This is a genomic window from Bacillus cereus group sp. BfR-BA-01356, from assembly GCF_022663635.1.
Lineage (GTDB): Bacteria > Bacillota > Bacilli > Bacillales > Bacillaceae_G > Bacillus_A > Bacillus_A cereus.
In genome coordinates this window covers 1-57671 of the sequence record NZ_JAKUFX010000005.1, presented here as the reverse complement: position 1 = coordinate 57671, position 57671 = coordinate 1, and the positions used below count along the sequence as shown (strand labels likewise).

Sequence of the window (57671 nt, the reverse complement as noted above, 5' to 3'; positions counted from 1 at the left end):
TCATACTTCTTTAAAATCTTTAATTAAATAATTTATTTTGCTTAAAATATCTTTTAAAGTTCATTTAAAACATTTTTATTATGTAAAAGAAGGGCAAAGCCCCACCGAACGAAGTGAGGTAATGAGCCGAAGGCGAATCAAAGAGCGTTAGCGACCTTCCTTTTATACTATCTATTCTTTTTACTATCTATTTTCTATACCTATCACTTTTTGTCCATTTTTGAGACACTTTTTGATATAAGTTTATCAGAAAATGTCACCTTATTTCTCATTTTCGGACAAAAAGTGATATCCCATCGCATTTTAAACAAGTAATTTAATATTCCAAAATGTCCAAGAGGGTATCCTTAATTGCAATTTGGTACTTTTGAGACATGATAAATCTCATTGTTATCAAGGGGTTTGAGGATTCTCTAATTTGCCAACTTTATATATTAAAACGAATTACGAAAACGAAAATCAAAAAGATTCACGACTCAAAAAAACGCCCTCCTAAATTTTGAAGTGAACCCGAATAGTGGTACATGAAAAAGGATGGATATTCCAATCGGACCATTATGGAGCAGTTTGGAATTAAAAATGTTTCCCAAATTAAGACGTGGATGAAATGGTATCGTACCGGTCAAACGTACCGTTTTCAACAACCTGTAGGAAAACAATATTCTTATGGAAAAGGGCCAAAAGAGTTAAATGAATTGGAACAGCTACGGTTAGAAAATAAACAGTTAAAAACAAAATTACTGATATGGGGAAAGTATCTGGAAATCGAAAGGAATTAAACCCGGAAACTGTAGTTACTTTATGGACCGATTTCAAAACAAAACTAACGGTAAAAGAATTATGTAATGTATTAGAATTACCCTGGTCTACATTTTATCGTTGGTTACAACGAACAGTGGACCTAAGAGATGAGATAGAAGAGAAAATAAAGGATGTTTGTCTTCGGCATAAATTACGATATGGGTACCGAAGAGTGACCGCAACTCTTCGGAAAATGGGGCTGTGTGTATGGAATAGTAGCAACGGTTCTTTTCTTCCCATAAGTCATAATTGTCCTATTCCTCATGTCAATATCAGGCCACTTTAAATTAACTAATTCTTCTCTCCTAAGCCCTGTAGAAATCAATAGGACTATTACCATTTGATTTCTCATTAAAGCATAATTTGTCCCTTTATAATGCCCTCTATCAAAGTGTTCAAGAATACTCTTTACTTACTCATCTGTTAAAACATCTGTTATGGTATCTTCTTTACTAAATTTTATTTTTTTGAATGGGTTTTCTTCGACTATCCCTTCTTCTAGGTACTTAAAATACACCTTTAATGTTCGATTCTTTTCATTTATTGTAGATATACTATTTTTCAACTCATGCTTACAATAAATGAAAAACTCTTTTGCAACTTTTGACGTAACTTTATCAGTGTCAAATATCCCTTTATTTACACAAAAGGACTCAAATCTTTTCAAAATTTCTTTATAAGATTTCAAAGTATGTTTACTTAAATTACGTAATTCCCTATCATCTGAAAATTCTTGCATTACAATTTTATACAACAAAAAACCTCACCCTTTCTTCCTTTTGGAAAAAAGAATGAGGTTTATTTATTGGGCTAATATTTAATAACTTGTTCTAAGCGAACCAATTATGTTTTAGCCCTTCAAATGCCTTTATACTATGAATTACGCGGTGGACGTTTTCCGAAGTATTGGTAGTAATCTGTACGGATAAATCCGTTAAACAGTTTACGCTTCTTCGACGCATCTTTTCCATAACACTTCTCAAATGCTTCGTAGCTTGTTAATACATACGCTGACCATGTATCTAACGGGCGGAATACTTGTCCCATTTCTTTATACAGTTGTTCAACGAGTGCTTTTTCACTTAAACGTTCTCCGTATGGAGGATTCGTTACAACGTAGCCATAATCCTCTTTTGTTGTGAAATCTTTTACTTGCATTTGTTTAAATGTAATTAAATCGCCTAAGCCTACTTCTTCTGCGTTATCTTGAGCAACTCGAATCATACGATGATCAATATCTGATCCAATGATTTGTAATCGTTGATCATAGTTCGCTAAATCTTCAGCTTCTTGACGAGCTTCACGCCAGTTTTGTTTACCTACCCAGCCCCACTCGTCAGATGCGAAACCACGGTTAAATCCTGGTGCAATGTTTTGTCCAATTAATGCTGCTTCAATCGGAATTGTACCTGATCCACAGAATGGATCAACAAATGGACGATCTGGCTTCCAGTTTGTTAATTTAATTAAAGACGCAGCTAATGTTTCTTTTAACGGAGCTTCCCCTTGATCCATACGGTATCCACGTTTATGAAGTCCAACACCGCTCGCATCAATTGTTAATGTTGCAATATCCTTGAGCATTGCAATCTCAATACGGAATAACGGACCATCTTCTTCAAACCAAGTTGTACGTTTATATGTTGTTTTTAATTTTTCAACGACAGCTTTTTTAACGATACGTTGGCAATCCGAAACACTGAATAATTCAGATTTTAAAGATTTACCGATAACAGGGAATTCGCCATTCTCTGGAATATAATCTCCCCAGTTTAATGCTTTCGTTTTTTCAAATAGCTCATCAAATGTCGTTGCTTTAAATTCGCCAACTTTAATTTTTACACGGTCTGCAGTACGTAACCATAAATTCGTACGACAAATCGCCTTTTCATCTGCTTCAAATGTTACTTTGCTGTTTTCTACTTGACATTCATAACCAAGATCGCGAACTTCTCGGGCAACTAACGCTTCAATACCCATTGCCGCTGTTGCAATTAAAGTAACTTTTCCCATTTGCATTCACCTCTTATGTATATTCAAACAATAATTAATAGCAATTGGTCCTATTAATTATTACATTTTACGAAAAATATTCTCATTAACCATTTTAACTCATACTTTATAACTTCATACAAATAAAAAGCCCTCCTCTAACAAAGGAGAGCTGAGTTATTTCATAGTTGGTTCATAACGTTCTGTAAGCCATGTTCTGTTCCTTTGTACTACAAACGGCCCACGCCTCGTACTCCGGTGGCAATCATCTATCTACAGGTTATAAAACCTGTCCTTTCCCGTCGTTCATTTCCTTGGAAAAGATTCCCCTACCATTATTTGGGTTTCTCGCTCGTGGGGTTTACCTCGTTCCACTCCTATCATTTCTTCAAGGACTTCGTCACTGTGGCACTTTAAAGGTAGTCAAACCATATCCGAAAGGACTTAGGTTTTTTCCCTGCCGTTAAACCAGCCTTACAGCCAGAATACCCTAGCTTATGAATTGGCTAGGCACGAACACTACAGCCATCTCAGGCCGTGCGAGCATGGACTTTCCTCTACAACGTTGGCGTTGCAGCGATTACCCAAACGTTATGACATCCATTAGTATAGTGGAAACAAAAAGATTTTGCAACGTTTTTTTCTATGTAAAATGCTTAAACCTTTTCCCACCTTACATCATTCGTATAACTTACTTCCAAATACAGCTTTTTCTAAGTTAGATAAGCGTTTTAAAATATCCGTATTCGTGTTGTTATAAACCGGTTGTGCAACTGGTGTTTGTACAGGTTGTTGTGGAACTTGCGTTACTGCTAGTTTTTGTTCCTCTAATTCACGCTTTAAACGAGCATTTTGTTGCTTTAATTGCTCAAACTCTTTGTGGAAAGCTTCATAGTCTTTAATGATCATATCAAGAAACTTGTCTACTTCTTCTTGCTGATAACCTCTCATACCTGTTTTAAATTCTTTTTCTAAAATATCTTTCGCTGTTAATTTAATTTTATCCGAAATCATTTTCTTCACCTCAAATTTTTACCAAAACTTTCATTAACTAAATTTTTTCAGAAACAATGCTTTTTGTCAATCATATATACGAGTACTATATTACATATTACTCTGCATTATTCCACTGTTCCTCTTCTATTATATCTTGTAAATCAGAAAAAAGAATGAAATAACTGTGATAATTTTCTATTTCCCCTTTTTTCTTTGCTGATTCTACAATATATTTGGGACTTCCTGGTTTTTCTTCATCGTATACCGCTAAAAGCGCATCACTTTTTTCAATAAAAAATTGATTTTTTAATTTAAATTGCTCTGGGCTTTCATACTTCCGTTTCGTGATACTATCAACATGGTCTGCTTGAGAAAGAATAAATTCGTAATATTCACGATTATCTTCTTTCCAATTTTCTTCTTGTTCTAAAAACGGAGTGAATACCGCTAATTTTAAATCAGGATATTCTACTTGCATTTCAAAAACAACTTCAGCAGCCCATAATTCTACACCTAATTGGCCGCTTATTATAACCCATTCTAAACCATCTTCTACAAAAGTGAGTAATTTACGGTGTAATGCTTTCTTTATACACTCCACTCCTGGATGATCATTTTTAAATATTCCAAGTTCAAATGGCTTATATCCTGTTACTGCAATAACTTTCATATCAACACTCCAATTACAAAAAAAGAACTAGCATTTCGCTAGTTCTAACATATCATTTACTTTTTAAATATTCCACCAACGTTTGGTCCGATATTTGGACCTACTGGTGATACATTGTTTGGTAAAAACGGTGATACATTTGGTCCTGGTCCAAACGGTGATACATTCGGTCCTGGCCCAAATGGAGATATTTGATGACCGTGGTGGTGATGATGATGACCATGGCCACACGGTCCACATCCGCCACCGAATCCTGGGTCGATTGGGTCCACAACATTTACATTTGAATTTGTTTGCGGGAAGAAGTTTTGGTTTTTAATTTGTTGATGATGTACATGTGTTGTATGTGTTGGGAAAATGTGTGGCACCACCGTTGTTGAAAAAGAGTGTGTTACGCATTGTTTCGTCGGATGAATGACAGGAGCAGTCGTACAAATAGGTCCTGTAGGCTTATGCCCTCCAAAGCAAGGATGACAATGATGCATAGTTTTTTCTCTCCTCTCTCGTTAAAAAAATCTGATTACACTTTACAGTATGAGAAAAGAGAGAAAGCCGTTTGTTATATATACCCATTTATTACAAGGAAATTTGTCTAGTCCTTTATTTCATTTACATTGTTTTTATAGACAATCCTTCAACATCACTTACCAAAAAAGCCTCCAACTTGCTTTACAATACCTGTCACTTGATTCATCGCATTCATCATTTGTCCAGCTGTATTCATCATTTTATTTACATCATAGTTACCATCTGATGTTTTAAATTGAGAAACAAAACTAGAAAACTGACTTGGCTGTTGTTGCTTTTGCTTACCCTGCGTCGGGTACGGTTGTTTTGGTGGATAAAACATCGCTTGTTGATTAGCATACGGCGATGGTGGTGGCATATAATATTGCGAATTCATATAAGGCTGCTGCTGTGGTTGATTCATGTATGGTTGCTGAGCTTGTGATTGTTGAGCTTGATTCACATAAGGTTGCTGCTGTTGTGGTTGTTGAGCTTGATTCACATAAGGTTGCTGCTGTTGTGGTTGTTGAGCTTGATTCACATAAGGTTGCTGCTGTTGTGGTTGTTGAGCTTGATTCATAAAGGACACTTCAAACGGTTGATAATAATTTTGATTTCCATAATAAGGCTCGAAAGGATACATATTATACCGTAAATATGTATCCGTATTATATTGGTACATATTTTGCTGTGCATATGGATTCGTTTGCTGATATAAGTTAGGTTGTTGAAACATGCATTCTCTCCTCCTTCACATAAGTTTCTACATATATAATATGTACCTATAAAATAATATGTGTGATGGAGTATCTGTCTATTTTTGTCGGAAGTTTAAATTTTTAAAAAATTAAAAAAGAAAACCCTTCCATGCTATGATAATAAAGAAGAAGATTCTCATGGGGGAGGAATCAACATGGTATTAGGGGATTTAAAACAAGCGTTTTCTCAAAAAAAGGGGTATTGCACAGAGAATGCAAATGAATTATTAGACTTTGCGAGACATTGGTATCTCGAAGGAAAAATATGCATATCAGATTATCGAACATTAATAAAAGAATTAGAAATAAACGGCGCAACAAAACCTACAACAATGACAGAAGCATAAAAATAACAAGAGGGCTCTCCCTCTTGTTATTTACATTGCTCAACTATATTTTGCAAAGTATACGAAATGGCTTGGTGTGTTTCAAAGAATCGTTTACCTTTACCTTTATTTACAAAGCATTGCAACACATTCGTTTGTAAATTATCATATACTTGATCAATTTGCTGTACATGTATATATTTTGGCTTTTCTTCTTTAATCCACTTATAAGCTAATTCTTTCCACTTCTTTAATTCCTCATCTACCATATCTACAAACGGTTTCATATCCTTATAAAAGTCGTATTCGGTTAGTTCTCTCTTTTTTACATTCGCTTCATTATTATACTGCATGAGTTTTTCTGAAGACTGTATTAATGCTTCATTCTTCATTTCTTTCCCACCTTATTATGCACTCACTACGACGTTTTGAAATGTCTTTACCCAATTCCCTTTCTCTTCGTGATGCACTAATTTATTTTCCATATGTTCAATATGCATTTCTGTTATTTCTATCTTATTGCATATTTTTTCACTCGCATCCTTTAATGCATGATTCATTCTAATCCCTATATTCATTTCCAGCAAATCGAGAGAACTTAACATTTGATCCATTTTTTTCATTACATCTTCCTTCTGAACCATCGCCATATACAAAACGCCTCCTTCTTTGCTTTTCCTTTGTCATGTAATTTCGCCGAATGATTCACCACTCCTGCCCACATGACAAAACTAGTTGTTATTCGTCAAAGAAATCATTTCGTATGTCATTTATAGAAATGGTAACAATACAAAAAGGAGGTGTATTACAATGGCAAAGAACAAAAATGAAAAAAAGAAAAACCAAAACAAACAACAAAATAAACCCGAGACTGGCAATCCAAAGCTAGATGGTCCAAACTTCCCTGCTACATAAAGCGAGACTTTATTACGAACAGTTAAATTTCAAGTCACCCTTAATCTCCTACTAGCATTACGTTTTGAGATTAAAGTTGTAGCACACATAGCAGGATTGTTTCAAATTAAGAAGTCCCGTCTTCAAAATGGAAGACGGGACTTCTTTTTTATTATATCATGAACTCATCCATCCTTTTAGCAAAACGATTTGCGATAGATAGCCTATAGATTTGTTCTCTCTTTCTTCTATACCATTCTGTTATATTAACTTCCCCTTTAGGTTCTTCAGGTACAAATAGCACATTCATTTTCATATTTGCACAAAACCAATCTCTCATTTTTATTTCTTCATGTAAAATAACAGGATAAATATCTCTAAGTGTTGGCGTATAAGACTTTCGAGTTTCCTTTGCGTAAACTTCATAATCTTCTCTAGACCCAGTATGTGTAGTTTTCAATGCAAACTTATAAAACGAACCATTATAAATTGGATGAAACAATAACCATGCTAATTTTTTTCCTAGTTCTATACGCTGTTGTAACGTTTCAAATTGATAAACCGAAAATCCATACATTCTCCCTTCAATTGTTGGGAAGATAACTGCACTAATATGAAGTCTTTCTTGTACTTTAAAAAGTGCAGTATGGAATACATGTTTTTTAAAATATGTGTTCTCAATGACTGGTTTTTGAATTTTATTTTGTTCATTTATAATAAGCGCTGTCATAAGCCTATTCATATCTCTTCTTTCCCAGAAAAGTAACCATTCTTTTTCCATAAAAATTGATACGTTGAAATATTGCAACAAATGAAAGAGAGGTGCACGTCTCTTCTTACTTTCCTCATACAATAATAGCTGAGGAAATGCATCTAAAAAAATAATCCAATTAGCCTGTTCGTACAGAATAAATAAATGTTTTTTTACCGTTCTAGGTAAAACAGTAGCATAATATCTCCCTTCTAAATCAGTCATATTCCAGCCCGCATTTCTCGAAACCATACTCGCTAAAAAGGCCCACCTGATTTCACTATTTCTTACATAATATTCTTGATAAGATTGTGTCCGAGAAATATTGTCCACATTAGCTATTTCTGTTTTCTTTTTAATATTGTGAATGATTGCTTTTTCTTCCTCTGTACAAAAATTTTTTTCTCGATTTTGTTTCATTTTCATATAATCATTCCATGTAAACATAAATAAGTCATCATACCTTTCATCAAAAAGGTCACATCTTTTTTCATTTTTTGATATAATCACCTTTGTAAGTAATTCTTAGCAAGTTGGGGGTGGACACACTATGACCATTCGTTACCCAAATGGAAAAAGGTATAATCAAGCTTCACAACCTCAAAAAACACCTATAAAAACACATACTTATAGTAATAGAGGTATGTCCCTTGAAGAGGAATTGAATGAAACAAATCAATATTACTTAACCCATAATATTGCATGTGTACATAAAAAGCCTACACCTCTTCAAATTGTAAAAGTAGATTACCCCGCTCGAAGTGCTGCAGTGGTAAAAGAAGCGTATTTTAAACAACCTTCTACAACAGATTACAACGGTGTATACAAAGGGAAATACATCGATTTTGAAGCAAAGGAAACAAAAAATAAAACTAGTTTCCCACTTCAAAACTTCCACCTTCATCAAATTGAACATATGAAGCAAGTGGTTGCTCATAATGGAATTGCATTTGTTATTATTAAATTTACACTTTTTGATGAATTTTATTTACTAGATGCAAAACATATTATTGCATTTTGGAATCGTCAAAATACTGGTGGACGCAAGTCGATTACGAAAGAAGAAATAGAAGAGCATGGATCCTTATTATCATGCGGTTATCACCCTCGGATTGACTATATCCGTGTACTAGACATGGTTTATTTTTCGTGATAGAGTCATCACTAAGGCTCTTTTTTCGACTTTTGGGGGAGAGAATGAAAGGTAGGAGAAAGTATAATGTCAGATAATTATCGTTCTCGTACAGAACGAAATCATGTGAAAAATCAAGAAAAAAAAACACATAAAGAAGAAAAACCAAAGAAAAAAGGCTCCTTTTTCAAGAAATTTCTTATAGGTTGTCTACTTCTTGGTATCGTTGGTCTTGTAGCCGGCGTTTCCGCTTTCTTTGTTATGGTAAAGGATGCTCCAAAATTAGACAAAGCCAAACTTGTTAATCCTTTATCAACAAAGTTTCTTGATAAAAACGGGAATTTCTTCTATGAATACGGTGCTGAAAAACGAACACACGTTACTTATGATCAAATTCCAAAAGTAGTTGAAAATGCATTCCTTGCAACTGAGGATTCGCGTTTCTATGATCATAATGGAATTGATTTTAAACGAACTACAAAAGCAGTTATGGAAAATGTCACTGGTGGTTTCGGTTCCCAAGGTGGTAGTACGATTACACAGCAAGTCGTTAAAAACTACTTTCTAACGATGGACAAAACTGCTAAAAGAAAAGTACAAGAATGGTACTTATCTTACAAATTAGAGCAACAATACTCTAAACATGAGATTTTAGAAATGTACTTAAATAAGATTAATTTGGGTAACCGTTCATACGGTATTGCGACAGCAGCGCAAAAATATTATGGTAAAGATTTAAAAGACTTGCAATTACATGAAGCTGCTATGCTCGCTGGTTTACCCCAAGGTCCAAACATTTATGATCCAACAAAAAAGGAAAATGTTGAACGAGCAACAAATCGTCGTAATGTCGTATTATCATTAATGAATCGACATGGTTATATAACAAAAGAAGAAATGAATAACGCCGTTAAGATCCCAGTAACTGAGGGCCTTCAACCGTCTTCAGAAGTAACTGAGATGAAGTATCAAGCATTTTTAGATGCGGTTGTAAAAGAAGTTGAAAAAGAATATCCTGATGTAAATATCGGTTCAGATGGTTTAACGATTCATACAACACTTGATCAAGATGCTCAAGATTACGCTGAAAAAATTATGGATGGTAATCTTATTAAGTATCCAAACGATCAATTCCAAGGATCATTCGTATTTATGGATACACAATCTGGAGAAGTTCGAGCAATTGGTGCTGGACGTAAAGAAAATAAGTCCACTTTCAAAGGTCATAATATGGCAACTGATTTAAAACGCCAAGTTGGTTCAACAATGAAACCAATTTTCGACTACGGTCCAGCGATTGAGAATCTTCAATGGTCTACTTACCATCAATTAAATGACTCTGAATATACTTATTCGGATGGCACAAAGATTAAAAATGCTACAGGGAGTTTTAAAGGTGACGTTTCACTTCGTGAAGCATTGAAGAAGTCATTAAACATCCCGGCTTTAAAGACAGCTCAAACAGTTGGACTTAATAAATCAAAAGAGTTTGCTGAAGGTTTAGGCATGACATTTGAAAATGGAGTACATGAATCTACTGCAATTGGTAGTAACGATAGTTCTCCATTAGCAGTAGCAGGTGCATATGCAACCTTCGGTAATGGTGGTAACTATAATAAACCACATTTCGTAAAAGAAGTAACCTTCCCGGACGGGAAAAAGAAAAGCTTTAAACCGAAAGAACAACGCGCTATGCAAGACTATACAGCTTACATGGTAACTGACGTTCTTCGTGACGTAGTAAAACCTGGTTCTGGTGGTACAGGACCAACAGCATATGTTTCAGGTGTTGACGTAGCGGGTAAAACTGGAACGCAAAACTTTGATGCAAAAGATTTAAAGAAATACGGCATTCCAGCTGATGCAAACAGGGATAGCTGGTTCGCTGGATATACACCACAATATACGATGGCTGTATGGACGGGTTACGTAAAGAATGGTCCAGAAAACTACATTAGTGATCGTTATACTAAAATTGCACAGCAAATGTTCCAAGTAATGATGAGCAAATTCGCTACAGATAAATCACGCTTTGAACGTCCTTCTTCTGTACAAGAAATAAACGGAGAATTATACGTAAAAGGTGCGAAAAAAGATGCAATTAAACAAATTAAAGTAGATGCCCCTAGTGGTCTGAATGTCACTTTTGATGGCGCTAGCACAGTTACACTAAACTGGTCTGGACCAGCAGAAGTCGATGCATATGCAGCCAGCTATAAAGCAACTGATGGTTCAAGTGGTAGCCTATCAATAAGTGGTACGACAGCTACTCTTGGTGGTATTAAACCAGGTGTTACTTACAGCTTCTCTGTAGTAGCGAAAAAAGGCACTGGAACAAGCCCAGCAGTTGGTGCATCCTTCACTGCGCCTGGCGGAACTCCAGATGCGAAAAAAGCTGAAGAAGAGGCTAAGAAAAAGGCCGATGAAGAAGCTAAGAAAAAAGCTGATGAAGAAGCCCAGAAAAAGGCTAATGAAGATAAAGTAAAACAAGACGAAGCTAAGAAAAAGGCTGAAGAAGAGGCTAAGAAACAACAAGAACAACAGCAAGAACAACAACGTAAACAGCAAGAAGAAGCTCAAAAGAAAGCTGATGAGGAAGCTAGAAGAAAAGCTGAAGAAGAAGCTAAGAAAAAAGCTGATGAAGAAGCTAAGAAGAAAGCTGAAGAAGAGGCCAAGAAAAAAGCTGAAGAAGAGGCTAAGAAACAACAAGAACAGCAACACCAAAATACCGGAGGAGATACACCTCACGCAGACGGTGCTGTTGTTACAACAGAGTCCTAATATACAAAAAAGAAGTCCGTTTCTCTTAACGAGAAGCGGACTTCTTTTTTGTTATCATTTTCTTTACATACAGCTTTTCTATTTCGATATACAACTGCGCTAATTGAATATAAGAATGATAATTACTCGGTTTCTTTATAATGAATGAATATCTTTCCATAAAATTAACAGGTTGCACTTTTAATTTATTCGTATTTATTTGCATTTCATTCAAACTATGAACAGGTTGTTCATTTAGCCAATAGACAACCGATAACAAGTGAGCTGCAAAAAGAATCATTGGTCCCTCAGCCTCTTGCTTATTTCTATTTCGAAACAGTATAGCAATGTCTTCATGCTTATTTTTCCATACATTCAACATCGCTGGAATGCTGTTTTCAATTTCCTTCCACGGCTCATACTGTCTTTCAATATCAAATATAAAGTAAGTATTTTGTATTATCTCTTCAAAAGAATTGTCTGTATGATACTTAACTAAATTTACACTTTCTTTAAAAAATGGTAAACAGTGAAATTCTTTCGGTATTTCTATAACTCGCTCCATCCTTTATTTCACCTTCATTCGCTTCTTTCCTTCACGACATACTTCTAACAGTCTGCACTCCTCACATTGCGGTCGTTGTGCTTTACAGTGATAACGTCCAAAGAAAATCATACGATGATGTGTAACTCCCCACTCATCCATCGGTACTTTCTTCATTAATGTTTTTTCTACTTCTAACACCGAATCTTTCCATCTACAAATCGCTAACCGTTTGCTCACTCTTTCTACATGCGTATCAACAGCAATTGCCGGGATGCCATACGCTACCGAAACAACTACATTTGCTGTTTTTCTCCCTACTCCTGGTAATTTCGTCAACTCGTCACGGTCTTCTGGAACTTTTCCATTGTAATCATCCAGCAACATCTGACACAATTTTTGAATGTTTTTTGCTTTATTTCTATACAACCCAATAGAACGTATATCTTGTTGTAACTCTTCCAAAGATACACTTAAATAATCTTCTGGTGTTTTATATTTTTGAAATAAATTTTTCGTCACTTTATTTACAAGTGCATCTGTACATTGTGCAGATAGTGCTACCGCGATTACTAATTCAAAAGGATTCTCATGAATTAATTCACAATGTGCTTCTGGATACATATCCGCCATTGTGTCTAAACAATAGCGAATTTGCGTTTTATTTAACATATACTTCCTCCTATATTACTGCTCCAACCAATTATAAAAAGGCACTTTTCCAGTAAATTTCGTCTCTTGTTTTGTCATTTGTTGTGCTCTTTGTTGATTCGCTCTAAATTTTTGACCTTGATTTTGAGCCTGATCTACCGTTTTAATTCCATTCTTTTTCCATTCAAATAAAATACGATCAATATATCGGAAATTTAGTTTTCCACTCATTACAGCTTCTCTAAGAGCCGCTTGAATTAAATTGGGATGATGTTGATCTTGGTCCTCCCACATTCCTAACGTTTCACATTCGAACGGCGAAAGTGGTCTTCCAAATTCTTTTTCAAATACTGTATATAAATTTACTTGCAGCTGTTTTTTTTCTTTTTGCTCTTCCTCTATCGATTCATCCATTAAGAAATGTAATATTTTTTCCCATAACGGTTGTAAAGAATAACTTTCGCACATCATCGCTTCTGATCTTTGTCCACCTTCTAGTGATAAAAACCCTTTTTGAATCAATGCTTGAATTACTTCCATACATTTCATTTCCGTTATCGTCATCCGTTCAGAAATCTCTGAAGGAGTCGGAAACGAATTACCTGATTCTAAAAATGTGTGTACATGAAGTACGACCATAAATTCCGTCTCATTTAAACCTAATTTTTTATAATGCATCATAAGTAATTTTGGAATTGCAATGCTTCCCTGCTCAAACCACTGTAACATCATTTTCTTTTTCATCACCAAACACCTCGCTCTCTAGTATAACACACCTTTAGCTATTTCTTTTTGCCACAATTCGTCAAAAAAACCTCCCTATTAATGGGGAGGTTTTTTATATTACATGAATGAAATATAAAATTAAGCTTGCACTTTACTTTTCATAAATGTATGGATACGCTCTAATGCTTTCTCTACTTGTTCAAGAGATGTCGCATATGATAAGCGAACATTATTTGGAGCACCAAATCCTGTACCTGGTACAAGAGCCACTTTTTCCTCTTCTAATAGAGCTTTTGCCCAATCATCAACTGTTGCATATCCTGATAAAGCTACAGCTTCTTTTACGTTAGGGAATAAGTAAAATGCACCTTGCGGTTTAATGCAAGTAAAGCCAGGGATTTGAATTAATTTATCATAAATAATGTTTAATCTCTCTTCAAAGGCTTGACACATTGTTTCCACAGGTTCTTGTGAGCCTGCATATGCCGCAATTGCGCCGTATTGAGCGATTGAAGTAGGGTTTGACGTACTATGACTCGCTAAGTTCGTCATCGCTTTAATAAGCTGCTTATTTCCTGCAGCATATCCAATACGCCATCCTGTCATAGAATGAGATTTAGATACACCATTAATAATAAGTGTTTGTTCTTTTAATGCATTAGAAAGCTGGGCAATTGAAGTATATTCTACGCCACCATAAATTAATTTTTCATAAATTTCATCAGAAACGATTAAAATATCATGTTCTAAACATACTTCTCCAAGCTGTTGTAATTCTTCTTTGCTATAAATCATTCCTGTTGGATTGCTCGGTGAATTAATAATAACTGCTTTCGTTTTCTCTGTAATTGCCTCACGCAGCTGCTTTGCTGTAATTTTGTACTCATTGTCTTCTAAACCTTCTACATAAACCGGCTTACCGCCAGCAAGCTTTACCTGCTCTGGATAGCTTACCCAGTAAGGAGTTGGGATGATAACTTCATCTCCTTCATCAAGTAATACTTGGAATAATGTATACAATGCATGCTTTGCACCATTACATACAATAATTTCAGATGGATCATACGCAATACCTTGATCGCGAGTAAATTTCTTCACAATTTCTTGTTTTAACGATTGTAATCCACCTGTTGGTGTATACTTCGTATGCCCTTCTAACATCGCTTTATGTGCAGCATCCATAATATGCTCTGGTGTATTAAAGTCAGGTTCCCCTGCCCCTAATGCAATTACATCATGACCCTCTGCTTTTAATGCTTGTGCCTTTGCTGTAATTTCTAAAGTTGAAGACGGTGTTAAAGCAGCTACTCGCTTTGCTAATTTCATTTGTAGTTCCCCCTACATCTATTTTTCAATGCTATATCGTCTTAAAAATTTTCCATCTTTAAATTCAAGATAGTAATAACTATAACGATTGTCATCATCAATATATGTAACTTCCCATAGTGGTACATCATTTTCAAAGCCTAATTTCACTTTCATAATCTCTTTCGGCTTACTTTTTGATTCCTTACTTTCATTGCCGACTTGCTCTATTGTTCTTTGTATAGCCTCTTTTTCAGAAATACCTTCGCTCTTTTTCCTTACTACAGTATCCCCTTTTTTCTCAGGCACCCAAACGATAAGTTGTTCTCCCTTTTCATCTGTACCTTGCACGACTATATATGCAGATTTTCCGTTGTAATAATCAACAGATTTCACCTTTGTAAGCTTTGCTTTTTCTTTAGCAATTTCTACAAATTTCGACTCTTTTGGAATTTTCTTTCCCATCGCTTTATTATAAACATACGCCCCATATATTCCGCTAGCAACGATAACAATAATGATTGCAAAGATCCACTTTTTCATTGTATCACTACGTTCTGTAAATCGTAAATACAGCTGTTTCTTTATCTTTTTCGTCTAATGCTAGTCCGAACATGAGGTCCTGCTCTTTTAACGTACGATTTAAACTATCAACAATTTTATACAAATCCGACGAATATTTAATACGCGTCGTTGATAGTACTTCGATTTTCTTCTCCATGAAAAAACTCCTCCGTTACACAAAAATTTCTAATTATAGAAGAACGCAATGCGGTTACAATAAGAGTACATTCTTTACAACCCCTGCTTCATCACCCATCTATTATAGCAGGACATGTACAGCAAAAAAAGGTTTCAAGTCGAAAACCAACACATTTTGTATACAAGAAGTAAGAAAAATAAAATTCCTCCTACCCACATTTTTTACGCCTGAAGTTTATAAGTACTTCAGGCGTATTTTTCTTCCATTTTTATTCATTTGGTGGTTCTTCTAATTGTACTAACAATTCTTCTAATGGTCCTTCATAAAGAGGTACGTTAGGAATCGATTGTAGAAATCGTTTTCCATAGGAAGAACTCGTCAAACGACGATCTAACACTACTACCGTTCCTGTATCTGTATTCGTTCGAATTAAGCGGCCGAATCCTTGTTTGAAACGTAATATTGCTTGTGGAAGCGCTAATTTAGCAAATACATCTTCACCTTGATTTTTTAGCCACTCACCTTTCGCTTCCATCATCGGCTGATGAGGAGGTGTAAATGGTAGACGGACTATAACAAGACAACTTAAGGCATCTCCTGGAATATCTATTCCTTCCCAGAAACTGCTCGTCCCTAATAAAATTGATTTGTCGAATTCTTGAAACTTTCGAATTAAGCGGCTTCGACTTCTATTATTCACACTTTGGGTCAGTAATAAATACCCCTCTAATTCATCATTATTTTTTAAATTCGCATACGCTTCTTTTAACATTTCATACGAAGTGAATAAAACGAGCATTCTGCCTTTTGTGGCTTTCGCTATCTTTGCAATATGTTCCGATACAGATTCAATATATCGCTCATTACTTACTTGCTTAATAAAAGGTACATCCGTTGACACCATTAATTTCATCTGTTCATCATAACGAAATGGCGACGGAACCTTTAAAGTATTTGGAGCGAAATCATGTAAACCAAGTTCCTCTTTTATATAATCAAACGTATCGTTAACTGTTAGTGTTGCGGATGTAAAAATAACACTCTTTTTTTCTGTTAAAAATTCATCAGCAAATCTTTCACCAATATGAACAGGCTGTGCATATAGAACTGTTGAATGAATCGTCCCTTTCGTTTCAGTCTCCATCCAAGTTACATACGAATTCTTTTCTAATACGAGTAACTGTAATGATTCTGCCATCTTTCTCAGCAACTCAATTAAATGCATAAATTCACCTGTTACAACATGCATCTCCCATTCTAACTTACTTTGCAATATATCCACTTGCTTCTCAAGAGCAGTTACTACCCTTCTTAATTCATATATAAAACGATTTGTTAATTCGACGATACTATCCCACAACTTACCTTTTTCTAGTTCTGCGTTATACCTATAGATGAGCGGCATATTATTCGTTCCTTGCTCTTGCTTTGTTTGTTTAAATATAAAAGTACGTAACATTTGGAAGAGTTCATCCGCATCAAACTTAAGTTCCTTCAAACTATAACTTATCATACGGAAAGTTGAACGAGATGCTTGCTCTGATTTTTTCATCATTTTATATACTTTGGAGAGTACATCTTCTGTTTCTAGTGTCCCAAGACGAGATATAACCAATTGAAAATACATACAAGAGAACTGTTCACCCAATGTTCTACTCGCGGCTTCTTCAATATGGTGAGCTTCATCAAAAATAATATGTTCGCATGAAGCGAACAACGGTTCTTCACTTGAAAAATCTTGAAATAATAACGCATGATTTGTAATAACGATATCTGCAAATAAAGCTTTATTCTTCGCTCGCTGGTAAAAACAACGACTAAACCAATTACTTTGCATACCGCCTGGACTATACGCATCGCTACAAATACGATTCCAAAGTAACTTTCCGCCCTCAGGAATATTTAATTCGTCTCGATCACCTGTTTCAGTTTGCAATAGCCAAACTAAAATCTTCGCCTTTGTAAGTGCCATATCATAATTTTTTTCTTCCTCTTGCAAAGCATACTCAAATTTATGTAAGCATAAATAATGCTTTCTTCCTTTTAGAAGAGCTGCCTCAAATGAAAATGGCATTATTTTTTGTAATAACGGAATTTCTTTTTCTAATATTTGTTGTTGGAGTTGTACCGTTTGTGTACTTATAATGACAGGTTCTTCTTTTCTCTTTGCAAAATAAAGACTAGGAAGCAAATAAGCGAGAGTCTTTCCTGTTCCTGTACCGGCTTCAATTAGTGAAAAACGAGAATCTCTTAACGCCGTATATATCTCTTTCATCATCAGTTGTTGACTTTCTCTTCTTTCAAACTTTGGCATATGTGATTCCAATTTATCCATCGTTTTATTCAAGAAAGCATCAAACTTTGATGAACACGTTTCTCCAAGGTTTAAGGAATAGTTCCGCTTTTTCAGCGCAATATTTCGATGTATTTCATACTCCGTTATATCTTCTTTACCGTGCATTACTTTCTTTAAAATATTTTCAGAAAGCACATCAGCTATATCGCTTTGGAACACATCACTTAATTCATAAAGCGATTGCAACGTGACAAGTGGTAACTTTTCAATTTCATTTAAAAATTGTAAAAATAATTCCGCTGTTGCAAGAGCATCACTATCCGCACGATGTGGTTGATCGTGCTCTAGTTCATGTTTCTTAGCTAAATCACGTAATTTATAACTATCGGCTGTCGGCAAAAGAATTTGAGCCAATTCAACCGTGTCGATTTTCGGACAATGTATTTCTGTATATCCAGCTTGCCTTAATTCTTCATTTAAAAAATTCCAATCAAAGTGAACATTATGCGCAACGAAAGCCGCACCTTGTAATAGCTCAACAATCATCGGGGCTACATCTTGAAATAACGGGGCTTGTTTTACAAGACTTTCATCAATCCCTGTTAATTCTGTAATAAATGGTGGGATCTCTCTCTTTGGGTTAACAAAAGACGAAAAAATCTCCAATATCTCTCCATCTTCTACTACAACAGCTGCAATTTGGGTAATTTTATCCTTCCCATCTTTCCAGGAGTTCCCTGTCGTCTCTAAATCAACAACGACATAACGCTTACTCATATATGTAACACCTCAATTTCTTACCTTTCAAACAACAATAATTTATATAATGTTACTATACCACGTTTTATCTCATCTTAATGAAAAGATGCACAAAAAGCTATCTCCGCAATGGAGATAGCTTTTCTACTTATAATATCGTACCCGCTTTTTCAGCACCTAACATTTCAATAATTTGATTATTATCGTCTAGTACTGCAATTTTTGGTTCTTGTGTATGAATCTCTTCTTCCGTAACTAGCCCATAACAAATAATAATTACTTTGTCCCCTGGTTGTACAAGTCTTGCCGCAGCACCGTTTAAACAAACAACACCACTACCACGTTCCCCTTTAATAACGTATGTCTCTAAGCGAGCACCATTATTATTATTTACAATTTGGACTTTTTCGTTTTCTACAATATTTACTGCATCCATTAAGTCTTCATCAATTGTAATACTACCTACATAATTTAAATTTGCCTCCGTTACAGTTGCACGATGTAACTTTGCTCTCATCATTGTGCGAAACATAGATGCTCCCCCTTATTTAACCGTTAATGTTATATTGTCAATTAATCTTACATTTTCAAACTTAACTGCAATAGCTAAAATGATTCTTCCTTCGACTTTCTCTACCATTGTTAATGACGGATATGCATATAAATCCGCATAATCTACAGTGCCTTTCGTATGCGTCTCAATATAATCTTTCACAAGATTTGTAATGATTTCCGGATTACGTTCACCTGCCTCAATTCTTTCTTTCGCTATACATAGGCTGCGGTATAAATGAAGAGCCTCTTCACGTTCATCTTGTGATAGGTACACGTTACGAGAACTTTTCGCTAAACCATCTTCTTCCCTTACAATATCAACTGGTACGATTGTAACTGGAATATTGAAATCAGTTACAAATCCTTCAATTACTGCAACTTGTTGAGCATCTTTCATACCGAAATAAGCACGTGTTGGCACCGTAATATTAAATAGTTTCATCAGTACAGTTGCAACACCAGCGAAATGACCAGGTCTTTGTTGACCGCATAATACGTCCGTGCGCTTCACAACTTCTACTGTTGTTGTTTGTTCTGCTGGATACATTTCTTCTACACTCGGATAAAATAAATAATCTACACCGTTTTCTTTTGCTACATTTTCATCTCTATCAATATCACGAGGATATCGATCTAAATCTTCATTTGGGCCGAATTGTAGTGGGTTTACAAATACACTTAAAACTACAATTTCATTTTCTTCTCTTGCCTTACGTAATAAAGTAGCATGACCTTCATGTAAATAACCCATTGTTGGAACAAAACCAATACTCTTTCCACTTGCACGAAGTTCGCTTGTAATTTGCTGCATCTCTTGCACTGTAGTTACGATTTTCATTATTGTTTTCCTCCGTATAACGCTAAGCATTCTTCCTCTTTCATTGTGAACGAATGTTTTTCTTCAGGAAATTGCCTTGTCTTTACTTCAGTAACATATTGTGAAATCCCACGCACAATCTCCTCTTGAACAGACGTATATTGCTTCACAAATTTCGGAACACGATTTACGCCGTATGAGATAAGATCATGATAAACAAGCACTTGCCCATCTACTTTTTGTCCTGCACCAATCCCAATTGTTGGTATTGTTAGTTGCTCTGAAATAAGTTCTGCTAACTGCATTGGTACACATTCTAACACAAGCGCTATTGCACCAGCTTCTTCACATTTCTTTGCATCTTCTATTAATTTTTTTGCACTCTCCGCATCTTTTCCTTGCACTTTATATCCACCCAACACTCCTACAGATTGAGGGGTTAAACCTAAATGCGCTACAACAGGAATTCCTGCGTTCGTCAAATATTGAATCGTCGATATAACTTCTCCAGCACCTTCTACCTTCAGTGCGTGTGCCCCGCTCTCTTGAACGATGCGACGTGCATTCACCATCGTTTCTTGTAATGATACGTGATACGACATAAATGGCATATCAGTTACAATAAACGTCTCTTTCGCTCCACGGCGTACAGCTTTCGTATGATGAATCATATCCTCTACTGTTACAGGTACTGTTGAATCGTATCCGAGTACAACCATTCCAAGAGAATCTCCAACTAGAATCATATCAACTTCAGCTTCTTCTGCTAATTTAGCAGATGGATAATCATACGCCGTTAGCATTGTAATCGGCTCACCTTGCTCTTTCATCTTCAAAAAATCTGTTTTTGTTTTCAAAAACTACTCCTCCTTTATGCAGGAGAGAGGAGATGGCCGAAATCATATAAAAAAACCCTCTGACCATAAAAGGGCAGAAGGGTTGTGTGTTAGTCGGCATTATTCATCCCTCTGTCCCAGTCCGTTATTGGATCAAGGCAGAATCCAAGTTATTATTTTTCGTATGACTTCGAATCATGGTGCAGTTCGCTCTGATACTGCCCACATTCGAACTAATTATAGCAAACTACAAAAAGGAATTACTACATTTTTTTGAAAAAATAATTTTTTATTCTTATTACGGTATATGAAATTTAACACGAGAGTATATATGCTATACAGTTTTTATGGAGAATTCAATCCTGAAAAGATACATGTTTTTTCAACGCATGCTAAAAAAGTCCAAGTTAATTTTTTCTGTAATCCATTTAACTGTATAGTATAACTCTTAAACTAATGATGCAGGTTAATTGAGGAAAGTACTTAACAAAGGAGAATTGCGGATGTCTATGAACAGGTGGTTATTTCGATTCAGCAGTTTGCTTGTAATGATTGTATGGTGGATGTCTTTAGGATCCTCCCATGTATTTGCCTCAGTTACTGTCGTAACACCCCCCACCGATTTAACGAAAGTGATTGAGGTTGAACTAAATGATGATTACTTTAATCCAAATGTTATCACGATTCCGCTTGAAGGATCAACAACATTACTATTGAAAAATAAAGGTAAAAACGAGCACACCTTTACAGTGAAAAAACTCGGCATTGACGTCGTAATCGAGTCAGGAAAAGAAAAGAATATTACCGTGAAACCTAAAAATACTGGTACATATGAATTAATATGTCGATACCATCTTCTTAAAGGAATGGCAGGCAAAGTAATCGTCAAATAACATGCCCTGCCAACTCGACGGAAGATATTTTGAAATGAACTTTAAATATGAAAAAAATTTATTATCATGTTACAAATTCAACTCAAAACTATTGAAATAAAAAGAAGTTCCAAAAGAGGAACTTCTTTTACTTAATTTCAATATCTGCAGAATGAATATGATGTACTTTCCCCTCATGATCCTCCAGAAGTAATACACCATCCTCTGTGATTCCTTTTGCTAACCCCGTAATTGTCTCTCTCATCGTTCGAGCGGTAATTTCTTTCCCGATGCTCACAGCGTAACTTTCCCAAAGAATTTTAATGACAGAGAAACCATTTTGTAAATACTCTTCATATAATTTTTCTAGTTGTAAATAGATTTGTTGCATAAGTTCTGCACGAACAATCGGCTTACCTGATTCAATCGCTAATGAAGTAGCAATGTGCTGAATTTCTTCATCAAAATGTTCTTGCTTTTGATTCGCATTAATACCAATGCCCATAATGACAGCATTAATTTTATCAGGATCCGCTTGCATTTCTGTTAATATACCTACAGCCTTTTTACCTTGAATTAAAATATCATTTGGCCATTTTATTCCTACGTTTACACCCGTGCATTTTTCAATTGCCTGTGCAACACTAACGGCCGCTAACAAAGTAAGTTGCGGTGCATGATGAACTGGAATTGATGGGCGTAAAATAATACTCATCCAAATCCCTGTTCCTTTCGGTGAATGCCATTTTCTGCTTAAACGACCTCTTCCCGCTGTTTGTTCTTCTGCTACAACGACAGTTCCTTCTTCTGCACCTTCATAAGCAAGTTTTGCTGCAATGTGCTGCGTTGATTCAACAGTTTCTTCAAAATACACTGTTCTACCAATCCGCTTCGTTTGTAGCCCTAACTGAATTTCATTAGCGGTCACTTTGTCTGGCTTACTTGCAATTCGGTAACCTAATCGACGCACAGCTTCAAGTTCATATCCCTCACTCCGCAGATCCTCCATATGTTTCCACACAGCAGTTCTTGAACAACCAAGTTTATCACTAATTGTTTGGCCGGATACAAACTCGCCATCCGCTTCAGAAAAAACTTGCAATAACTGCTTTCTTATAGTAGATTGCATCCTTGTAGCCACTCCCTTATACGCTCTTTCTCATTAACTACGTTTCCTTGTACGATTGCTTCTTCGATTTTCTGAAGCATCTCAGCAACCCACGGACCAGGCTTTTTGTTTGCCCAGTTTAATAAATCATTACCAGTCACATTCATTTCTTGATGCTCCTGGATTGGCAATGCATGAAACATTGATTGTACTCGTTCAACAGATGTAGGGTCATAGCGTTCAATCATCGCTTCATATACTCTCTCTGCCATTTCAGCGATATGAATTCCCGTTTTATAAAGAAGGACTGTATCCCAATCCTTCTCCTTTCTAGTACGGATTGTCAATAAAACTGCAACAATATCTTTTATTTTTTTATTCGAAAACTTCCATTGACGTAAAAAGACAGATGGATGTTCTTCTCCGATACAATATAAGAAAAATGCCCACGCCTCAATATCCGTTTCGAAAGAATCCCATTTATACTGCGTAGCTTTTAACAGTCTCTCTTCTGACATTTGTAAATATGGCAAATGAGAAAATAGCTTCGTCTCTACTAATTCTTTGAGACCTTTCACACAATATGTACCAGTTAACAGTTTCTCAAACTCTACTGTAATACGCTCAATTGCTATATGTTCTAGCAAATGCCCATACGTTTCAATCGCTTGCTTCGTTTTCATTTCTAATGAAAAACCTAACGTGCTTACAAACCGAATACCACGCATCATTCGCAGGGCATCTTCTTGAAAACAATCCGCAGCATTTCCAACTGTCACAATTTCTCTCTGTTGAATGGCTTCCTGTCCAGCAAATAAATCGACCATTTTGCCTTCTTCTGTCATAGCAATTGCATTCATCGTGAAATCACGACGTTTTAAATCCTCTTCTAATGAACGAACAAATTGAACACTACTAGGTCTTCGAAAATCTTCATATTCGCTTTCTGTTCGAAAAGTAGTTACCTCATAGGGCTCACCATTTTCTACAACAATTACAGTTCCATGCTCAAGACCAACAGGAACATTTCTTGGGAATATAGCCATCACTTCTTCTGGTAGAGCAGATGTCGCAATATCAATATCTCCAATCGGCCTATCGATAATAAGATCTCGTACGCTCCCACCAACAAAATAAGCCTCATGTCCTTGTTGCTTTAATGTCTCAATAATAGAACTAGCTTTTTTAAATCTTTCCATTTTTGTCATCCCTTAGTACGTCATAGTAAATCGTTTCATATTGTGAAACAATTTTTTCTGAGCGAAATTGCTCATAAACACTTTCTCTTGCTCGTTCTCCCATATTACGGTGAAGTTCCTCGTCCTTTAATAGCTGAATAGCTTGATTTGCCACTCCTGTTGTATCGCCAACTTCACATAAATATCCTGTTTCCCCGTGTTGAATAACCTCTGGAATACCTCCAACCCGCGTTCCGATACAAGGTACACCACACGCCATTGCTTCTAATAAAACAAGACCAAAACTTTCCTTCTCTGATAGAAGCAACATTAAATCACTCATCGCAAGTAGTTCTGCAACATTATCTTGCTTCCCTAGGAATAAAACGCGATCTTCAATATGTAAATTCTTCACTATCTGTAAAATCGTACAGAATTCTGGTCCGTCTCCAACAAGAAGCAACTTCGCATCTACTTCTTTAACAATTTTAGCAAATGCGTGAACAACATCCTGCACACGTTTCACTTTACGGAAATTCGAAATATGAATAAGTACTTTTTCACTCTCACTTATACCATATTCTTTCTTTAATTGAGACATATTACGCTTGAAATATACACGTTCGTCTATAAAGTTATATACTGTTTGAATTTCTTTACTTGGTTTTACAAGCTCATGTGTTTCGTTAATTAATGAATGCGAGACAGCAGTAACAACATCCGATTGCTCAATACCAAAACGAATTAAATTATTTAACGAAGGGTCGGAACCTAACACAGTAATATCTGTTCCATGTAAGGTTGTAACAATTTTAATACGCTCTCCGATCATTTGTTTTGCTAAATATGCACAAATTGCATGTGGTATTGCGTAATGCACATGTAAAATGTCTAAGTTTTCTCTTTGTGCAACCTCGGCCATTTTACTTGCTAACGCTAAATCGTATGGTGGATATTGAAATACAGAGTATTGATTTACCGTCACTTCATGAAAATAAATGTTTGGATATACTTTATTTAACCGGAATGGTAAACCCGATGTAATAAAGTGAATTTCATGCCCACGTTCCGCCAATTGCTTTCCTAATTCTGTTCCAACAACTCCAGAACCACCTACAGAAGGATAACATGTAATACCTATTTTTAATTTCATTTACATCCCCCTAATAAATCAGCATGTAATAAAACCGGTTTCTTACTCATAAATCCCTCGGCATACAAGACTCCAACTTCTTTTCCAAACATCTTCTCACGAGCAATCACAGTTTCAACGTAACCTTCTGTTAACGGTGTCTTAACACCATCACTCCCTGTTGAAAACTGACTTTCATACGCTTCTAATGCTTCCACCTTTATAGAGAGGTACTCACTTATATCTATACAAAAATTCGGTTTATGAAAACCATTAATCATATAATTATAAAAAGACTCCACACGATGTGGTGAAAGTTCCGGCATATATTTACGGATTCCTGCTGAAAAAATAGCCTCTTCCACAAGCTTTGCACAATTTGCATGATCTGGATGGCGATCTTCATAGTACGGCGCAAAAACTAGTTTTGGTTTATATGTACGGATCACCTTGACAATTTCACGTATATACTCTTCTTTCATATACAAACCACGGTCTGGCATCGCTAAATTCAGCCTCGTTTTTACTCCCATTATACGAGCTGCGACCTTCGCTTCTTCTTTTCTCAACTCTATCGTTCCATTTGAAGAAAGATCAGCTTCTGTTAAATCACAAATACCTACTTCATACCCTTGCTTTGTATATTTAGCGATGGTACCAGCCATGCCGATTTCAACATCATCGGCATGAGCACCAAACGCTAATATATGTAATCCACTCATAATTGTTCCCCTCATTTTCTTAACTTACGATAATCTAAATCTCCTCGCTCTAATGCGTGCATTAACATTTCAGCACTTGCCATATTCGTTGCAAGTGGAATCGCATATACATCACATAAACGAAGTAATGCATTCACATCCGGTTCATGCGGCTGTGCTGTTAATGGATCGCGGAAGAAAATCACCATATCTAAATCGTTCTTTGCAATCATTGCACCAATTTCTTGATCTCCACCAAGAGGGCCAGATTGATATCTTGTTACAACTAATCCAGTCGCTTCCATAATGCGAAGCCCTGTCGTTCCTGTTGCAAATAATTCATGTTGTTCAAAAATTGGTTTATATGCGTATGCAAACGAAACCATATCATTTTTCTTTTTGTCATGTGCGATTAAGGCAATTTTCATCCGTTGTCTCCCCTTTAGTCGATAATATTTTCTAAACCGTACACAAGATGATCAAGGTTCATTACTGTCTCAATTGATAGTTTTACACCTGACATAAATGATGCACGATTGAATGAATCATGACGAACTGTTAACATTTGTCCATCTCCACCAAACATTACTTCTTGGTGTGCAATAAGCCCTGGCAAACGTACACTATGAATGTGAATACCGTCTACATTTGCACCTCGTGCACCTGCTAGTTGCTCTACTTCATTTGGATGACCTTGCTGCTTTGATTCACGATTTTGACGAATTAACTCTACCGTTTTTACAGCTGTACCAGATGGTGCGTCTAATTTTTGATCATGATGTAATTCAATTACCTCAACATCTTGGAAATATTTCGCTGCCATTTGTGAGAATTTCATCATAAGAACTGCACCAATTGCAAAGTTTGGAGCAATAATTGTTCCTACTGCTTTTTCTTTTGCATTCTCTGTTAAACGTGCCAATTCTTCTTCTGTAAATCCAGTTGTACCAATAACCGAACGAAGTCCACGCTCAACTGCAAGTGTAACGTGTTGTTTCCCCACTTCTGGTGTTGTTAAATCTAACAACACATCTGCTTCTACTTCATCTAAACAAGTATGTAAATCAGCGTAAATCGGCGCATGTAATGCTGGCATGCCAGGTAAATCAGAAATCTTCTCACCACCATGCTTATAATCCACTGCTGCTACTAAATTAAAATGTTCCGTTCTTTCCATAAGAAGGACTGCTTCATGTCCCATACGTCCTCTTGGTCCGGCGATAATTACTTTAATTTCTTTCATTATTCTTTCTCTCCCTCATCAATACGTGTCCAGCGATCTTTATCACGTGTATTAAATTTATTCATTACAATGTTATGTGCTGTCTCTAAATCAATATTTAAACTATTTGCCATACAAATCATAACAAATAATACATCTCCAAGCTCTTCTTCAATACTTCTTTCTTTTTCAGTTGTTTTCTTCGGTTTCTCGCCATAATAATGATTTACCTCTCTTGCAAGCTCTCCCATTTCTTCCGTTAAACGAGCCATCATTGCAAGCGGACTGAAATAACCTTCTTTAAACTGACCAATATATGCATCTACTTCTTTCTGCATATCTTTCATCGTTTTTGCTTCCATACTATTCACCTCTAATCCTTCCTCTTTCATGTTAGCCAATTCATCGCGATTTGACAAATATTATTCCCCGCCAAACACCTATTTGCGACCCATTTTTGGATAGACTATAATAAAGTGAAACTTCTTTTGCGATTTTTTTGCAAAAGATTAGTTGAACTAATCGGGTTCCTACGGCTGGTTCGCCTTTCTTCAGAGCTTTATCTCCTAACAGCCGTTGGTACGGGATAAAGTGAAACTTCTTTTGCGATTTTTGCAAAAGATCAGCCCACACCAATCGGGTTCCTACGGCTGGTTTGCCCCTCTTCTTTGCTTCATCTCCTATCAGCCTTTAGAGCGGGATAAAGTGAAACTTTCTTTTGCACTTTTCACAAAAAATCAGTCCACATCAATCAGGTTCTTACTATTTTCACTAGCAACTAGAAATTACTTATTATTATGTTTTACCGTTTCAGCGGAGCAATGCAATCATTACATAATTAGGGGGATTTCTATATGACATCAAAATTGAAGATGCGAAATATTATTTTTATTTTAATTGGTTCCGCTATATTTTCTTTCGGTATTGTCAATATCAATATTGAAAACCACCTTGCAGAGGGTGGGTTTACTGGTATTACACTATTATTGTATTTTTTATTTAAGTTTGATCCTTCCTACTCAAACTTAATTTTAAATATCCCTATATTTTTTATTGGCTGGAGGTTACTTGGCAGAACGACATTTTTATATACATTAATTGGAACCTTTAGCGTATCTTTATTTCTATGGATTTTCCAGCGTTACGAAGTACTCAACTTACATTTAAACTTGCAAAATGATATGACACTCGCAGCTTTATTCGCCGGGGCATTTATCGGTATCGGCCTTGGAATAATATTTAAATATGGCGGGACTACTGGCGGTGTAGATATTATCGCACGACTAGCGCACAAATATGTTGGCTGGAGTATGGGGAAAACAATGTTTATGTTTGATGCTGTCGTTATCGTCGTCTCTATTCTTACATATTTATCATACCGCGAGGGCATGTATACGCTAGTTGCTGTTTTTATCGGTGCTAAAGTCATTGATTTTATGCAAGAAGGAGCTTATGCTGCCAAAGGAGCGACTATTATCTCAGAGAAAAACGATGAAATTGCTGCCAAAATTTTATCTGAAATGGAGCGCGGAGCAACCTTTTTAAAAGCTGTTGGATCGTATACAAAAGTGGAACGTAATGTATTGTATTGCGTTGTTGCTAAAAATGAAATCGTGAAATTAAAGAATATCATTACTTCTGTAGATCCTCATGCTTTTGTCGCTGTAAGTGATGTACATGATGTAGTTGGTGAAGGATTTACGTTAGATGAAAATAAAAACCCTTTACATAATTAAATGTAACTAGAAAAGCGCCTTAGCTTTTCTAGTTTTTTATTACAAGTCTTTTAAGCTTCTCAAAATCCTCATGAATAAGCTCCAATAAACTCCGATTATAAAAAATGGAAGCTGGATGAAAAGTCGGAAAAACATGATATTCTTTCTCTGACCATGTAAACTCTGCACTTTGCATATCCTTTAATTTTTGAATGGGCTGTTTTAATAATTGCCCGTGTACATCTGTGATTTTTTTATTTTTTCCTGTTAAACGTTGAAGACCGATATTTCCAAGCGTGACAATAAGCTTCGGATGTATTTTCTCTAATTCATAATCTAACAAAGGCGCATGGGCAACTATTTCTCCCTGATTTGGCGTTCTATTATACTTTTTTTGTATGATTTCACCATTTCGTTCTTTTTTCTCTCGCCATTTATAAGGTCTACTCCGAACAGCGCTCGTAATATATACTTCTTCCCTTGTAACGTGAATACGCTCTAAAAAAACCATTAATTGTTTTCCCGCCCTCCCGCTAAACGGAATCCCATTATGAATTTCTGTTTCACCAGGTGCTTCTCCTAACAACATAAATTTGGGATTTTCAGGACCTTGTCCACTTAAAAAACCTTCTAGTTGATAAGGAGCACTACGCTTTTGCACTTGTTTTACTAAATGGTCTGGATATTTCATTTCCCCCACCACCTTTCCGCATTACTTCTATTATTTCTATTTGCAATACATTATATAATTCAATCCACACAACAAAAAAAGACTATCAAAATTGATAGTCTTTAGTCGTCGCTACGCTGCATACCAGTATACATTAATACGAGACGTAATAATTCAAATACAGCTACAGCTGCAGCTGCTACATATGTTAATGCTGCCGCATTTAATACTTTACGAGCTTGCCCATATTCATCTGTTGATACAATACCTAACGCTTCAATTTGTTGCATTGCGCGCTTTGACGCATCAAACTCAACTGGCAATGTAACGAGCTGGAACACAACACCTGCTGCCATTAAAATGATACCTAATAACAATAGTTTTGACATTGTCGCAAATATACCAATCATAATAAATACCCATGATATATTCGATCCAAAATTAGCCACAGGAACTAACGAATGACGAATACGCATAAAGTTATAATCTTGTGCATCTTGAATTGCGTGTCCTACTTCGTGTGCTGCAACTGCTGTACCAGCAACTGAATGTCCATAATAGTTATCCGTTGATAATCGAACCGTCTTAGCGGTTGGATCATAATGGTCTGATAAATGACCTGGTGTTTCTTCTACAGCTACGTTGTATAATCCATTTTCATCTAAAATTTTTCGAGCCACTTCCGCTCCTGTCATACCTGATGTTGAATAAACTTGTGAATACTTGCTATAGGCACTACGTACTCTTGACTGTGCATACAACGGTATGATCATTATGATCGCGAAGTAAATTAAATAAAACATCATGAACCTCCATTGAAGTTTTAATTATAGTACTTCTCATTCTATTTTCTTCTGCCACTATTGTCAATGAATAAACCTTACAATCCATATCTTTATTTATTGCATTATCTATTTTTAGAATGTACATTACTTTTTCTTTTTTCTCTCTCTCCTTTATACTTTCTCCATCCAACATAAGTTAATGTGAATAAAATAAGTCCCCCAGTAATTGTCATAAACCAAATGAGAGAGGGTGCAATTTCATCTTTTTTTACTGTGTGAAATATCTTTTGCAAATCCCCTTTAATAATCCCTAATTGCATTTGGCCGCCTTTCGTTTTTAACATAACGTTACGAAATTCATCTAAATAAGATAAATGAACATTTACACGCTGGACCTCGTTTTCTGGCAAAGCAATCATTAAGCTTGGATAAATAATATTGAATTCATTTAAAAACGTATTTAACGTTTGTTGAAACTGCCCAGCATCTTCTTTTTCCATCGCTTTTTCCATTTGAGAAAAGGCATCCATTACTTTCCTTTCTCTTTCCATCCAAAGTGGTTGATATTTCGATACTTGTGCATCAACAGCAAGCTGTAATGCCAGCACATTATCAATTTTAGCTTGCTTACCTAAACCTTCTTCAGAGAGCGATTGTTGCGCCTTATCGTAAGCTAAAGAAATAACTCTAACTTGATCTGGTGTTACTTCCTGCTTCTTTTCATTCCCCTTTATTAAAAACTGCTCCGAGAAATGTTGTAATACTTGTACCGCTTTTTCATCTTCATTACGCTTCACTAACTGTAACGAGTCGTCTAACAACCCTGTTAGCTCATTCCACTCTTCAGCATATATACGTAACGGAAACATTATAATTAGAAATGCTATCAATCCAATTAATGTTCTCTTCATCCCGGTCCCCCCTTAACTACTAGTACAAAATATGTTAATTTGGACAAGAATAGAACAGAACTAGACCGAAAAATATATTATCGTTTTACAAAGAAAAAAATTCTCTTTAAGCAGAGAATTTTTTCTGTGACATCCTTTTCTTTTTTACGAGATATCTATATAAGCTGTAACAAAGTATACTCCCACCTAAAATGAATAATAAAATAGCACACGCAGCATGCATAAAGAACTCTTCTGGTAACATTAATATAATTGGATCCTTTTCAGGATCAAAAACCCAATAATCATTACTAAATAAAAGTTTATGGAATAATACAAAACTCTTTTCAAAATTAATAGCAATTGGTAACATAAGCGCTATCGGAAAAATGATTGTTAAAATCGATCCGTGCAGTAAAAACTTTTCATTTTTCTTTTTTAATAAATAAATTCCGCCTATCACTGCAATCATAATTGTCGCATACATCACATATTGAATCTTTACTAAAATATTTTTAACATCTACAAAATGAATACGGCCATTTGTGGACATATCTAATGTGGGCAAATGTAATGCTCCGTCATAAAACGGGGATAAATATGTAATAAGCACATCGTAATTTCTTTTAATTTCATCCTTCGTCATATCCGCTAAATCAGGAATATTTAAAAAATCAATTTCAAAATAATACAACCATTTTCCATACACAACTGCCGTTGTTGCTAGTGCAAAAATAGAAAATGCTATGCTATATGAAACAACTAAAGTAATCAATCGATCCAATATTTTTGTACCACTCTTATTTTTCTCCATGTTCTCCCCCTAAATGTTCTAACCATCATAAAGAAAATTGTTTTCTTTGCTCACGTAAGCAACAATAATATGTAATACATAGTACAGCAATACTTAACCAAAACGTAAAATAACCAATTTCCTCTACAAACAAATGCATAATTCCATATCGCGGCATTTGCCAAAATAAATAATCAATTGCATCGTTATGCAACGTCCACACAGCTGCTACTATAAAATGCCATTTTTTTATACGATAGAATGGAGCATATAAAAATCCTTGTATTGCCATCGCGAAGTGCGAAAGCATTAACATGTAGCCCATAAGGCCTATAGGCCCTTTTACGTAAATCATAATCGCGTTTACAACAACAGCCCAAATACCATATTTTATTAAAGTTACAATCGCTAACGCTTCTATTAATCCCCAGTTTCTCTTTGCCAAAAAAGCAATTAAAACAAAGACAAAAAAGAGAGTCGCCATAGGACTATCTGGTACAAACGGCCAAAATATAGGTGACGTTTCTTTCAATTGATTTCCGTACCATATAAATCCATAAATTGTACCTAATAAGTTAACAATTAATAAAAATAATAATACCGAGCGTTGTCTTAACATTGCATACAAGTACACCAATCCGTATGTCCAACACCTTTCAAGCAAAGTAATTCATTCACTAAATCCTACTCTATTATAACAAACTTCATCCAACTAAATAAAAAAGCTGACTACAAATTTTGTAGTCAGCTTTTTTATTATTTTTTATTATACTTTGCAACGAATTCCGAAAGCTTCTTCAGTTCCTCATCCGTACCTTTAAATACACCTTTAGGCATTGAACCTTTTCCCTCTTTCGCAATTTTAGCAATTTCTTCTGGCTTTAAAGTTAAGTTTTGCAGTGCCGGTGCTGCTGCCCCGCCTTGTAAATTGTCACCATGACATGTTAAACAAGTATTTTTTTGCATTAATTTATAGCCATCATCATTTTTATCAACTGGCGCTGTTTTTACAATTGCTCCTTGTTTTTTTGCAGCTTCCCAGTCATGGTGTGCTACAGATTCCCAAGTTAAAAAGATAATCGATGCAATTGCTAAAAGCATAAATCCAGTTGCCACAGGACGCTTCAATGGACGTCTTTCTGGACCTCGATCAAGAAATGGAGCTAACAGTAATGCTCCAAACGCAATCCCTGGCATAATAAATGCTCCAATTACAGTAAATGAACCGGAAGCATACGAATACTTTAATAACTGATACAAGAATAAGAAATACCAATCTGGAAGTGGTATATATCCAGCATCTGTTGGGTCCGCCATTCTCTCAAGCGGCGACGGATGCGCCACTGTTAAACATAAATAACCGATTAAAAAAACTGCACCAACCATCCATTCTTTTAACAAGAAGTTCGGCCAAAATGCTTCTGTTTTCCCTGGGTATTCAGAATAGTCTTTTGGAATATTTGGTTTCCGAGCTACTGGTACCCGAGAATCTCCTACAAACTTCATCCCTTTGCCGCGATGCATAATCTCCCTCCTTTAGTTCTTTCCCCTTTAATTTAGCAATCTCTTATAGTGGACCGGAAATACCTTGTTTGCGAATCATGATGAAGTGGAAGGCCATTAAACCTAGAAGTGCTGCTGGTAAGAAGAAGACGTGAATAGCAAAGAAGCGAGTTAATGTTTGAGCGCCAACAATTTCGGAATGACCAGCGAGTAATGTTTTAATATAAGGACCAATGAGCGGTGTTTGCTCTGCAATTTGAATCCCTACTTTTGTAGCAAATAAAGCTTTCATATCCCACGGTAATAAATATCCGGTAAAACCAAGACCTAACATAACAAAGAAAATAAGAACACCAACAATCCAGTTTAACTCACGGGGCTTTTTATACGCACCTTGGAAGAAAACTCTGAGTGTATGTAAAAACATCATTACAATTACGAGACTAGCACCCCAGTGGTGCATACCACGAACAATTTGCCCATAAGCAACTTCATTTTGTAAATAGTAAACTGATTCCCAAGCATTTTTAATATCAGGCACATAATACATCGTCAAAAACATTCCAGATAAAATTTGAATTACAGTAACGAAAAAGGTAAGTCCTCCAAAGCAATAGACGAATGCAGAAAAGTGATGTGCCGGGTTTACATGTTCAGGTACTTCATGATCAGCGATATCACGCCATATTGGTGTAATATCTAATCTTTCATCCACCCAATCATAAATTTTATTTAACATCTACTTTGCACCCCCTCTTGGCTTCGCTTTTCCTAGATACAGCGTTCCATCTTTCACTTTAGACTCGTACACATCAAGCGGAGCAAGGGGTGGCGTACCTTTAATGTTAATCCCATCTTTTGTATAACGACCCCCGTGACATGGGCAAAAGAATTGATTCGGATGTGCTTTGTCCGAATTCCAGTTAACTGTACATCCTAAATGTTTACATACTGGAGAGAACGCAACAATGTCTCCGCTTTCATCTTTATGAACCCAAGCTGATTTTGGTTCTTCAGACTTGTACCAACCATCAACCTGCTTCACTTTAAAATCGAAACGCTTCGGCTCTGTTGTAATATCCTTTACTTGCGCAACAGCAACCATATCCGTTCCCGCTTCTTTTCTTAACACCGGATCAAGCGCAAATCGCGTCATCGGCATTAAAATACCGGCAGCCATAAAGCCTCCTACCCCTGTGAGTGTGTAATTTAAAAATTGTCTTCTTGACACGCGATGTTCTTTCTCGCTCACGAAAATTTCCCCCCTCTATCAGAAATTGTCCCCTCGTGATAAATTATATAAAAAATAAAAACTAGGACACTATCATGATATAATACGCTCATGCACAGGTCAATATCATACTACTCATAATAATAAGAACTTTCTGTTTATTATGAGTTTCCCCATTTCTCTTCCAACATCACCATTATATTTTTTATATGTGCATGAATAACTTCTCTTTTTGCTTGATCACTAAATTGTTCTAATGCTAATGAAGGAAACCAAAACAAATCTCCCTGTAACTCTTGCATATCCTCTTTCCATGAAAAATCACTTGTAACATAAGCAATATGCTTAAAACCTTCACTTCGTAAATGATTTGTCCATTCTTGCAAACGACCTTTTTCATTCTTTTGACTTTCTACCAAATACGTAAACGCAGGCAGTAAAAGCACTCTTCCCTTATACTCTCTTTCCAATTCCGTGCTCAACAATTCGATAAATTCACCTTGTTCTACAACCATTTTCATTTCTTTTGCTGCCGAAATTGATAACAGCGGTATTACTCCTGTATCAACATACTCTCTTGCTTGCTCAAACTGTTCCACATCTTTTACAATCCACTTCAAATTCCTTCCCTCCTTCACTTGCAAATGACAGAACTTTCACTTTATATATATTAAACCATACTAAAAGAGGTAAAAAAAGAAAAACTACCCAATATAGGTAGTTTTTCTTGATGAAAGTCTGAAATTTGCGAAAATTTATTAATCCAAATAAATTCTATAAAGTTTTTAACTCTGCCGTTAATCTATGAAACGCTTCCTTATCTTGCTTATCTAACGCTTCATCAATTTGTTTCAAAAGGCGTTCTCTCCTAAACGAAAATACACTTTCTTCCAAAAACCTTTCTGCAAGTAAACGATCTTTTTCATTTACTTCAATATGCTTTGGTAGATATGGGTTTTCTTCTAATACAGCTACATAATTCGCATTTTGAAACGATGATTTAAAGTTGAGTTGAATATAAATATCCTCATCTCGATTTAAACGAATATCATGAAACGATTTTTCAGCATCTGTTGTCATAACATTTTGTTTAAAAAAGTGAAACGGTGTGTCTTTCACACAATTCGCTGACATCACTAAGCCACGCGGACAATATTTTGCATGCTCTACGAAGTGGACTTTATGCATCAATTGGTCGTGACTCATTAAATAATTCAGAATCCATACACATTCACGCTGTTTCAGTTGGTAATTATTCAAAAACCATTTTACAAAATCCTTCTTCTCGTTTACAGAAACAGGGGTATTCATAGCAATTAAGTCCCTCCTCTGTCTTTCTCTTTTCTTTTTAGATTCAAGAAGCGGCATTCAGTTTCCTTCCAACTTATGAAAAATCCTCTAAATTATATAACAACTCTTCAATATGAATTTGTGTCGGGTCTAGTTGTAATAACTGGGTAAATACTTCTTTCGCCTCTTTTCGTTTTCCTTCTTCCAATAAGAAATAACCGTACTCTTCTAAGAAGTCTGGATGATTCTTAAAAGAAGTATATGCACTTTCATAGTGTTTTAATGCATCCGAATACATTTCTAATTGTTTTTTTGCATACGCAAGATCCCAAAGTAGTTGTGTATCTGGTTCTCCACTATCAATAGCACGCTCTACAATTGCAATTAACTCTTCGTACTTTTCTTGTTCTTTTAAGATATATGCATATTTTAATGTTGCACCTAAATGCCCTGGATCTAACTCAAGCGCTTTTTGAAGAACTTCCTCTGCTTCTACTATTTTTCCTAATTTCGCCGCAATGTTCGCTAACTCTACATAAAATGGAACTGAAAGCTCATCTACTTTAATTCCTTCATGAAGCGTTTCATAGCTTTCTTGAAGCATTCCTTCTTTTTCATAGCTTTTCGCTAAATACATGTACAGTGATGCGTACTCAGGGTCTAATTCTTTTAGTTCTTGCCAAGCACCGATTGCTCTCTGATATTCTTCACCTTGGTATAATGTGAAGGCATATCCAAATAATGAGTGAATATCTTTTTGTTCCTCTAGGCCTGCTTCATAATAAGAAATCGCTTCTTCCCAGTTTCCGATCGCGCTTAACGTTTCTGCGAGGCGAAGTGCGATCACAACCCCACCCATTACTTTATGTTCCGCTAATAGCGATTCATAATAAGTAATTGCCTTTTGTTCTTCACCTTTACTACTATATAATTCTGCTAACCCAAACGTAATAACAGGTTCATCAGGCATCATTTCTTTCGCCTTTAATAGTTTTTGCTCTGCTACATCATCAAAACCTTGCATTTGGAATAAATCTGCAACAAGTAATAACGATTGAACATATAAATCGTCATTTTCTGGAATATCATGAAGCACTTCAATCGCTTCATCTTCTTTATCTAGATCAATATATAATTCTGCTAAAAATACAGTGAATTCACTTTCTTCTGGATACAGTAAACGTAAGTCTTCAGTAATTGCTAATGCCTCATCTGTAAATCCAAGTGTATGATAGTAACGAGCGATATCATACTTCTCTTCATCATTCGCAATTTTTAATTGTTCTTTTAATAATTGTAATCCTTTTTCCGCTTCACCATTTTCAATATATGAAACAGCTTGTTCAAACTTTTGCATAAACGTCTCCTTTAATTCTAAAAAATATTCTCTTCTGTTCATTTATCATAAGCAACTCACTGTTAGAACGCAACCTTTAGAATGAGCATGCTTCTTCTTATACTTCTTCCTACAGAGTAGTTAATTGTTCAAAAGGTTCGGATATGACACCGATACCTTATCATCATCTTCTATTGTACCGCTTTCTTTTATGACCGTGCAAATAACTTCTCTCACTAATTATCAAGCCATACAAACCGTGGTTTACAGAATAACTTAATTAGCAGTCTTCAACCTTTATTTTGAATGCGATAAAAAAGGCTCCTATAATAGGAGCCTTCACAATCTCTTAAGAATATGTTTCTTCTTTCTGTACTTGCTCATTTACAAGCTCTTTCAGTAACTCTATAATTTCATCATTTTCTTCCTTCAAACCGACAGTAATACGAATACCATCATCGATACCAAATGCAGCACCAGAACGAACGATATATCCTTTTTTCATTAATCGTTCGAAAGCTTCATTACCTGGTATACCGAGTTTTAAGAAAATGAAATTTGTTTGAGATGGATAATAGAATACGTTATATTCTTTACAAAATGCATAATACTGATTTAAACCTTCAGCATTCTTTTGCACACAATCTTGTAAAAAGGCTTGATCTTCTAATGCAGCAAGTGCTACAGATTGGGCTACAGTTGATGTATTGAATGGTAACCTAGCTACTTCTAGCTGTCCGATTAACTTCGCATCCCCAATCGCATATCCGATACGAAAAGCAGCTAAACCATATGCTTTTGAAAACGTGCGTAAAACCATAAGATTTTCATACTTTTCAAGAAGTGGTAATGTTTGCGGATAGTCTTCTGCTTCCGCGTATTCATAATATGCTTCGTCCATAATAACGAGAGCCGACTTAGGAACTGATTCTAAAAATGAAAGTAATTTTTGTTTCTCAACATATGTACCTGTTGGATTATTCGGATTACAAATCCATACAATTTTCGTTTTCTCATCTACTTGCTCTAGCATTGCATCTAAATCGTGAATACCATCTTTAAGTGATACTTCACGAACTTCTGCTCCTTCAATAACAGCATGGTGATGATATTGTGAAAACGTAGGATTCGCCATTACAACGTTTGTTCCTTCATGTAGTAACGCTCGGCTAATCATTTGAATGACTTCATCTAATCCACTACCAAATAGTAGTTGTTCTGCTTTTACACCTAAATGTTCCGCTACTTTTGTCCGAAGTTCAAAGGCATATCCATCTGGATAAAGGGCATATTGGCTCGCTAAAGAAGTTAATGCTTCTGTCACACGTGCTGAGCAACCGAATGGATTTTCATTGGATGCTAATTTCACAATTTTTGATAAACCATATTCTCTTTTTACTTCTTCAATGTTTTTCCCAGGCACATACGCTCTCAAAGTTAACAATTGCTCTTTCACTCTCATTTTTCTTCCCCCAGTCATTTCATTCAATTTGATTACAATACGGTTATAGCCCCTTACTGTAATCTTTTGTCATAACCATCACTATTACGAGAATACCTCTAAATGAGCACTTCACAGCACTTCGCTATCATTTTAAACCATATCTTTTTGAAATGCCTCTAACGCAATATGAACAGTCTCATCTGAAATAGATACGACATTCACTACCCCATATTCCTGCATAAGCACCATATGAATTGCTCCTGCATTTGCTTTCTTATCTTGTTTCATCAATTGAACGAGGCGCTCTACATTCAAATCGCTTGGCATTTTTGGATAGCCGTATTTCAAGAACCACTGCTTCATATCTTCATAAGCAAGATCAACCTTGTACACTTGCTCACTTAAAAATATGGCGAATAACATTCCAACCGCTACACCGTCACCGTGAGTAATATTTCCATACCCTAGCTCTTTTTCAAGAGCATGTCCTAACGTATGTCCAAAATTCAAATGAGCACGTACACCCTTCTCTGTTTCATCTTGTGACACAACATTTGCCTTTACAGGAATCGCCTTCGTTAATATATGGATTAACTTCTCATCATGAAGATCCGCTAATGTTTGCACTTCTTCTTTTAACCAATGGTATAGCTCCACATCACCGATAAGAGCATGCTTTATCACCTCTGCATAACCTGAACGCCACTCTTTTTCAGGAAGAGACTGTAAAAACGGTGTATGATATACAACTGCTTCTGGCTGATGGAATGCACCAATCATATTTTTACCTAACGGATGGTTAATCGCTACTTTCCCACCCACTGCGCTATCGTGCGCTAATAAAGTTGTCGGAACCTGCACAAAGCGAATACCACGCATAAACGATGCAGCAACAAAACCAGCTAAATCTCCAATCATTCCGCCTCCAAGTGCAAGAATTAAAGAATTTCTATCTAATTTATTTTCAAGAGCTGACGTATGAGCCGCATAGAAATTTTCGAAAGACTTCTCTTTTTCGCCACTTGGTACAACAAACGAAAACACGTGCTGCTCTACTTGTAATGCATCGATAACTGTCTGTAAATGTAGTGATGCAACAGCTTCATCTGAAATAATCATTACGTTAGATACCGCTGGCTGCATATTTTGAACGATCGTTGTTAAGTTTGACAACACTTCTTTACCAACATGTACATCATATTCTTTTGATTTCGTTTGAATATGTATGTTTCCCATTAAAATCCCCTCGCATATTCATTATGTTTCTCAATATTTTCACGAATTAGTTCCATACGATCTAATCCGAATTGTTCTATTAAAGCTGTCGCTAATTCCCAAGCCACAACCGCTTCTGCAACGACACTAGCTGCTGGCACTGCACAACTATCTGAACGTTCAATGCTCGCTGTAAAAGGCTCTTTCGTATCAATATCTACACTTTGAAGAGGTTTATAAAGTGTAGGTATCGGTTTCATCACACCGCGCACAACAATTGGCATTCCAGTCGTCATACCGCCTTCTAATCCCCCTGCATTATTTGTTCTTCGTGTATATCCATGCTCCTCATTCCACAGAATTTCATCATGAACTTCACTTCCTGGTCTATGCGCTGCTTCAAAACCAATTCCAATCTCGACACCTTTAAAAGCATTAATACTCATAATTGCAGCTGCTAATTTCGCATCCAGTTTTCGATCATAATGCACGTAGCTACCTACTCCAATTGGCATCCCTTCCACAATTACTTCAACGATTCCACCAATTGAATCACCATTTGCTTTCGCATCATCAATCGCTTTCATCATTTGGTTACCAGCTTCGTCATCTAAGCAACGTACAGGAGATGCTTCGGTAATACTCTTTAATTCTTCAATTGAACTATACGTAATCTCCTTAGCTTGTACACCGCCAATTTCAATTACATGGCCCGCTACTTTAATACCAAGTTCTGCTAACACCTTTTTAGCAACCGCACCAGCAGCAACACGCACCGTCGTTTCGCGCGCTGACGAACGTTCCAGTACATTCCTCATATCTCTATGACCATATTTAATCGCACCATTTAAATCAGCATGCCCAGGCCTTGGTTTTGTCACTTTCCTTTTCATCTCTTTTTCTTCTTGCTCAGTTAAAGGCTCCGCCCCCATAATTTTTGTCCAGTGTGCAAAATCACGATTTTCAACAACAAGTGCAATAGGGGAACCTAATGTTTCTCCATGTCTAACACCGCTTAAAATTTGCACTTGATCCGTTTCAATTTGCATGCGTCTACCGCGCCCATATCCCTTTTGCCTTCTAGCTAACTCTTCGTTTATATCATCTGCTACTAAAGACAATCCTGCCGGAACACCTTCTATAATCGTTGTAAGTTGTGGACCATGAGATTCACCAGCTGTAATATATCGCATACGTTATTCCTCTTTTCGTATATGTATTTATCTCACTATATTAACTTTTATCATTCTAAAAATATTAAAGAAATTATATCATAAATCGACCATTTTCTTATTCTATATTTCCGATAGTCCTAATTTAAATATCAATATATCATAACAGTTCAAACTTCGTAACTAACTGAAAATAAAAAAAGTGCAAGAAGAATACCCCTATTCTCCTTGCACTTTTTACTATTATCACAGTGATTAAAGCGTTTACAAATTATTTCAAAATAATTAGTAAATCCATTCATTCATTAATTTTGAGTAGTCAACTAATTCTTCTTCTTTAAAGAAAATAGCAATCTCGCGCTCTGCGCTTTCTAAAGAATCAGAACCATGGATAATGTTTTTCGCAACAGTTACACCGAAATCTCCACGAATTGTTCCAGGAGCTGCTTCATGTGGTCTTGTTTTCCCCATCATGTTACGAGCTGTATCTACTACACCTTCACCTTGCCATACCATTGCGAATACAGGTCCAGATGTAATAAAGTCTACTAACTCACCAAAGAAAGGTTTTTCCTTATGCTCAGCGTAGTGTTGTCCAGCAATTTCTGGAGTGACTTGCATTAATTTTGCACCAACTAATTGAAAGCCTTTTTTCTCAAAACGAGCTACAATTTCCCCAATGAAGGCACGTTGTACACCGTCTGGTTTTACCATTAGAAATGTTTTTTCCATAAAAAATCTCTCCACTTCTGAATTATGTATGTAATTGTATATCCCCACACACATATTATCACCCTTATCACAATTGTGCAATAGTTTTGAAATAGAGAGATTATTTTATTTTTTAGAATAAACCTTAAAATTTTCGTTTTCCAATATACTTTGCAACATTTTGTAATGCGTACTTTGCTTTTCCACGTGGGAGTGGTTTTATTATTTCTAAAGCTTTATGTAAATAACGTTCACTAAACGCAAATGCTCGATCAATTGCTGTACTATTTTTTACAGCATCAATAATTTCTTGCATTTCACTTGCTGTTGAATTTTCATGTACAGATGTGATTTTCTGACGAAGTACGGGATCTTCCATCGCATATAAAGCAGGAAGTGTAATATTCCCTTGTAGTAAATCTCCACCAGCAGGTTTTCCAAGTTTCTCTTCTGTAGAAACGAAGTCTAAAATGTCATCAATAATTTGATAAGACATTCCTACAAAATACCCATACCAAAATAGACGATTTACCGTATCACGATTAGCACCAGCAGCAATCGCTCCCAATTGACAACTCGCGGCAATTAATAATGCTGTTTTTCGCTTTATTCTTCTTAAATACGTTCTTAAATTTTGGTCATAATTGTATTTATCTTTAATTTGTTCAATTTCACCTTTACAGACTTCTAAAATAGTATGTGATAACGCTTGATGTGCCTCTGGAATTTCGATATTGGTTATACATTCAAGAGACTTAGCGAACAGATAGTCCCCTGTATACATCGCAATACGATCTCCCCATTTCGCATTCACAGTCGCACTGCCGCGTCGTAAAAATGCAGCATCAATAACATCATCGTGAACAAGAGAAGCCATATGAATAAGTTCTAACGCAACAGCAACATGCTTAATCGCATCTAACTTATAATCTCCAAATTTCCCTGCAAGCAACACAAATACAGGACGAATTCGTTTCCCACCAGCTTCAATCAGCTGTAATGCTGCCTCTTCTACTAATGGCTGTTCAGAAGCGACTGTCTTTTTTAATTCTTTTTCTATCACATTAATATCCGATCGTAAAAAAGAGTACATAAGTTGTAACTTCATATTGTTCACCTTAACCTAAAACTTCTTTTTTCTATTTTGATTCTGGTTTAATACCTAAATGCATTGCTGCTACCCCAAAAGTAAATGGTTTCACTTGCACACGTTCAAGTCCAGCTTGCTCAAACATTTGAGCCAATTCTTTCATCCCTGGGAACGTACTAGCAGATTCTTGAAGCCATGAATATTCTTTATAACTTTTCGCAAACATCTTTCCAAATAATGGCATGATATATTTAAAGTATAAAATATACCCTTGTCGAAAACCAATCATTGTTGGTTGAGATGTTTCTAAACAGATTACTTTTCCACCTGGTTTTACTACACGCGTCATTTCTTTTAATACGTGCATATAATCCGGTACGTTACGTAAACCAAACCCAATCGTCACATAATCAAACGTATTATCTTCAAACGGAAGTTCCATTGCATTCCCATGTAGAAGTTCTACTTGTTTTAATTGTAACGCCTCTACCTTTTGCTTACCGACAGATAACATATTTTCACTGAAGTCTAAGCCAACAACCTTTCCTTGCTCACCTACGGCTCCAGCTAGCACAATTGTCCAATCTGCGGTTCCACAGCATACATCAAGCGCTTGACTGCCTGGTTGTACATCCATAATTCGCATCGTTTCTTTCCGCCACGCTTTATGTCTTTGAAAACTAATTACAGAATTCATCACATCGTATTTATCAGAAATCTTTTCAAATACGTCATGTACTCTTTCTTCTTTTGATTGTTGCATGCTCGTACCTTCTTCCAATGTAAAATTGCTTATGTCTTCTATTTATTCCTTAACACAGAATTTATTTCATTTATGTCTGTGTGATTTTCTAAAAATTGTTTTTCTTTCTTTCTCAATTCCTTCATCCAACCATTAATCACTACTTCTGCTTTATCCCCTAAAGCATCTTGCATAGCTTGAAAAACAGGTGAATGTTGCTTATCAGCATACAATTGAATTTCTTTTTGAAGGCGATTTCCACCTAATACGTATGTGATAAATGGCTTCCAATGTGATAACTGAAAATGATCACATGTTTTTTGAAGGAGCGCAGACTCAATCGTTACTATGCTTTTCATTATGTCATCCGTCGTTTCATGCGCTTTTTGGTATAACATAATTTTGTGTTCATTTATCTCTTTAATTCCTTCAGCAAGTGCACGAATTAAAACAATATCACGATTCATAGACAATAAATAATAATATAGTCCACTATAGTAATCGCCTGCAAGTACTGTTAATTGACGACATTTATGGAATCCAATCTCTTCCTCGCCTGCTTTATTCGATACCCTTTCATGCGTATCAAGCGCAATTTGTACAAGCATAATTGTTACTACGTAATGCTCAATTTGTTCTATATGTAAGTTTGCACTCTTTAAAGCACCATATAACAATGCTATCTTTTCTTCATCAATAAATGGTTCTTCAATATAGTTTATAAAATAAGGATGGCGTAATTTCTCCATCAATTTTTCTTTTATACCCGCATACCCTCCGTAGATGTCACACACAAAAAATCACCCTTGTTTTCTAATTCATAAAACTTATTATAACACATACACTCTATTTTCTATAACCAAAACTTGGCTACACCTACCATTCATGTAAGCAATCTTTCTAATCTCACTCTGTCTAGTTAAAACTATATCATTTATTTACTAAAAAAAAAAAGAAAAGCAGTTTCCCGCTTTTCTTTACTTCGTTTTAATAAACGATAAAATTTCACTGCGCGCTGCAGCATCATTTTCAAGCACACCACGCACTGCTGTCGTTACTGTTTTCGCACCTGGTTTTTTCACACCACGCATCGTCATACACATATGTTCTGCTTCTACTACTACCATTACACCATGAGGCTCTAGTACTTCCATAATAGAGTTCGCTACTGTTGATGTAATACGTTCTTGCAGTTGTGGGCGACGTGCAATTGTATCTACGGTACGAGCTAATTTACTTAACCCTGTTACCTTTCCACCTTGCGGAATATATGCAACGTGAGCAACTCCATAGAATGGTACTAAATGATGCTCACACATCGAATAAAATGGTATATCTTTTACTAGTACAAGCTCTTCGTGATCTTCTCCGAATACTTTATGCAAATGCTCTTTCGGATCTTCATGCATACCTGAGAACACTTCTGCGTACATTTTTGCAACACGCTTTGGTGTATCAAGTACTCCCTCACGATTTGGGTCATCCCCAATCGCCTCTAAAATAAGGCGTACTGCATGTTCAATTTGTTCTAAATTAACTTTTGCCATCCGCTAGCCCTCCCGAAAACCTAAAAGTGATACGAACACATTCTAGCATATTTATGTTTTTAAAAGCAAAAAGAAGAGTTCCCAAAAAGGAAACTCTTCTTCCCTGTTAATATGTAAGGATTATTTAACCGCATCTTTTAACGCTTTACCAGGTTTGAATGCAGGTACTTTACTTGCAGCGATTTCAATCTCCTCACCTGTTTGTGGGTTACGACCTTTACGAGCCGCACGCTCACGAACTTCGAAGTTACCGAATCCGATCAGTTGTACTTTATCACCTTGTTTTAAAGCTTCTAAGATAGAATCAAAAACAGCGTCTACTGCTTTTGTTGCGTCCTTTTTAGAAAGGGAACTTGCTTCTGCAACAGCATTGATTAAATCTGTCTTGTTCATGCCATTCACCTCCTCCCAAAGATAAGACTGTATAATGATCATAAAATGAGTCTTACTTTCATTTGTAGGCAATTTTTGCAAATTCTATACTACAAAGATGTAGATAAATCATTATCAACGCCTATATTATACGATTCTCCTTTATAATTCAATATTTTTAAGGAAATTGTTACTCTTAAAATGTGAAAATCTGATGAAACTTGACAATTTACAACAATGTATTAGATAATGACTGTTTATTTTTCTATTTTATAATAAAAAAAAACAAAAAATCCCTCTACAATGAGAGGGATTTTTTCTTATAGTATAATCGCAATTAATCCGCCAGATCCTTCATTAATAATTCTTTCTAGCGTTTCTTTTAATTTATATCTAGCATTTTCTGGCATTAAAGATAATTTCGCCTGAATTCCTTCTCGAACAATCGAGCTAAGTGAACGTCCAAATATATCAGAATTCCAAATTGATAACGGGTCATCTTCAAAATCTTGCATTAAATAACGAACTAATTCTTCACTTTGCTTTTCAGTACCAATAATCGGCTCAAACGTTGACTCTACATCTACTTTAATCATATGAATAGATGGCGCTACCGCTTTTAACTTCACACCAAACCTTGAACCGTGACGAATAATTTCTGGCTCATCTAAGCTCATATCTGCCAATGCAGGTGCTGCTACACCATATCCTGTTTGCTTAACCATACGCAGTGCATCCGCCACTTGATCGTACTCTATTTTCGCATGAGATAAATCGAGCATAAGCTTTAATAAATGATCTTTCCCTCGAATTTCTACTCCTACTACTTCTTTTAAAATCTGATCATATAATTCATCTGGCGCATATAAATCAATCTCCGCCACACCTTGCCCCATATCAATGCCAGCTAGGCTCGCTCGATCAATAAATTCATATTGACTAAACTGCCAAACAACGCGATCCACATCACGAAGACGTTTTATATCCTTCACAGTTTCTTGAACTGCTTCTTGATAACTTTGACGCAACCAATGCCCTTCATTTAGCACCATTACCCAACTCGGAAGGTTCACATTCACTTCTAATACAGGGAATTCAAATAGCGCTTCACGAAGTACATTATATACATCTGTTTCTCTTAAACTCTCCACACTCATTGCAATAACCGGGATATCATATTCTTCTGATAAACTTTGGCGTAATTGCTCTGTATCTGGATGATACGGCTGTACCGTATTAATTATCATAATGAAAGGTTTTCCTACTTCTTTCAACTCATTTACAACGCGTTCTTCTGCCTCTATATAATCTCTTCTTGGAATTTCACCAATTGTTCCATCTGTTGTAATTACAACACCAATTGTTGAATGTTCTTGAATTACTTTACGCGTGCCGATTTCTGCAGCTTCATGGAATGGAATAGGTTCTTCATACCAAGGGGTATTAATCATACGCGGGCCATTCTCATCTTCATAGCCCTTCGCTCCAGGAACCGTATATCCAACACAATCTACTAATCGAATATTCACTTCAAGTCCTTCATCTACTTCGATAGAAACCGCTTGGTTTGGAACAAACTTCGGTTCCGTCGTCATAATTGTACGACCAGCAGCACTTTGAGGCAATTCATCCTGCGCTCTTTGACGGTCAGACTCATTCTCAATATTTGGAATAACTACAAGTTCCATAAATTTTTTAATGAATGTTGATTTCCCTGTTCGAACAGCTCCTACAACTCCAAAATAAATATCACCGCCTGTTCGTTCTGCAATATCTTTAAAAATATCTACCTTTTCCAAGTGATTCCCTCCCTCAAAATTTTTGGGAATAATTCCGCGTTTATAGTCAACTAATACCTTCTCTAACGTTGCCTATAATATCTGATATAATATAATGGTATTCTAGAAGTTCGGACAATATATCATATAATTTTGTCCAATTTCATATGACTATTAAAAAATATCTTTTGTTTGCATCGTAAGTTGTATAACATAAAAAACCTTTCTTCTAGAACTTATTCACTAAAAGAAAGGTTCATGACTTATCATTTTAAAAAAATTGGTTCTCCGTCCTTTACTGTGTACGGTAAAGAATAAGCTGGTACAAACGGGGAACCTTTCGAAAGTATATTTCGAATATCTTCTCCCTCTGTAAACTGCCCTTCATTTTTTTTCAAAGCGTCATATAAGTCGATTCTATAATCAACAAAAACTTCTCCTTTTTCATTAATTACAAAAGGAAGTCCTTTACCAGAATATGGACTTGTCACTTGTGGCACATCTTTATATCCTAGTTTTTTGAAATCCAATTCATATACACCATCTGAAATTACTTTTTTAAAAGGTGGATATTGATGTTCATCACGATACATCCTAAGCTTTAAAGATAGTTCCTGAATTTGTTCAGCCATCCTAACATCAATTAACTTTACTGTCGGATTTGTTTCAACGTCTATTAATACGTATTGATATACTCCTCCACTTTCATACGCATTCCCTGGCGCTTCTTGTATGTAACGCGGGGCAATCTGTTGAAAATCGATTGGATACTTTTGATAAATAGGTGTACTCATATCCCTCGTCTTAATTGGCAATATCCCATCATTTTGCTCCTTAAATGTCACAACAGCTTTTTGAACAACCTGTAGCTGATCTTCATAAGGAACCGCATTTTGCTTCATATTTTCTTTCGGATACAGACACCCCGTTAAAAGGCTCATACAACAAAATATTAAAATAATATGGAATTTTTTCACTAGCATCACCTTTTCATACTAATCTAATTTGCTCCGTATGTAGTATTTTCGAGACCATTCCATTTACTGCTGTACAGGTCCACTAAATACAACAAGAAAAATAACAATTCCTGACACAATCATAAGGGTGTACGCTACTAACGCTGTAATCCCTTTCAAAAATTTATTCTTTATTCTATGTCTACTTAATAAAATAAAACTTACTGCAAAAAACATAAATCCAATTGCCCCTAAAGCCAACCACATTTTCATAAGCCCTTCTGACATATACACACCCCTTTTTATTAATCTATTTTTATACTATTTTAACAAATTAAAATCTTTAAGCAAATACAAAAAGAACATTTTACTACAAATCGCGAGTATGTAACTTTAATCAATAGGTTTTCCAGCATTTCTCACCAATCTAGGCAAAAATAAAACCGAAGCGATTGTATCTCTCGCTTCGGTTGACCAAATATGCCCAAAAACAGCTCTATTCCCATTCTTTCATGGCTATCATATGCAATCTCCAAACTCTTTGTTTCTCATAATTTATTTTTTAAACATTTTGCTTAACGAGCCAAAATCTGTTGGCATATTATTATTAATAATCGCTTTTACAATTTGATCCTCTTGCTCTTTCGGCACTTCACGTCCCGCCATAAGAGCCACTTGATGAATTAATTGACGAAGTACAGTTTCATCACGTAAATTCGCATTTTGCACGGATGATGCTAATTTAAAAATATCCTCTTTATTTACTTTCGCTTCCTTCTCAATATTATTAAAAATATTATTATCCATTCTTTTCACCCTCTCCTCAAGTTACTCTTCATCCTATGCAAAAATGAAAAAATGGTGAAAAGACCCAAAAAATAAAAAAGCGACAGAAGTACAAATGTACTTCTGTCGCTTTTCTTTACAGTAAATCAGGTATAGCTTCCACTTCATGTTTTCGAACACGTCCCATCAATGAGCCTACTGCATCTTTTACGTTATTCCCATTGAACAGCACGTCATATAAAGCAGCTGTAATCGGCATTTCAACTTCCATTTTCTCTGCCAATTCATGAGCAGCTTTCGTTGTTCTTACACCTTCCACAACCATACCCATGCTTTCTAACACTTCTTCTAAAGAGTGTCCTTTTCCAAGCATATTTCCAGCGCGCCAATTTCGGCTATGAACACTTGTACAAGTTACAATTAAGTCTCCCATACCAGTTAGACCAGCAAACGTTAACGGATTCCCGCCCATTTTTCTTCCTAAACGAGCAATCTCTGTTAAACCACGTGTCATCAATGCCGCCTTTGCATTATCACCTAATCCAAGACCATCAGTTATACCAGCAGCTAATGCGATAATATTTTTTAACGCACCACCAAGTTCAACTCCAACGATATCTGGATTTGTGTATACACGAAAATAACTATTCATAAATAAATCTTGCACTTCCTCAGCCGCTTCCATACGCTTTGCTGCAGACGTAACTGTTGTCGCTTGTCGTAAACCGACTTCTTCAGCATGACTCGGTCCAGACAGTACAACAACATCTTTAATTAAGTGCTCTGGAATTTCTTCCTCAATCACTTCCGAAATACGTTTTGACGTACCAGGTTCAATTCCTTTGCTCGCATGAATCCAAGTAATTGGTTCAGTAACAATTTCTTTCATCTCTTGTAATACATCTCTGTACGCTTTCGTTGGTACTACTAGCAGTACTGTATTTACATCTACTAATGCTTCTTCTAAAGAAGAGTAGGCTACGATTGTGCTTGGCAATGTAATGCCTGGGAGATATCGACTATTCTCATGTTTCGTATTAATTTCATCCATAAGTTCTGGGCGATTTCCCCAAATACGTACATCATGTCCATTGTCAGCTAATACCATCGCTAACGCTGTTCCCCAGCTACCTGCTCCTACTACTGTGATTTTTGTCATAAAATCACATCCTCTCCATTAGTCTCTTGCTCTAGCGATAATGTGAATCGGCGTTCCTACGAAGCCAAATGATTCACGTAAGCGATTCTTTAAGAAACGCTCATATGAGAAGTGCAATAATTCTGGATCGTTTACAAACACAACAAATGTCGGTGGTTTTACCGCAACTTGTGTTGCATAGAAAATTTTCAGACGGCTACCATTATGAGTTGGCGTCGGATTCATCGCTACCGCATCCATAATTACATCGTTTAATACGTTCGTTTGAATACGGATACTATGACTTTCATTTACCTCATCGATAACCGGTATTAATGTTTGTGTACGTTTTCTCGTTTTTGCAGATAAGAACACAATTGGTGCGTATTCTAAGAATTGGAAATGAGCACGGATATTTTCTTCAAATGCTTTCATTGTTTTTTCGTCTTTTTTCACTGCATCCCATTTATTTACAACGATAACAACAGCTCGCCCTGAATCATGAGCATATCCAGCGATTTTTTTATCTTGCTCAATAATTCCTTCTTCACCATCTAAAACGACTAAAACAACGTCAGAACGTTCAATCGCTCTTAGCGCACGAAGTACACTATATTTTTCTGTACTTTCATACACTTTTCCTTTTTTACGCATACCAGCTGTATCAATAATTACATAATCTTTTCCATCTTTACTATATGGTGTATCGACAGCATCACGAGTTGTTCCTGCTACATTACTAACAATTACACGCTCTTGACCAAGAAGAGCATTTACAAGTGATGATTTCCCTACGTTTGGACGTCCAATTAAAGAGAAACGAATTGTGTCTTCATCATATCCGTCTTCTTCAATCTTTGGAAAATGTTGTGCAGCTTCGTCTAGTAAGTCACCTAACCCTAATCCGTGTGTACCTGAAATTGGGAATGGTTCGCCAAATCCTAATGCATAAAAGTCATAAATGTCACTGCGCATTTCCGGATTGTCCACTTTATTTACTGCAAGTACAACCGGTTTATTTGAACGATATAAAATTTTTGCAACTTCTTCATCAGCTGCTGTTACACCGTCACGACCGTTTGTCATAAAAATGATAACATCCGCTTCATCAATTGCTACTTCAGCTTGTTGACGAATTTGTGTCAAAAACGGCTCGTCTCCAATATCAATTCCGCCCGTATCAATAATGTTAAATTCATGATTTAACCATTCTCCAGCGCTATAAATACGATCGCGCGTTACACCTGGAATATCTTCTACGATTGAAACTCTTTCTCCAACAATTCTATTGAAAATAGTAGATTTCCCTACGTTCGGGCGACCTACTATCGCTATTACTGGTTTCGGCATATACTTTCATCCTTTCAACTTGCTTCTGTTTATTATGTAAAAAACCCTTCTTTGTGCAAGAAGGGATTTGCATTCCAGAATATTTCTCAACGTATCAAAACACCTCACATTATAACACACGTTGCTAATGTTTCACAATAATATATACATTCTCTTGTAAGCGATGTGCAATACCATCTAAAATTGCTTCTAAATTATTTGCAACAAATTCTAGTTCCTCCGTCGATTCGCAAACGAATAAAGGAGCACCACCTGCAAATTTTTCTGGAGTCGTTGTTATAACTGCCAGAATAACACTTTCTAACATCATCTCTTATCTCCCCTTCCTTTTGGGGCTTCCGATGACATATGGACAGCACTTTCTAACGTTGGTACATTTCCTATGACACCTATCGCTTTCTCTGCATCTTGATCTTGCGGCAGGACAAAAATCCCAACCCTGCCATCCTCTAAATCACGCTTTGCTAACGGTACAAGCGCTGGTGTACCAGAATCTCTATAAATCCCTAACGCTACTGAAACATCGTGTAAAATAGCTTGTCGTTGCCCTAAATTTGAGATTGTAACCATCGCATCAATTGATTTCGGCTTTAAAATAAAACCCATACCATATTTCATAATTTCTTCTTGTCTTGCTGGCAATCCAATATTCATAATGTAAATATTGTCAATATAAAGCCCTGCTCCTTCAAAACGAAGCGGAACGTGCTCAATTTCAACAAGATCATGTAGCCTTTTACCAGACATTAATTTTTTCGCGATAAAAAATGCGATTATAGCCATAATTACTCCTGCAATCCATGAACGGAATCCTATATACGCAAACGTCGTTGCAAACGACGTTAACATTGCCAAATAGTTGCGACTTTCAAAAACCAATGCAATTCCTTCAATGTATGTATTTCCACGCGGTACGAGCTCATACCCATCTAATTGTTGAAGCGTATTTCTTTCCATATTACGTACATCACGAAATTGTGTCGCTGCTAATGTAAGAAATGTAATGGCAGAAAAATCTTTTTTCAAAATAGACGGGATTGCAATCGCTCCTAAAGCAGCTGCAATTAACCCCATTGCAATATGAATAATTTTCCCATGTAGCCTCGTCGGATATTGCCGCGTATCCGTCCGAAGCATTAGCACCCTTGTAACTGTCCCCGCTATTACGCCGCATAAAATGGCTGGTGTATATTCAGTCATGTATTACCCTCGCCTTTCTTTTACGTGTTTTTCTCTTAAACCGTTCCATGTATACTGATGCTTTTGCAATCCAAAACAATATTGCCATGAATAATGTAGAAATGGCGACGATATCAAAAAATGCTAAACTACCGTAATCATATGGAAAATTCAATTTCCTAAAAATAAATGTCACTAGCAGCTCTCCTTGTAACATCCCTACATATAGAGAACATAATCGTAATATGCGATCCCCATGCAATAACACCGATGCATACACAAGAGCACTACTTAGCAGAAACACTCTATCCACCACAATCCAAATCGGATCATATATTTCTAACAGATGAAAACTTGTATATAACATTGCAATAATAAGTGCCGAAAGTAAGCTATACAATTTTTTCCAGACGGAATATAGCGTGATCCCTATAAAAGAAATAATACAAAGTAAAAGAGCATTTACTGATACCACGAATGAGGCAATCGTTACATGTAACGGAGAGCAAATTATAAAAATCAGTATACAAGCGCCTAACTTCCACCGGATAGGGTCCTTTTTCATAAAAAAGGTTACAATGATCCACCCTATCCAAGCTACAAAATAAAAAGTACTTCCATCCATCAACTTCACCTCCTATGTTTTCCATTATGGGAACTTTTTATGAAAGTTAATCCACTTTATTTACGCATAGTTTTTTCTTATAACAGCAACACTTTTAACAAGGAGGTGTTATTCATTATGGGTAAAGATCGCCAAGAACGAAAACTACGAGAATCACGCCGCGTTGAATCCGATCGTGATCAATCACTACAATATCCAGGTGCAACTGGACTTGATACACCAGAACAGGCTCGAAAACAAAACCAGCACTAATTAATACAAAAAGACGGTTTCTATATTGTACGAAACCGTCTTTTACATAATCAGTTTAATGATTTCTATTTATATTGAAATAATATTTCGCATACTATATCCTCCCATTACTTCTTTTTACCTTCACCTATTCCCATTAAAAATTAAGTTCTCTCCAGTAATTCGACAACACACCACCTACATTTTTCAACCCTTTTTCAATTACAATTTTTACGAAATGATATTTTTATATAATACTAATTCCATTCTCCACTTTATATTACGAAAAAGAATAGAACAAAAAAAATCAACCGAATGGTTGATTTTTTATCTCCTACTATAATGCGCAGTATCAATACCACGCTGCATTAACCAATGATATGTTTCACCCTTTACAACAAGAGGTACAGATTGCAACTCTTCTATCGTCTTCGCACCAAGAGCTGTCATTATAAATTTCAAATCTGTATGTAGAAGCTCAATTTCATCTACTAACTTCTCGATACCATCTTGCATTAAAATACGTAAAAAATAACCAGCAAACGCAGTTGTATTCGCCCCTAATGCGATTGCTTTCGCTACGTCAAGCGCTGTTTGTATACCCCCAGATGCAATAAAAGAGAGGTTATTATTTGTAGAGGTTGCTTCAATAATCGAGGTTGCCGTTTGTATGCCCCAGTTATTAAAATAAGAAAGCATTCGCTGTCTTCTTTCGTTTTCAACAGCAGCAAAATTCGTACCACCTTGCCCACCAATATCAATTGCTGTTACACCTACGTTCACTAACTGTTGCATTGTTTCCTTACTCATCCCAAATCCAACTTCTTTTACAATGATAGGAACTTTACTATTTAAAACAATTTTCTCAATGCGCTGAAGTACTCCAGTAAAATCACGGTCTCCTTCTGGCATCGTTAACTCTTGTATGACATTTAAATGAATTTGTAATGCATTCGCTTCAATCATATCAACGGCGCGCTCTGCCTGTTCGATAGTTGCCTCACTACCTAAATTAGCAAAGAAAATACCATTTGGGTTTACCTTTCTAATCACCTTATAAGAAGCAGCTTCACTTTCATCTTTTAACGCCGCCATTTGCGAACCTACAGCCATAGCAAGGTTATGATGTTTCGCTACATATGCTAATTGCTCATTAATATGTAACGTTTTCTCTCCTCCACCACCAGTCATCGCATTGATAAAAATCGGCGAACTTAGTGAAAGTTCGCCGATTTTTGTTTCACATGTTATTGTGTCATAATTTGAATTTGGCAAGCTTTGATGCACAAAATCAATATCATGAAAGCCATGCGTACGAGACTGACCAGTAGAAAGAGCGTATTCAATATGATCTAATTTACGTTTTGCCCTTACCACTTGTACCCCTCATTATTTCTTTAATTTTTTCAGTTGTTCACCAATAATATCACTTAATTGGAAAGTAGCAGAATCAGCATTTGGCTCATACTGACTATAATCTTCAGTTACATTATTTTCCTCAAGCGCTTCTTTTATACTTAAAGAAATACGTTTCTCTGCTACGTGAACTTCAAGTACTTTCACTTTTACTTCTTGTCCCATTTCCAATACTTCATTCGGATTTTTCACGTGACGATTTGCAATTTGAGATACGTGTACAAGCCCTTCAACGCCCGGTAAAATCTCAACGAATGCACCAAATGTAACAAGGCGTTTTACTACTCCCTCACGAATATCTCCAGCTTTTATTTCGCCAGCAACGTTTTCCCAAGGTCCTGGTTGAGCTGCTTTAATTGATAAAGAAATACGTTGTGTATCAGCATCAACAGATAACACCTTTACCTTAACCTTTTGACCTTGCTCTAACACTTCAGAAGGTTGCTCTACACGTTCGTGTGAAATTTGTGAAATGTGAACTAAACCGTCCACTCCACCAACGTTAACGAATGCGCCAAAGTCAGTTAATCGTTGTACTGTTCCTTCAACAACGTCCCCTTCTTTTAATGAAGAAATTGCTTCTTTTTTCTTAGAATCTAGTTCTAATTCTACTACCGCTTTATGCGAAAGGATTACACGATTTTTTTCACGGTCTAATTCAACAATTTTCACCGCTAATGTTTTACCTTTATAGTCAGTAAAGTCTTCTACATAATGTACTTCTACAAGTGAAGCTGGAATAAAACCGCGAACACCAAGGTCCACAACTAATCCGCCATTCACAATATCTTTTACAGTAACATCAAATACATGACCAGAAGTAAATTTCTCTTGTAGTTCTACCCATGCTTTTTCTGCATCAACAGCACGTTTAGATAAGACAAGATCATCTTCTTCTAATTTAATAATTTTCAACTCTAGTGTTTGATCTAATTCTACAACATCGCTTGCTTTTTCAATATGAACGTTAGCTAATTCACTAATTGGAATTACGCCATCTGTTTTGTATCCAACATTTACAAGCACTTGTTTCTCTTCAACCTTCGTTACAGAACCTGTAACAACGTCACCAACTTGTAATTCTTTTGAATCCATAACTTCTTCATTCATTTTCTCTACCATGGAAATACCTCCCTACAGAATTGACAAAGCATTTTTTATGTATATACGAAATGAAAACAAAGTTTTCATTTGCATGTTTAAGAATTTCTCATCACATACTCTTTTTCAATAACATTCACAAGAAAATATATTAAACCTATATAAATAGTATACAGCAAAACCAGCTTGAAAAAAGTATGTTTTGAAATATAATAGCGAATATATTCTGACAGTTTCATTCCTCTTTAACTAACTTCTTACAAATCAGCTCATTTGTCAAGGAAAGAGACTCACAATTCACGTATCCTTTACATTTCTATTTAAACAAAAAAAGAAAGAGGACTATCCCCTTTCTTTATTTCGCAAACACTCCAGAAACAATGCTCATAATTTTTTGGACAACTTCTTCAATTGATAAAGAAGTCGTATCTAATTCCAATGCATCATCAGCCTTTTTTAGTGGAGAAACTTCGCGTTCTGAATCTAATTTATCACGCTGAGCAATTTCTTCTTTTAGCTGCTCTAAATTAGAATCGAAACCTTTATTTAAATTTTCTAAATGTCTTCTTTCCGCTCTTTCTTCAACAGAAGCAAGCATAAAGATTTTCACTTCAGCATCCGGTAATACATGTGTACCAATATCACGGCCGTCCATTACAACGCCGCCTTTTTTCGCTAACTCTTGCTGACGACGTACCATTTCTTCACGAACAAGGCGATGTTTCGCTACAATAGATACTCGATTCGTCACATCAGGTGTACGAATTACTTCAGAAACATCTTGTCCATTTAAAAATACAAGCTGTGTATTTTCTCCTTGCTGAAACTCAATATTTACATTCTTTACAACTTCCATTAACTGCTCTTCATTTTCAATGTCTACTTTTTGTTCAAGGGCTGCATATGTAAGCGTACGGTACATTGCGCCTGTATCAATATAAACGTAAGAAAGTTCCTTCGCAACAACTTTTGCCACTGTACTTTTCCCAGCAGCTGCTGGACCATCTATAGCAATTGAAATTCGTTTATCCATTGTAACACCTCATTTTTTCACTTATAAAACAAAACGAAAAGCAGGTGTTCACCCTGCTTCTTCTCATTTGCTTCACGTCATTAAATCCTCAATTATTGTAGCATAATCCTTCATAGAAGAAAATGAAAACTACCTATTCACCTGCAAGATTTCCACTTTGCTTTTTACCATGACACCTTCATAATAAACAATTTTAGATAAATATTTCACTGATGACTTATGTATAAATAACAATTGCACAACAGAAAGACAAATGCATTGTATTATTAATATACGAATAAAAATTCTCTCCATCTTTTTCACCGGAATTCTTCCCTCCTATACTATATTTGCACATTTCGTTTCATGATTTTATACATCGTACATATAGCAGTTAATTTTATTGTCATTTTCGAGGCATACTTTTATACATTTCCATTGTCGAATTTACTCAAAACATGTTATGTTCTAAATGTATTTTTTTACTTGAAAGACCTGCGGTAGTATGTCAACTGAAAAATAATATCTTTTGAAGTTATCAAAGGACAAATTGCTTAAAAAAGACATCACGAAACTAGACCAGTATTTTATGTAAAATACT

67 protein-coding genes, 1 other RNA gene and 1 pseudogene are annotated in these 57671 nt (G+C 36.0%); 8 read left to right on the top strand and 61 right to left on the bottom strand.

Annotated features, from left to right (window positions below; genetic code table 11):
• Window positions 1-524: 524 nt before the first annotated feature.
• A pseudogene (locus MR168_RS03515) lies at window positions 525-1009 on the top strand (IS3 family transposase); the annotation flags it as partial.
• Here the strand turns inward: MR168_RS03515 and MR168_RS03510 are convergent.
• From MR168_RS03510 to MR168_RS03475, 8 genes are all read right to left on the bottom strand, one after another.
• Complete coding sequence (locus MR168_RS03510) at window positions 953-1141, bottom strand: tyrosine-type recombinase/integrase (RefSeq protein ID WP_157404505.1); 189 nt, start codon at window positions 1139-1141, stop codon at window positions 953-955. The pseudogene MR168_RS03515 and the gene MR168_RS03510 sit on opposite strands and share 57 nt — an antisense overlap.
• Before the next feature lie 72 nt (window positions 1142-1213).
• Window positions 1214-1540 carry a phage integrase SAM-like domain-containing protein gene (locus MR168_RS03505; protein WP_086411590.1) on the bottom strand — a complete coding sequence of 109 codons (327 nt, stop codon included), beginning with the start codon at window positions 1538-1540 and terminating at the stop codon, window positions 1214-1216.
• Window positions 1541-1674: 134 nt separating this feature from the next.
• Window positions 1675-2814 carry a THUMP domain-containing class I SAM-dependent RNA methyltransferase gene (locus MR168_RS03500; RefSeq protein ID WP_000521224.1) on the bottom strand — a complete coding sequence of 380 codons (1140 nt, stop codon included), beginning with the start codon at window positions 2812-2814 and terminating at the stop codon, window positions 1675-1677.
• A 180-nt stretch (window positions 2815-2994) separates the two neighbouring features.
• Window positions 2995-3385, bottom strand: an RNA gene (rnpB, locus tag MR168_RS03495) — RNase P RNA component class B.
• 86 nt (window positions 3386-3471) lie between these two features.
• The gene (gpsB, locus tag MR168_RS03490) at window positions 3472-3807 is read right to left on the bottom strand and encodes a cell division regulator GpsB (RefSeq protein WP_000622431.1); all 336 of its coding nucleotides are present in this window, start codon (window positions 3805-3807) and stop codon (window positions 3472-3474) included.
• 97 nt (window positions 3808-3904) lie between these two features.
• Window positions 3905-4459 (bottom strand): SLOG family protein, encoded by a 555-nt coding sequence (locus tag MR168_RS03485; protein WP_000862910.1) that lies wholly within the window; start codon window positions 4457-4459, stop codon window positions 3905-3907.
• A gap of 56 nt (window positions 4460-4515) precedes the next feature.
• Window positions 4516-4944, bottom strand: coding sequence for a CotD family spore coat protein (locus MR168_RS03480; RefSeq protein WP_000546270.1), 429 nt, complete (start codon window positions 4942-4944; stop codon window positions 4516-4518).
• Between the two features lie 155 nt (window positions 4945-5099).
• A complete protein-coding gene (locus tag MR168_RS03475) occupies window positions 5100-5702 on the bottom strand; it encodes a YppG family protein (RefSeq protein WP_061113531.1) in 603 nt (200 codons plus the stop codon).
• Between the two features lie 177 nt (window positions 5703-5879).
• On the opposite strand from MR168_RS03475, the gene MR168_RS03470 reads away from it, so the two are divergent.
• Window positions 5880-6071, top strand: a complete 192-nt coding sequence (locus MR168_RS03470) for a YppF family protein (protein WP_000242652.1) — start codon at window positions 5880-5882, stop codon at window positions 6069-6071.
• Between the two features lie 26 nt (window positions 6072-6097).
• On the opposite strand, the gene MR168_RS03465 is transcribed toward MR168_RS03470, so the two are convergent.
• Both MR168_RS03465 and MR168_RS03460 read right to left on the bottom strand, forming a co-directional pair.
• Window positions 6098-6442 (bottom strand): YppE family protein, encoded by a 345-nt coding sequence (locus tag MR168_RS03465; RefSeq protein ID WP_000786939.1) that lies wholly within the window; start codon window positions 6440-6442, stop codon window positions 6098-6100.
• A 15-nt stretch (window positions 6443-6457) separates the two neighbouring features.
• Window positions 6458-6700: a hypothetical protein gene (locus MR168_RS03460; protein WP_001252036.1), complete on the bottom strand. Its 243-nt coding sequence runs from the start codon at window positions 6698-6700 to the stop codon at window positions 6458-6460.
• Window positions 6701-6785: 85 nt separating this feature from the next.
• On the opposite strand from MR168_RS03460, the gene MR168_RS33580 reads away from it, so the two are divergent.
• Complete coding sequence (locus MR168_RS33580) at window positions 6786-6965, top strand: hypothetical protein (RefSeq protein ID WP_001987054.1); 180 nt, start codon at window positions 6786-6788, stop codon at window positions 6963-6965.
• A 151-nt stretch (window positions 6966-7116) separates the two neighbouring features.
• Here MR168_RS33580 and MR168_RS03455 read toward each other — a convergent pair whose 3' ends face one another.
• The gene (locus MR168_RS03455; RefSeq protein ID WP_086411585.1) at window positions 7117-8142 is read right to left on the bottom strand and encodes a DUF2515 domain-containing protein; all 1026 of its coding nucleotides are present in this window, start codon (window positions 8140-8142) and stop codon (window positions 7117-7119) included.
• A 103-nt stretch (window positions 8143-8245) separates the two neighbouring features.
• On the opposite strand from MR168_RS03455, the gene recU reads away from it, so the two are divergent.
• Together recU and MR168_RS03445 are read left to right on the top strand one after the other, a co-directional pair.
• Complete coding sequence (gene recU, locus MR168_RS03450; protein ID WP_000155598.1) at window positions 8246-8848, top strand: Holliday junction resolvase RecU; 603 nt, start codon at window positions 8246-8248, stop codon at window positions 8846-8848.
• 66 nt (window positions 8849-8914) lie between these two features.
• Window positions 8915-11608 (top strand): PBP1A family penicillin-binding protein, encoded by a 2694-nt coding sequence (locus MR168_RS03445; RefSeq protein ID WP_086411584.1) that lies wholly within the window; start codon window positions 8915-8917, stop codon window positions 11606-11608.
• 25 nt (window positions 11609-11633) lie between these two features.
• On the opposite strand, the gene MR168_RS03440 is transcribed toward MR168_RS03445, so the two are convergent.
• From MR168_RS03440 to panB, 10 genes are all read right to left on the bottom strand, one after another.
• Complete coding sequence (locus MR168_RS03440; protein WP_016122187.1) at window positions 11634-12152, bottom strand: YpoC family protein; 519 nt, start codon at window positions 12150-12152, stop codon at window positions 11634-11636.
• Between the two features lie 3 nt (window positions 12153-12155).
• On the bottom strand, window positions 12156-12803 hold the full coding sequence (gene nth / locus MR168_RS03435) for an endonuclease III (RefSeq protein ID WP_000933030.1): 648 nt from the start codon (window positions 12801-12803) through the stop codon (window positions 12156-12158).
• Window positions 12804-12818: 15 nt separating this feature from the next.
• Window positions 12819-13526, bottom strand: a complete 708-nt coding sequence (gene dnaD / locus MR168_RS03430; protein ID WP_000728542.1) for a DNA replication protein DnaD — start codon at window positions 13524-13526, stop codon at window positions 12819-12821.
• 120 nt (window positions 13527-13646) lie between these two features.
• Window positions 13647-14834: an aspartate transaminase AspB gene (gene aspB, locus MR168_RS03425; RefSeq protein WP_086411583.1), complete on the bottom strand. Its 1188-nt coding sequence runs from the start codon at window positions 14832-14834 to the stop codon at window positions 13647-13649.
• Window positions 14835-14852: 18 nt separating this feature from the next.
• The gene (locus MR168_RS03420; protein WP_000758739.1) at window positions 14853-15356 is read right to left on the bottom strand and encodes a cell wall elongation regulator TseB-like domain-containing protein; all 504 of its coding nucleotides are present in this window, start codon (window positions 15354-15356) and stop codon (window positions 14853-14855) included.
• A 7-nt stretch (window positions 15357-15363) separates the two neighbouring features.
• On the bottom strand, window positions 15364-15534 hold the full coding sequence (locus MR168_RS03415) for a YpmA family protein (protein WP_000412179.1): 171 nt from the start codon (window positions 15532-15534) through the stop codon (window positions 15364-15366).
• Between the two features lie 250 nt (window positions 15535-15784).
• Window positions 15785-18589 (bottom strand): ATP-dependent DNA helicase DinG, encoded by a 2805-nt coding sequence (dinG, locus tag MR168_RS03410; RefSeq protein ID WP_016122186.1) that lies wholly within the window; start codon window positions 18587-18589, stop codon window positions 15785-15787.
• A gap of 130 nt (window positions 18590-18719) precedes the next feature.
• On the bottom strand, window positions 18720-19103 hold the full coding sequence (gene panD, locus MR168_RS03405; protein WP_000490184.1) for an aspartate 1-decarboxylase: 384 nt from the start codon (window positions 19101-19103) through the stop codon (window positions 18720-18722).
• A 12-nt stretch (window positions 19104-19115) separates the two neighbouring features.
• Complete coding sequence (gene panC, locus MR168_RS03400) at window positions 19116-19964, bottom strand: pantoate--beta-alanine ligase (protein ID WP_000707025.1); 849 nt, start codon at window positions 19962-19964, stop codon at window positions 19116-19118.
• Entirely contained in the window at window positions 19964-20800 is an 837-nt protein-coding gene (panB, locus tag MR168_RS03395; protein ID WP_000851108.1) for a 3-methyl-2-oxobutanoate hydroxymethyltransferase, read from the bottom strand. Before panB ends, panC begins: the two co-directional genes overlap by 1 nt.
• Window positions 20801-21282: 482 nt before the next feature.
• Here panB and MR168_RS03390 point away from each other — a divergent pair, with 482 nt between their 5' ends.
• Window positions 21283-21672 (top strand): cupredoxin domain-containing protein, encoded by a 390-nt coding sequence (locus MR168_RS03390; protein ID WP_000062388.1) that lies wholly within the window; start codon window positions 21283-21285, stop codon window positions 21670-21672.
• A gap of 127 nt (window positions 21673-21799) precedes the next feature.
• Here the strand turns inward: MR168_RS03390 and MR168_RS03385 are convergent, their stop codons facing one another.
• From MR168_RS03385 to MR168_RS03355, 7 genes are read right to left on the bottom strand one after another with little or no spacing between them, the layout of a single operon-like run.
• Window positions 21800-22780 carry a biotin--[acetyl-CoA-carboxylase] ligase gene (locus MR168_RS03385; RefSeq protein ID WP_001192063.1) on the bottom strand — a complete coding sequence of 327 codons (981 nt, stop codon included), beginning with the start codon at window positions 22778-22780 and terminating at the stop codon, window positions 21800-21802.
• Window positions 22765-23958, bottom strand: coding sequence for a CCA tRNA nucleotidyltransferase (locus tag MR168_RS03380; protein WP_086411582.1), 1194 nt, complete (start codon window positions 23956-23958; stop codon window positions 22765-22767). Before MR168_RS03380 ends, MR168_RS03385 begins: the two co-directional genes overlap by 16 nt.
• Window positions 23945-25090, bottom strand: a complete 1146-nt coding sequence (gene bshA, locus MR168_RS03375) for an N-acetyl-alpha-D-glucosaminyl L-malate synthase BshA (protein WP_000768304.1) — start codon at window positions 25088-25090, stop codon at window positions 23945-23947. Before bshA ends, MR168_RS03380 begins: the two co-directional genes overlap by 14 nt.
• Window positions 25087-25791, bottom strand: coding sequence for a bacillithiol biosynthesis deacetylase BshB1 (gene bshB1 / locus MR168_RS03370; RefSeq protein ID WP_000015673.1), 705 nt, complete (start codon window positions 25789-25791; stop codon window positions 25087-25089). The genes bshA and bshB1 overlap by 4 nt, the downstream gene beginning before the upstream one ends.
• Window positions 25792-25802: 11 nt before the next feature.
• Window positions 25803-26198, bottom strand: a complete 396-nt coding sequence (gene mgsA, locus MR168_RS03365; RefSeq protein WP_000684765.1) for a methylglyoxal synthase — start codon at window positions 26196-26198, stop codon at window positions 25803-25805.
• Window positions 26199-26212: 14 nt separating this feature from the next.
• Window positions 26213-27013, bottom strand: a complete 801-nt coding sequence (gene dapB / locus MR168_RS03360) for a dihydrodipicolinate reductase (RefSeq protein WP_000658810.1) — start codon at window positions 27011-27013, stop codon at window positions 26213-26215.
• Window positions 27013-27354 (bottom strand): nucleotide pyrophosphohydrolase, encoded by a 342-nt coding sequence (locus MR168_RS03355; RefSeq protein WP_002108639.1) that lies wholly within the window; start codon window positions 27352-27354, stop codon window positions 27013-27015. Before MR168_RS03355 ends, dapB begins: the two co-directional genes overlap by 1 nt.
• Window positions 27355-27846: 492 nt before the next feature.
• Here MR168_RS03355 and MR168_RS03350 point away from each other — a divergent pair, with 492 nt between their 5' ends.
• Complete coding sequence (locus MR168_RS03350; RefSeq protein WP_000202121.1) at window positions 27847-28728, top strand: YitT family protein; 882 nt, start codon at window positions 27847-27849, stop codon at window positions 28726-28728.
• Window positions 28729-28756: 28 nt separating this feature from the next.
• On the opposite strand, the gene MR168_RS03345 is transcribed toward MR168_RS03350, so the two are convergent.
• From MR168_RS03345 to MR168_RS03205, 29 genes are all read right to left on the bottom strand, one after another.
• On the bottom strand, window positions 28757-29398 hold the full coding sequence (locus tag MR168_RS03345) for a uracil-DNA glycosylase (RefSeq protein ID WP_000876878.1): 642 nt from the start codon (window positions 29396-29398) through the stop codon (window positions 28757-28759).
• A gap of 101 nt (window positions 29399-29499) precedes the next feature.
• On the bottom strand, window positions 29500-30183 hold the full coding sequence (locus MR168_RS03340) for a zinc metallopeptidase (protein WP_011109966.1): 684 nt from the start codon (window positions 30181-30183) through the stop codon (window positions 29500-29502).
• A gap of 101 nt (window positions 30184-30284) precedes the next feature.
• Window positions 30285-31073, bottom strand: a complete 789-nt coding sequence (gene ypjB / locus MR168_RS03335) for a sporulation protein YpjB (protein WP_000831584.1) — start codon at window positions 31071-31073, stop codon at window positions 30285-30287.
• 106 nt (window positions 31074-31179) lie between these two features.
• Window positions 31180-31866 (bottom strand): lipoprotein intramolecular transacylase Lit, encoded by a 687-nt coding sequence (gene lit / locus MR168_RS03330; RefSeq protein ID WP_000414378.1) that lies wholly within the window; start codon window positions 31864-31866, stop codon window positions 31180-31182.
• A 25-nt stretch (window positions 31867-31891) separates the two neighbouring features.
• Window positions 31892-32482 carry a lipoprotein heptaprenylglyceryl N-acetyltransferase LhaT gene (gene lhaT / locus MR168_RS03325; RefSeq protein WP_025709269.1) on the bottom strand — a complete coding sequence of 197 codons (591 nt, stop codon included), beginning with the start codon at window positions 32480-32482 and terminating at the stop codon, window positions 31892-31894.
• 119 nt (window positions 32483-32601) lie between these two features.
• On the bottom strand, window positions 32602-33369 hold the full coding sequence (gene qcrC, locus MR168_RS03320) for a menaquinol-cytochrome c reductase cytochrome b/c subunit (protein ID WP_000554603.1): 768 nt from the start codon (window positions 33367-33369) through the stop codon (window positions 32602-32604).
• Window positions 33370-33412: 43 nt separating this feature from the next.
• Complete coding sequence (qcrB, locus tag MR168_RS03315; protein ID WP_000932700.1) at window positions 33413-34087, bottom strand: menaquinol-cytochrome c reductase cytochrome b subunit; 675 nt, start codon at window positions 34085-34087, stop codon at window positions 33413-33415.
• Entirely contained in the window at window positions 34088-34600 is a 513-nt protein-coding gene (gene qcrA, locus MR168_RS03310; RefSeq protein ID WP_001290418.1) for a menaquinol-cytochrome c reductase iron-sulfur subunit, read from the bottom strand. It abuts the gene before it with no gap.
• A 140-nt stretch (window positions 34601-34740) separates the two neighbouring features.
• A complete protein-coding gene (locus MR168_RS03305; RefSeq protein WP_000871313.1) occupies window positions 34741-35199 on the bottom strand; it encodes a YpiF family protein in 459 nt (152 codons plus the stop codon).
• 154 nt (window positions 35200-35353) lie between these two features.
• Window positions 35354-35890: a ReoY family proteolytic degradation factor gene (locus MR168_RS03300; RefSeq protein ID WP_001095925.1), complete on the bottom strand. Its 537-nt coding sequence runs from the start codon at window positions 35888-35890 to the stop codon at window positions 35354-35356.
• Window positions 35891-35963: 73 nt separating this feature from the next.
• Entirely contained in the window at window positions 35964-37226 is a 1263-nt protein-coding gene (locus MR168_RS03295; RefSeq protein WP_001168671.1) for a tetratricopeptide repeat protein, read from the bottom strand.
• Between the two features lie 328 nt (window positions 37227-37554).
• Window positions 37555-38667 carry a histidinol-phosphate transaminase gene (hisC, locus tag MR168_RS03290; protein ID WP_001264023.1) on the bottom strand — a complete coding sequence of 371 codons (1113 nt, stop codon included), beginning with the start codon at window positions 38665-38667 and terminating at the stop codon, window positions 37555-37557.
• 132 nt (window positions 38668-38799) lie between these two features.
• Window positions 38800-39885: a 3-dehydroquinate synthase gene (gene aroB / locus MR168_RS03285; protein ID WP_000526821.1), complete on the bottom strand. Its 1086-nt coding sequence runs from the start codon at window positions 39883-39885 to the stop codon at window positions 38800-38802.
• A complete protein-coding gene (gene aroC / locus MR168_RS03280) occupies window positions 39885-41057 on the bottom strand; it encodes a chorismate synthase (protein ID WP_001269384.1) in 1173 nt (390 codons plus the stop codon). The genes aroB and aroC overlap by 1 nt, the downstream gene beginning before the upstream one ends.
• Window positions 41058-41321: 264 nt before the next feature.
• Window positions 41322-41768: a nucleoside-diphosphate kinase gene (ndk, locus tag MR168_RS03275; protein ID WP_000415883.1), complete on the bottom strand. Its 447-nt coding sequence runs from the start codon at window positions 41766-41768 to the stop codon at window positions 41322-41324.
• A 124-nt stretch (window positions 41769-41892) separates the two neighbouring features.
• Window positions 41893-42855, bottom strand: coding sequence for a heptaprenyl diphosphate synthase component II (hepT, locus tag MR168_RS03270; protein WP_086411740.1), 963 nt, complete (start codon window positions 42853-42855; stop codon window positions 41893-41895).
• Between the two features lie 31 nt (window positions 42856-42886).
• The gene (gene menG, locus MR168_RS03265) at window positions 42887-43600 is read right to left on the bottom strand and encodes a 2-heptaprenyl-1,4-naphthoquinone methyltransferase (RefSeq protein ID WP_086411739.1); all 714 of its coding nucleotides are present in this window, start codon (window positions 43598-43600) and stop codon (window positions 42887-42889) included.
• A 38-nt stretch (window positions 43601-43638) separates the two neighbouring features.
• On the bottom strand, window positions 43639-44373 hold the full coding sequence (locus tag MR168_RS03260) for a heptaprenyl diphosphate synthase component 1 (RefSeq protein ID WP_000332854.1): 735 nt from the start codon (window positions 44371-44373) through the stop codon (window positions 43639-43641).
• 183 nt (window positions 44374-44556) lie between these two features.
• Window positions 44557-45126, bottom strand: coding sequence for a GTP cyclohydrolase I FolE (folE, locus tag MR168_RS03255; RefSeq protein WP_001151482.1), 570 nt, complete (start codon window positions 45124-45126; stop codon window positions 44557-44559).
• A gap of 120 nt (window positions 45127-45246) precedes the next feature.
• Window positions 45247-45519, bottom strand: coding sequence for an HU family DNA-binding protein (locus tag MR168_RS03250; protein WP_001043860.1), 273 nt, complete (start codon window positions 45517-45519; stop codon window positions 45247-45249).
• A gap of 299 nt (window positions 45520-45818) precedes the next feature.
• Window positions 45819-47297: a stage IV sporulation protein A gene (spoIVA, locus tag MR168_RS03245; RefSeq protein ID WP_000416519.1), complete on the bottom strand. Its 1479-nt coding sequence runs from the start codon at window positions 47295-47297 to the stop codon at window positions 45819-45821.
• 245 nt (window positions 47298-47542) lie between these two features.
• Window positions 47543-48253 carry a hypothetical protein gene (locus MR168_RS03240; protein ID WP_000713407.1) on the bottom strand — a complete coding sequence of 237 codons (711 nt, stop codon included), beginning with the start codon at window positions 48251-48253 and terminating at the stop codon, window positions 47543-47545.
• 63 nt (window positions 48254-48316) lie between these two features.
• The gene (locus tag MR168_RS03235) at window positions 48317-48520 is read right to left on the bottom strand and encodes a DUF2768 domain-containing protein (protein ID WP_001289008.1); all 204 of its coding nucleotides are present in this window, start codon (window positions 48518-48520) and stop codon (window positions 48317-48319) included.
• Between the two features lie 267 nt (window positions 48521-48787).
• On the bottom strand, window positions 48788-49039 hold the full coding sequence (locus MR168_RS03230; RefSeq protein WP_000369754.1) for a stage VI sporulation protein F: 252 nt from the start codon (window positions 49037-49039) through the stop codon (window positions 48788-48790).
• 115 nt (window positions 49040-49154) lie between these two features.
• A complete protein-coding gene (locus MR168_RS03225; RefSeq protein WP_000161763.1) occupies window positions 49155-50177 on the bottom strand; it encodes an NAD(P)H-dependent glycerol-3-phosphate dehydrogenase in 1023 nt (340 codons plus the stop codon).
• Between the two features lie 18 nt (window positions 50178-50195).
• On the bottom strand, window positions 50196-51506 hold the full coding sequence (gene der, locus MR168_RS03220) for a ribosome biogenesis GTPase Der (RefSeq protein ID WP_001125893.1): 1311 nt from the start codon (window positions 51504-51506) through the stop codon (window positions 50196-50198).
• Window positions 51507-51630: 124 nt separating this feature from the next.
• The gene (locus MR168_RS03215) at window positions 51631-51816 is read right to left on the bottom strand and encodes a capping complex subunit for YIEGIA (protein ID WP_000979059.1); all 186 of its coding nucleotides are present in this window, start codon (window positions 51814-51816) and stop codon (window positions 51631-51633) included.
• Window positions 51813-52706, bottom strand: coding sequence for a YIEGIA family protein (locus MR168_RS03210; protein ID WP_000141596.1), 894 nt, complete (start codon window positions 52704-52706; stop codon window positions 51813-51815). The genes MR168_RS03215 and MR168_RS03210 overlap by 4 nt, the downstream gene beginning before the upstream one ends.
• Window positions 52699-53310 carry a YphA family membrane protein gene (locus MR168_RS03205; protein WP_000349103.1) on the bottom strand — a complete coding sequence of 204 codons (612 nt, stop codon included), beginning with the start codon at window positions 53308-53310 and terminating at the stop codon, window positions 52699-52701. The genes MR168_RS03210 and MR168_RS03205 overlap by 8 nt, the downstream gene beginning before the upstream one ends.
• Window positions 53311-53427: 117 nt before the next feature.
• On the opposite strand from MR168_RS03205, the gene MR168_RS03200 reads away from it, so the two are divergent.
• Complete coding sequence (locus MR168_RS03200) at window positions 53428-53562, top strand: YpzI family protein (RefSeq protein WP_000513900.1); 135 nt, start codon at window positions 53428-53430, stop codon at window positions 53560-53562.
• A gap of 306 nt (window positions 53563-53868) precedes the next feature.
• Here the strand turns inward: MR168_RS03200 and MR168_RS03195 are convergent, their stop codons facing one another.
• From MR168_RS03195 to MR168_RS03180, 4 genes are all read right to left on the bottom strand, one after another.
• On the bottom strand, window positions 53869-54918 hold the full coding sequence (locus tag MR168_RS03195) for a type 2 isopentenyl-diphosphate Delta-isomerase (RefSeq protein ID WP_000251036.1): 1050 nt from the start codon (window positions 54916-54918) through the stop codon (window positions 53869-53871).
• A gap of 12 nt (window positions 54919-54930) precedes the next feature.
• Window positions 54931-56079 carry a 30S ribosomal protein S1 gene (gene rpsA / locus MR168_RS03190; RefSeq protein WP_000229559.1) on the bottom strand — a complete coding sequence of 383 codons (1149 nt, stop codon included), beginning with the start codon at window positions 56077-56079 and terminating at the stop codon, window positions 54931-54933.
• 334 nt (window positions 56080-56413) lie between these two features.
• Window positions 56414-57091 (bottom strand): (d)CMP kinase, encoded by a 678-nt coding sequence (gene cmk, locus MR168_RS03185; RefSeq protein WP_000361252.1) that lies wholly within the window; start codon window positions 57089-57091, stop codon window positions 56414-56416.
• Between the two features lie 129 nt (window positions 57092-57220).
• Window positions 57221-57394, bottom strand: a complete 174-nt coding sequence (locus MR168_RS03180) for a YpfB family protein (protein ID WP_242291187.1) — start codon at window positions 57392-57394, stop codon at window positions 57221-57223.
• Between the last annotated feature and the right edge of the window lie 277 nt (window positions 57395-57671).

Excerpts from the sequence above, each read along its gene's own strand:
- dnaD (WP_000728542.1), bottom strand. The coding sequence starts at position 13,526 with ATGAAAAAGAAAATGATGTTACAGTGGTTTGAGCAGGGAAGCATTGCA.
- hepT (WP_086411740.1), bottom strand. The coding sequence starts at position 42,855 with ATGAAGTTACAACTTATGTACTCTTTTTTACGATCGGATATTAATGTG.
- MR168_RS03460 (WP_001252036.1), bottom strand. The coding sequence starts at position 6,700 with ATGGCGATGGTTCAGAAGGAAGATGTAATGAAAAAAATGGATCAAATG.
- gpsB (WP_000622431.1), bottom strand. The coding sequence starts at position 3,807 with ATGATTTCGGATAAAATTAAATTAACAGCGAAAGATATTTTAGAAAAA.
- MR168_RS03415 (WP_000412179.1), bottom strand. The coding sequence starts at position 15,534 with ATGGAGAAGAAAATCGAAGTACTATCAACGACGCGTATTAAATATTCG.
- recU (WP_000155598.1), top strand. The coding sequence starts at position 8,246 with ATGACCATTCGTTACCCAAATGGAAAAAGGTATAATCAAGCTTCACAA.
- dinG (WP_016122186.1), bottom strand. The coding sequence starts at position 18,589 with ATGAGTAAGCGTTATGTCGTTGTTGATTTAGAGACGACAGGGAACTCC.
- MR168_RS03445 (WP_086411584.1), top strand. The coding sequence starts at position 8,915 with ATGTCAGATAATTATCGTTCTCGTACAGAACGAAATCATGTGAAAAAT.
- cmk (WP_000361252.1), bottom strand. The coding sequence starts at position 57,091 with ATGGATAAACGAATTTCAATTGCTATAGATGGTCCAGCAGCTGCTGGG.
- MR168_RS03380 (WP_086411582.1), bottom strand. The coding sequence starts at position 23,958 with ATGGAAAGATTTAAAAAAGCTAGTTCTATTATTGAGACATTAAAGCAA.
- MR168_RS03385 (WP_001192063.1), bottom strand. The coding sequence starts at position 22,780 with ATGCAATCTACTATAAGAAAGCAGTTATTGCAAGTTTTTTCTGAAGCG.
- dapB (WP_000658810.1), bottom strand. The coding sequence starts at position 27,013 with ATGAAAGAAATTAAAGTAATTATCGCCGGACCAAGAGGACGTATGGGA.
- MR168_RS03510 (WP_157404505.1), bottom strand. The coding sequence starts at position 1,141 with ATGGTAATAGTCCTATTGATTTCTACAGGGCTTAGGAGAGAAGAATTA.
- aroB (WP_000526821.1), bottom strand. The coding sequence starts at position 39,885 with ATGGGAAACATACATATTCAAACGAAATCAAAAGAATATGATGTACAT.
- MR168_RS03475 (WP_061113531.1), bottom strand. The coding sequence starts at position 5,702 with ATGTTTCAACAACCTAACTTATATCAGCAAACGAATCCATATGCACAG.
- folE (WP_001151482.1), bottom strand. The coding sequence starts at position 45,126 with ATGGCAAAAGTTAATTTAGAACAAATTGAACATGCAGTACGCCTTATT.
- nth (WP_000933030.1), bottom strand. The coding sequence starts at position 12,803 with ATGTTAAATAAAACGCAAATTCGCTATTGTTTAGACACAATGGCGGAT.
- MR168_RS03350 (WP_000202121.1), top strand. The coding sequence starts at position 27,847 with ATGACATCAAAATTGAAGATGCGAAATATTATTTTTATTTTAATTGGT.
- MR168_RS03345 (WP_000876878.1), bottom strand. The coding sequence starts at position 29,398 with ATGAAATATCCAGACCATTTAGTAAAACAAGTGCAAAAGCGTAGTGCT.
- MR168_RS03440 (WP_016122187.1), bottom strand. The coding sequence starts at position 12,152 with ATGGAGCGAGTTATAGAAATACCGAAAGAATTTCACTGTTTACCATTT.
- der (WP_001125893.1), bottom strand. The coding sequence starts at position 51,506 with ATGCCGAAACCAGTAATAGCGATAGTAGGTCGCCCGAACGTAGGGAAA.
- ypjB (WP_000831584.1), bottom strand. The coding sequence starts at position 31,073 with ATGAAGAGAACATTAATTGGATTGATAGCATTTCTAATTATAATGTTT.
- qcrB (WP_000932700.1), bottom strand. The coding sequence starts at position 34,087 with ATGTTAAATAAAATTTATGATTGGGTGGATGAAAGATTAGATATTACA.
- MR168_RS03230 (WP_000369754.1), bottom strand. The coding sequence starts at position 49,039 with ATGGATAATAATATTTTTAATAATATTGAGAAGGAAGCGAAAGTAAAT.
- rpsA (WP_000229559.1), bottom strand. The coding sequence starts at position 56,079 with ATGGTAGAGAAAATGAATGAAGAAGTTATGGATTCAAAAGAATTACAA.
- MR168_RS03300 (WP_001095925.1), bottom strand. The coding sequence starts at position 35,890 with ATGAATACCCCTGTTTCTGTAAACGAGAAGAAGGATTTTGTAAAATGG.
- MR168_RS03390 (WP_000062388.1), top strand. The coding sequence starts at position 21,283 with ATGTCTATGAACAGGTGGTTATTTCGATTCAGCAGTTTGCTTGTAATG.
- menG (WP_086411739.1), bottom strand. The coding sequence starts at position 43,600 with ATGCAACAATCAAAAGAAGAAAGAGTACATGACGTATTTGAAAAGATT.
- MR168_RS03420 (WP_000758739.1), bottom strand. The coding sequence starts at position 15,356 with ATGAAAAAGTGGATCTTTGCAATCATTATTGTTATCGTTGCTAGCGGA.
- MR168_RS03295 (WP_001168671.1), bottom strand. The coding sequence starts at position 37,226 with ATGCAAAAGTTTGAACAAGCTGTTTCATATATTGAAAATGGTGAAGCG.
- bshB1 (WP_000015673.1), bottom strand. The coding sequence starts at position 25,791 with ATGAGTGGATTACATATATTAGCGTTTGGTGCTCATGCCGATGATGTT.
- MR168_RS03340 (WP_011109966.1), bottom strand. The coding sequence starts at position 30,183 with ATGATGTTTTATTTAATTTACTTCGCGATCATAATGATCATACCGTTG.
- bshA (WP_000768304.1), bottom strand. The coding sequence starts at position 25,090 with ATGAAATTAAAAATAGGTATTACATGTTATCCTTCTGTAGGTGGTTCT.
- panD (WP_000490184.1), bottom strand. The coding sequence starts at position 19,103 with ATGTTTCGCACAATGATGAGAGCAAAGTTACATCGTGCAACTGTAACG.
- MR168_RS03465 (WP_000786939.1), bottom strand. The coding sequence starts at position 6,442 with ATGAAGAATGAAGCATTAATACAGTCTTCAGAAAAACTCATGCAGTAT.
- MR168_RS03200 (WP_000513900.1), top strand. The coding sequence starts at position 53,428 with ATGGGTAAAGATCGCCAAGAACGAAAACTACGAGAATCACGCCGCGTT.
- MR168_RS03505 (WP_086411590.1), bottom strand. The coding sequence starts at position 1,540 with ATGCAAGAATTTTCAGATGATAGGGAATTACGTAATTTAAGTAAACAT.
- qcrC (WP_000554603.1), bottom strand. The coding sequence starts at position 33,369 with ATGCATCGCGGCAAAGGGATGAAGTTTGTAGGAGATTCTCGGGTACCA.
- MR168_RS03480 (WP_000546270.1), bottom strand. The coding sequence starts at position 4,944 with ATGCATCATTGTCATCCTTGCTTTGGAGGGCATAAGCCTACAGGACCT.
- lit (WP_000414378.1), bottom strand. The coding sequence starts at position 31,866 with ATGGAGAAAAATAAGAGTGGTACAAAAATATTGGATCGATTGATTACT.
- MR168_RS03250 (WP_001043860.1), bottom strand. The coding sequence starts at position 45,519 with ATGAACAAGACAGATTTAATCAATGCTGTTGCAGAAGCAAGTTCCCTT.
- MR168_RS03215 (WP_000979059.1), bottom strand. The coding sequence starts at position 51,816 with ATGATGTTAGAAAGTGTTATTCTGGCAGTTATAACAACGACTCCAGAA.
- mgsA (WP_000684765.1), bottom strand. The coding sequence starts at position 26,198 with ATGAAAATTGCCTTAATCGCACATGACAAAAAGAAAAATGATATGGTT.
- MR168_RS03210 (WP_000141596.1), bottom strand. The coding sequence starts at position 52,706 with ATGACTGAATATACACCAGCCATTTTATGCGGCGTAATAGCGGGGACA.
- panC (WP_000707025.1), bottom strand. The coding sequence starts at position 19,964 with ATGAAAATCGTAACTACAGTGCAAGAGATGCAGCAAATTACAAGCGAA.
- MR168_RS03455 (WP_086411585.1), bottom strand. The coding sequence starts at position 8,142 with ATGTTTACATGGAATGATTATATGAAAATGAAACAAAATCGAGAAAAA.
- MR168_RS03205 (WP_000349103.1), bottom strand. The coding sequence starts at position 53,310 with ATGGATGGAAGTACTTTTTATTTTGTAGCTTGGATAGGGTGGATCATT.
- aspB (WP_086411583.1), bottom strand. The coding sequence starts at position 14,834 with ATGAAATTAGCAAAGCGAGTAGCTGCTTTAACACCGTCTTCAACTTTA.
- ndk (WP_000415883.1), bottom strand. The coding sequence starts at position 41,768 with ATGGAAAAAACATTTCTAATGGTAAAACCAGACGGTGTACAACGTGCC.
- MR168_RS03355 (WP_002108639.1), bottom strand. The coding sequence starts at position 27,354 with ATGGAAGCAAAAACGATGAAAGATATGCAGAAAGAAGTAGATGCATAT.
- MR168_RS03470 (WP_000242652.1), top strand. The coding sequence starts at position 5,880 with ATGGTATTAGGGGATTTAAAACAAGCGTTTTCTCAAAAAAAGGGGTAT.
- MR168_RS03500 (WP_000521224.1), bottom strand. The coding sequence starts at position 2,814 with ATGGGAAAAGTTACTTTAATTGCAACAGCGGCAATGGGTATTGAAGCG.
- MR168_RS03235 (WP_001289008.1), bottom strand. The coding sequence starts at position 48,520 with ATGTCAGAAGGGCTTATGAAAATGTGGTTGGCTTTAGGGGCAATTGGA.
- MR168_RS03485 (WP_000862910.1), bottom strand. The coding sequence starts at position 4,459 with ATGAAAGTTATTGCAGTAACAGGATATAAGCCATTTGAACTTGGAATA.
- hisC (WP_001264023.1), bottom strand. The coding sequence starts at position 38,667 with ATGAGAGTGAAAGAGCAATTGTTAACTTTGAGAGCGTATGTGCCTGGG.
- aroC (WP_001269384.1), bottom strand. The coding sequence starts at position 41,057 with ATGCGATATATTACAGCTGGTGAATCTCATGGTCCACAACTTACAACG.
- MR168_RS03225 (WP_000161763.1), bottom strand. The coding sequence starts at position 50,177 with ATGACAAAAATCACAGTAGTAGGAGCAGGTAGCTGGGGAACAGCGTTA.